The 57,354-nt window shown below is 57.4% G+C and carries 53 protein-coding genes and 1 tRNA gene (2 of these 54 only partly in view); 35 read left to right on the top strand and 19 right to left on the bottom strand.

Features of this window, described 5'->3' with window-relative positions:
• The 5 genes from JM93_RS03270 to JM93_RS03250 all read left to right on the top strand — a co-directional run.
• Positions 1 to 171, top strand: the final stretch of a protein-coding gene (locus JM93_RS03270) for a nuclear transport factor 2 family protein (RefSeq protein ID WP_145340609.1). Its footprint begins 798 nt before the window's first position; 171 of the gene's 969 nt are visible here — the last part of the coding sequence; its start codon lies off the left edge, out of view; it ends in the stop codon at positions 169 to 171.
• Between the two features lie 27 nt (positions 172 to 198).
• Positions 199 to 1,164 (top strand): cupin domain-containing protein, encoded by a 966-nt coding sequence (locus JM93_RS03265; protein ID WP_145340608.1) that lies wholly within the window; start codon positions 199 to 201, stop codon positions 1,162 to 1,164.
• Positions 1,165 to 1,227: 63 nt separating this feature from the next.
• Positions 1,228 to 2,376: a cobalamin-independent methionine synthase II family protein gene (locus JM93_RS03260; RefSeq protein ID WP_145340607.1), complete on the top strand. Its 1,149-nt coding sequence runs from the start codon at positions 1,228 to 1,230 to the stop codon at positions 2,374 to 2,376.
• Positions 2,373 to 3,068: an alpha/beta fold hydrolase gene (locus tag JM93_RS03255; protein WP_145340606.1), complete on the top strand. Its 696-nt coding sequence runs from the start codon at positions 2,373 to 2,375 to the stop codon at positions 3,066 to 3,068. The genes JM93_RS03260 and JM93_RS03255 overlap by 4 nt, the downstream gene beginning before the upstream one ends.
• Positions 3,065 to 3,760, top strand: a complete 696-nt coding sequence (locus JM93_RS03250; protein ID WP_145340605.1) for an RraA family protein — start codon at positions 3,065 to 3,067, stop codon at positions 3,758 to 3,760. Before JM93_RS03255 ends, JM93_RS03250 begins: the two co-directional genes overlap by 4 nt.
• On the opposite strand, the gene JM93_RS03245 is transcribed toward JM93_RS03250, so the two are convergent.
• Genes JM93_RS03245 through JM93_RS03225 form a run of 5 tightly spaced genes read right to left on the bottom strand, consistent with a single transcriptional unit; the run spans position 3,757 to position 9,261 of the window.
• Complete coding sequence (locus JM93_RS03245) at positions 3,757 to 4,986, bottom strand: molybdopterin molybdotransferase MoeA (RefSeq protein WP_145340604.1); 1,230 nt, start codon at positions 4,984 to 4,986, stop codon at positions 3,757 to 3,759. The two genes, JM93_RS03250 and JM93_RS03245, sit on opposite strands and share 4 nt — an antisense overlap.
• Positions 4,986 to 5,495, bottom strand: coding sequence for a cyclic pyranopterin monophosphate synthase MoaC (gene moaC, locus JM93_RS03240; protein WP_145340603.1), 510 nt, complete (start codon positions 5,493 to 5,495; stop codon positions 4,986 to 4,988). Before moaC ends, JM93_RS03245 begins: the two co-directional genes overlap by 1 nt.
• Before the next feature lie 10 nt (positions 5,496 to 5,505).
• Positions 5,506 to 6,318 (bottom strand): indole-3-glycerol phosphate synthase TrpC, encoded by an 813-nt coding sequence (trpC, locus tag JM93_RS03235; RefSeq protein ID WP_145340602.1) that lies wholly within the window; start codon positions 6,316 to 6,318, stop codon positions 5,506 to 5,508.
• 6 nt (positions 6,319 to 6,324) lie between these two features.
• A complete protein-coding gene (gene trpD / locus JM93_RS03230; protein WP_145340601.1) occupies positions 6,325 to 7,338 on the bottom strand; it encodes an anthranilate phosphoribosyltransferase in 1,014 nt (337 codons plus the stop codon).
• 24 nt (positions 7,339 to 7,362) lie between these two features.
• Positions 7,363 to 9,261, bottom strand: a complete 1,899-nt coding sequence (locus JM93_RS03225; protein WP_145340600.1) for a SurA N-terminal domain-containing protein — start codon at positions 9,259 to 9,261, stop codon at positions 7,363 to 7,365.
• A gap of 224 nt (positions 9,262 to 9,485) precedes the next feature.
• Here JM93_RS03225 and tpiA point away from each other — a divergent pair, with 224 nt between their 5' ends.
• The 6 genes from tpiA (at position 9,486) to JM93_RS03195 (ending at position 17,858) form a co-directional block, all read left to right on the top strand.
• Positions 9,486 to 10,244: a triose-phosphate isomerase gene (gene tpiA / locus JM93_RS03220; protein WP_145340599.1), complete on the top strand. Its 759-nt coding sequence runs from the start codon at positions 9,486 to 9,488 to the stop codon at positions 10,242 to 10,244.
• Positions 10,245 to 10,346: 102 nt separating this feature from the next.
• The gene (secG, locus tag JM93_RS03215) at positions 10,347 to 10,727 is read left to right on the top strand and encodes a preprotein translocase subunit SecG (protein ID WP_145340598.1); all 381 of its coding nucleotides are present in this window, start codon (positions 10,347 to 10,349) and stop codon (positions 10,725 to 10,727) included.
• A gap of 130 nt (positions 10,728 to 10,857) precedes the next feature.
• A complete protein-coding gene (locus JM93_RS03210) occupies positions 10,858 to 12,486 on the top strand; it encodes a CTP synthase (protein WP_145340597.1) in 1,629 nt (542 codons plus the stop codon).
• Between the two features lie 20 nt (positions 12,487 to 12,506).
• Positions 12,507 to 13,328, top strand: coding sequence for a VOC family protein (locus JM93_RS03205; RefSeq protein ID WP_145341036.1), 822 nt, complete (start codon positions 12,507 to 12,509; stop codon positions 13,326 to 13,328).
• A gap of 179 nt (positions 13,329 to 13,507) precedes the next feature.
• On the top strand, positions 13,508 to 14,674 hold the full coding sequence (locus JM93_RS03200; protein WP_145340596.1) for an efflux RND transporter periplasmic adaptor subunit: 1,167 nt from the start codon (positions 13,508 to 13,510) through the stop codon (positions 14,672 to 14,674).
• A gap of 1 nt (position 14,675) precedes the next feature.
• Positions 14,676 to 17,858 carry an efflux RND transporter permease subunit gene (locus tag JM93_RS03195; RefSeq protein ID WP_145340595.1) on the top strand — a complete coding sequence of 1,061 codons (3,183 nt, stop codon included), beginning with the start codon at positions 14,676 to 14,678 and terminating at the stop codon, positions 17,856 to 17,858.
• 51 nt (positions 17,859 to 17,909) lie between these two features.
• On the opposite strand, the gene JM93_RS03190 is transcribed toward JM93_RS03195, so the two are convergent.
• A complete protein-coding gene (locus JM93_RS03190) occupies positions 17,910 to 19,040 on the bottom strand; it encodes an iron-containing alcohol dehydrogenase (protein ID WP_341873617.1) in 1,131 nt (376 codons plus the stop codon).
• A gap of 356 nt (positions 19,041 to 19,396) precedes the next feature.
• Between JM93_RS03190 and JM93_RS03185 the strand changes: the two genes are divergently transcribed.
• Positions 19,397 to 19,921: a helix-turn-helix domain-containing protein gene (locus tag JM93_RS03185; RefSeq protein ID WP_145340594.1), complete on the top strand. Its 525-nt coding sequence runs from the start codon at positions 19,397 to 19,399 to the stop codon at positions 19,919 to 19,921.
• 18 nt (positions 19,922 to 19,939) lie between these two features.
• Here the strand turns inward: JM93_RS03185 and JM93_RS03180 are convergent, their stop codons facing one another.
• Both JM93_RS03180 and JM93_RS03175 read right to left on the bottom strand, forming a co-directional pair.
• Positions 19,940 to 20,137, bottom strand: a complete 198-nt coding sequence (locus tag JM93_RS03180) for a PilZ domain-containing protein (protein ID WP_145340593.1) — start codon at positions 20,135 to 20,137, stop codon at positions 19,940 to 19,942.
• Between the two features lie 304 nt (positions 20,138 to 20,441).
• A tRNA-Lys gene (locus JM93_RS03175) sits at positions 20,442 to 20,517 on the bottom strand.
• Positions 20,518 to 21,186: 669 nt separating this feature from the next.
• Between JM93_RS03175 and JM93_RS03170 the strand changes: the two genes are divergently transcribed.
• From JM93_RS03170 to JM93_RS03150, 5 genes are all read left to right on the top strand, one after another.
• Entirely contained in the window at positions 21,187 to 21,477 is a 291-nt protein-coding gene (locus JM93_RS03170; protein ID WP_145340592.1) for a hypothetical protein, read from the top strand.
• Positions 21,478 to 21,641: 164 nt separating this feature from the next.
• Entirely contained in the window at positions 21,642 to 22,604 is a 963-nt protein-coding gene (locus tag JM93_RS03165; protein ID WP_145340591.1) for a TAXI family TRAP transporter solute-binding subunit, read from the top strand.
• A 125-nt stretch (positions 22,605 to 22,729) separates the two neighbouring features.
• Positions 22,730 to 25,366: a TRAP transporter permease gene (locus JM93_RS03160; protein WP_145340590.1), complete on the top strand. Its 2,637-nt coding sequence runs from the start codon at positions 22,730 to 22,732 to the stop codon at positions 25,364 to 25,366.
• 11 nt (positions 25,367 to 25,377) lie between these two features.
• Entirely contained in the window at positions 25,378 to 25,806 is a 429-nt protein-coding gene (locus tag JM93_RS03155; RefSeq protein ID WP_145340589.1) for a universal stress protein, read from the top strand.
• A gap of 144 nt (positions 25,807 to 25,950) precedes the next feature.
• On the top strand, positions 25,951 to 26,688 hold the full coding sequence (locus tag JM93_RS03150) for a cytochrome c biogenesis CcdA family protein (RefSeq protein ID WP_145340588.1): 738 nt from the start codon (positions 25,951 to 25,953) through the stop codon (positions 26,686 to 26,688).
• 3 nt (positions 26,689 to 26,691) lie between these two features.
• Here the strand turns inward: JM93_RS03150 and JM93_RS03145 are convergent, their stop codons facing one another.
• From JM93_RS03145 to JM93_RS03135, 3 genes are all read right to left on the bottom strand, one after another.
• Positions 26,692 to 27,480, bottom strand: a complete 789-nt coding sequence (locus JM93_RS03145) for a substrate-binding periplasmic protein (RefSeq protein WP_145340587.1) — start codon at positions 27,478 to 27,480, stop codon at positions 26,692 to 26,694.
• Between the two features lie 175 nt (positions 27,481 to 27,655).
• A complete protein-coding gene (locus JM93_RS03140; protein ID WP_145340586.1) occupies positions 27,656 to 28,429 on the bottom strand; it encodes a substrate-binding periplasmic protein in 774 nt (257 codons plus the stop codon).
• A gap of 117 nt (positions 28,430 to 28,546) precedes the next feature.
• Positions 28,547 to 29,866: a hypothetical protein gene (locus tag JM93_RS03135; protein ID WP_145340585.1), complete on the bottom strand. Its 1,320-nt coding sequence runs from the start codon at positions 29,864 to 29,866 to the stop codon at positions 28,547 to 28,549.
• A 130-nt stretch (positions 29,867 to 29,996) separates the two neighbouring features.
• On the opposite strand from JM93_RS03135, the gene glmU reads away from it, so the two are divergent.
• Together glmU and glmS are read left to right on the top strand one after the other, a co-directional pair.
• A complete protein-coding gene (glmU, locus tag JM93_RS03130) occupies positions 29,997 to 31,352 on the top strand; it encodes a bifunctional UDP-N-acetylglucosamine diphosphorylase/glucosamine-1-phosphate N-acetyltransferase GlmU (protein WP_145340584.1) in 1,356 nt (451 codons plus the stop codon).
• A 114-nt stretch (positions 31,353 to 31,466) separates the two neighbouring features.
• Positions 31,467 to 33,293 (top strand): glutamine--fructose-6-phosphate transaminase (isomerizing), encoded by a 1,827-nt coding sequence (glmS, locus tag JM93_RS03125; RefSeq protein ID WP_145340583.1) that lies wholly within the window; start codon positions 31,467 to 31,469, stop codon positions 33,291 to 33,293.
• Positions 33,294 to 33,327: 34 nt separating this feature from the next.
• On the opposite strand, the gene JM93_RS03120 is transcribed toward glmS, so the two are convergent.
• Positions 33,328 to 33,696, bottom strand: coding sequence for a YbaN family protein (locus JM93_RS03120; protein WP_244300744.1), 369 nt, complete (start codon positions 33,694 to 33,696; stop codon positions 33,328 to 33,330).
• Between the two features lie 190 nt (positions 33,697 to 33,886).
• Positions 33,887 to 35,101, bottom strand: a complete 1,215-nt coding sequence (locus JM93_RS03115; protein ID WP_145340581.1) for a M10 family metallopeptidase — start codon at positions 35,099 to 35,101, stop codon at positions 33,887 to 33,889.
• A gap of 633 nt (positions 35,102 to 35,734) precedes the next feature.
• On the opposite strand from JM93_RS03115, the gene JM93_RS03110 reads away from it, so the two are divergent.
• Entirely contained in the window at positions 35,735 to 36,469 is a 735-nt protein-coding gene (locus tag JM93_RS03110) for a DUF502 domain-containing protein (protein ID WP_145340580.1), read from the top strand.
• Between the two features lie 12 nt (positions 36,470 to 36,481).
• On the opposite strand, the gene recG is transcribed toward JM93_RS03110, so the two are convergent.
• On the bottom strand, positions 36,482 to 38,584 hold the full coding sequence (gene recG / locus JM93_RS03105; RefSeq protein WP_145341033.1) for an ATP-dependent DNA helicase RecG: 2,103 nt from the start codon (positions 38,582 to 38,584) through the stop codon (positions 36,482 to 36,484).
• Between the two features lie 210 nt (positions 38,585 to 38,794).
• Between recG and JM93_RS03100 the strand changes: the two genes are divergently transcribed.
• From JM93_RS03100 to JM93_RS03045, 12 genes are all read left to right on the top strand, one after another.
• Positions 38,795 to 39,124 (top strand): FAD assembly factor SdhE, encoded by a 330-nt coding sequence (locus JM93_RS03100; protein WP_145340579.1) that lies wholly within the window; start codon positions 38,795 to 38,797, stop codon positions 39,122 to 39,124.
• 24 nt (positions 39,125 to 39,148) lie between these two features.
• Positions 39,149 to 42,637 carry a transcription-repair coupling factor gene (gene mfd, locus JM93_RS03095; protein ID WP_145340578.1) on the top strand — a complete coding sequence of 1,163 codons (3,489 nt, stop codon included), beginning with the start codon at positions 39,149 to 39,151 and terminating at the stop codon, positions 42,635 to 42,637.
• Positions 42,638 to 42,787: 150 nt separating this feature from the next.
• Positions 42,788 to 43,120 carry an FtsB family cell division protein gene (locus JM93_RS03090; protein ID WP_208994887.1) on the top strand — a complete coding sequence of 111 codons (333 nt, stop codon included), beginning with the start codon at positions 42,788 to 42,790 and terminating at the stop codon, positions 43,118 to 43,120.
• A gap of 181 nt (positions 43,121 to 43,301) precedes the next feature.
• Complete coding sequence (pdhA, locus tag JM93_RS03085) at positions 43,302 to 44,357, top strand: pyruvate dehydrogenase (acetyl-transferring) E1 component subunit alpha (protein ID WP_145340577.1); 1,056 nt, start codon at positions 43,302 to 43,304, stop codon at positions 44,355 to 44,357.
• Positions 44,358 to 44,372: 15 nt separating this feature from the next.
• Positions 44,373 to 45,764 (top strand): pyruvate dehydrogenase complex E1 component subunit beta, encoded by a 1,392-nt coding sequence (locus JM93_RS03080; RefSeq protein WP_145340576.1) that lies wholly within the window; start codon positions 44,373 to 44,375, stop codon positions 45,762 to 45,764.
• 17 nt (positions 45,765 to 45,781) lie between these two features.
• The gene (locus JM93_RS03075; protein WP_145340575.1) at positions 45,782 to 47,140 is read left to right on the top strand and encodes a pyruvate dehydrogenase complex dihydrolipoamide acetyltransferase; all 1,359 of its coding nucleotides are present in this window, start codon (positions 45,782 to 45,784) and stop codon (positions 47,138 to 47,140) included.
• Positions 47,141 to 47,213: 73 nt separating this feature from the next.
• A complete protein-coding gene (gene lpdA, locus JM93_RS03070) occupies positions 47,214 to 48,662 on the top strand; it encodes a dihydrolipoyl dehydrogenase (protein WP_145340574.1) in 1,449 nt (482 codons plus the stop codon).
• A gap of 176 nt (positions 48,663 to 48,838) precedes the next feature.
• Entirely contained in the window at positions 48,839 to 49,087 is a 249-nt protein-coding gene (locus JM93_RS03065; protein ID WP_145340573.1) for a GlsB/YeaQ/YmgE family stress response membrane protein, read from the top strand.
• A 15-nt stretch (positions 49,088 to 49,102) separates the two neighbouring features.
• Positions 49,103 to 49,342, top strand: coding sequence for a GlsB/YeaQ/YmgE family stress response membrane protein (locus tag JM93_RS03060; protein WP_145340572.1), 240 nt, complete (start codon positions 49,103 to 49,105; stop codon positions 49,340 to 49,342).
• Between the two features lie 13 nt (positions 49,343 to 49,355).
• A complete protein-coding gene (locus JM93_RS03055) occupies positions 49,356 to 49,793 on the top strand; it encodes an acyl-CoA thioesterase (protein ID WP_145340571.1) in 438 nt (145 codons plus the stop codon).
• A 54-nt stretch (positions 49,794 to 49,847) separates the two neighbouring features.
• Complete coding sequence (lipA, locus tag JM93_RS03050; protein ID WP_145340570.1) at positions 49,848 to 50,843, top strand: lipoyl synthase; 996 nt, start codon at positions 49,848 to 49,850, stop codon at positions 50,841 to 50,843.
• A gap of 35 nt (positions 50,844 to 50,878) precedes the next feature.
• The gene (locus JM93_RS03045; protein ID WP_145340569.1) at positions 50,879 to 51,331 is read left to right on the top strand and encodes a type II toxin-antitoxin system RatA family toxin; all 453 of its coding nucleotides are present in this window, start codon (positions 50,879 to 50,881) and stop codon (positions 51,329 to 51,331) included.
• A gap of 22 nt (positions 51,332 to 51,353) precedes the next feature.
• Here the strand turns inward: JM93_RS03045 and JM93_RS03040 are convergent, their stop codons facing one another.
• From JM93_RS03040 to JM93_RS03020, 5 genes are all read right to left on the bottom strand, one after another.
• Complete coding sequence (locus tag JM93_RS03040) at positions 51,354 to 51,791, bottom strand: hypothetical protein (RefSeq protein ID WP_145340568.1); 438 nt, start codon at positions 51,789 to 51,791, stop codon at positions 51,354 to 51,356.
• 129 nt (positions 51,792 to 51,920) lie between these two features.
• Entirely contained in the window at positions 51,921 to 52,397 is a 477-nt protein-coding gene (locus JM93_RS03035) for a hypothetical protein (protein ID WP_145340567.1), read from the bottom strand.
• A 130-nt stretch (positions 52,398 to 52,527) separates the two neighbouring features.
• Positions 52,528 to 53,013, bottom strand: coding sequence for a hypothetical protein (locus JM93_RS03030; RefSeq protein ID WP_155213857.1), 486 nt, complete (start codon positions 53,011 to 53,013; stop codon positions 52,528 to 52,530).
• Between the two features lie 91 nt (positions 53,014 to 53,104).
• A complete protein-coding gene (locus JM93_RS03025; RefSeq protein WP_145340565.1) occupies positions 53,105 to 53,629 on the bottom strand; it encodes a CinA family protein in 525 nt (174 codons plus the stop codon).
• 15 nt (positions 53,630 to 53,644) lie between these two features.
• Positions 53,645 to 54,895 (bottom strand): bifunctional 2-C-methyl-D-erythritol 4-phosphate cytidylyltransferase/2-C-methyl-D-erythritol 2,4-cyclodiphosphate synthase, encoded by a 1,251-nt coding sequence (locus tag JM93_RS03020; RefSeq protein WP_145340564.1) that lies wholly within the window; start codon positions 54,893 to 54,895, stop codon positions 53,645 to 53,647.
• Positions 54,896 to 55,033: 138 nt separating this feature from the next.
• On the opposite strand from JM93_RS03020, the gene dusB reads away from it, so the two are divergent.
• The 3 genes in view from dusB to ntrC are tightly spaced (at most 12 nt apart) and all read left to right on the top strand, a layout consistent with a single transcriptional unit that may run on beyond the window.
• Positions 55,034 to 56,065: a tRNA dihydrouridine synthase DusB gene (gene dusB, locus JM93_RS03015; RefSeq protein ID WP_145340563.1), complete on the top strand. Its 1,032-nt coding sequence runs from the start codon at positions 55,034 to 55,036 to the stop codon at positions 56,063 to 56,065.
• Entirely contained in the window at positions 56,062 to 57,207 is a 1,146-nt protein-coding gene (locus JM93_RS03010) for a two-component system sensor histidine kinase NtrB (RefSeq protein WP_145340562.1), read from the top strand. The genes dusB and JM93_RS03010 overlap by 4 nt, the downstream gene beginning before the upstream one ends.
• Positions 57,208 to 57,219: 12 nt before the next feature.
• A protein-coding gene (ntrC, locus tag JM93_RS03005; protein ID WP_145340561.1) for a nitrogen regulation protein NR(I) crosses the window boundary here: on the top strand, positions 57,220 to 57,354 show its 5' portion. Its footprint extends 1,308 nt past the window's final position; only the first 135 of its 1,443 coding nucleotides appear in the window; the start codon lies at positions 57,220 to 57,222; its stop codon lies off the right edge, out of view.

Here is a 57,354-nt window from a genome sequence, read left to right as displayed (position 1 = left end):
TCTTTGCACGGTAAGCATGATGGCTGGGGCGTGTTCGGCGCCCCGACGGGGGCCGAAGTCTATGTCATGGGGGCAAGCCATGCCGAGTTCGGTCCGTGGGGGCTGCGCCGTGAATACGTCCTCTACGACGAAACCGCGATCTGGAAGCAGATCGCCCTTAAGACCGGTTGAATTATTGTTTTCAAGAAAGTTCCGATTATGACCCCAGAGGAAATGGAAACCCGAATCGTCCGCTATGGCGACTTGAAACCGTGCCGGACCGCCTTCATCGATGCGCACACACCCGGTTCCGACCATAAAGAGAATTTCACCATCATCGGCGGCGGGGTGTCCGAAAGTCCTGACCAGCATGTTCACATCAAGGATACACCGGGCTTCAATATCGGCGCGGCTGGTCAGCCACCCAAATGCCGGAATTCGCTTCATTCACACCGGACGGCAGAAGTCTTCTACGTATTGAAAGGCCGCTGGCGGTTCTTCTGGGGGCGCTGGGGCACAGCGGGCGAGGTTGTTTTAGAGGAAGGCGATATCTTCAACATCCCGACCGGTATTTTCCGGGGATTTGAAAACATTGGCACCGACTACGGAATGATCATGGCAATCCTGGGCGGAGATGATGCCGGAGGCGGCGTGATCTGGGCGCCGCAGGTCATCGAAGATGCCAAGGATCACGGTCTGGTGCTTGGTGAAAATGGTGTTTTGTACGACACCAAGAAGGGCCAGACGCTGCCGGCCGGAGTGTGCCCGATGCCGCTTCTCAGCGATGCTGAGTTGAGCGCCTTTCCGGAGCCTGAAAACGATAAGGTCGTACGCGATTATGTAGCGCGATACTGGGACATGATGGCCCTGGCCGCAAAACGGCCGTGCCAGGTCATTGGCGAAACGGGTCTGCTGAAGGACCGGCCCGGTTTTGAGGTCGAATTCTTGACCCGCGGCTCGCTGCCGGAAAATGCCTACAAACTGTCAGCACATGAGATCTTGATGGTCATGCGCGGTCACTGGAAGCTCGGTTGGGCGGGCGGAGAAAAAACGCTCGCGCCGGGAGACACTTGCGCGGTTCCGCCAGGACTTGAACACACGTTGGTCCCGGCGATGAGCGGTGAGGCAAGCCTGTTTCGTGTCATGAATACGGCAGACAAGGCCGGACCGACCTGGACTAACTGAAGGCGCGGAAGCTTTTTTGAAAAATAGCGGGCACAGACGGCTTGTGAGACAACGAGGAAAACGATGGCCAAAATAGAAGTTACTCATGTGGGGTCATTGCCGCGCACACAGGAGGTCGTTGATTTCATCTTTGCGCGGGAGCGCGAAGAGCCCTTCCACCAGGACGCTTTTGATGCGGCAATGGCAAAAGCGGTCTCTGACACGGTCAAGCGGCAAGTTGATGCCGGCGTGACCATTGTCAGCGATGGCGAAACCTCGAAAATATCGTACGCGACTTACGTCAAGGACCGCTACACCGGCTTTTCCGGCGACAGCCCGCGCAACGCCCCTGCGGATCTCAAGCTGTATCCGACCTTTTTGAAACGCCTCGCCGAAAGCGGCGGCACGCCAAAATACGCAAGGCCGATGTGCACCGGGGAGGTGACTTCAAAAGGGCAGGGCGAGCTTGAAAAGGACATCGCCAATCTGAAGGCGGCTATGGCTGAGCACGGAGCGGAGAGAGGCTTCATGAATGCGGCCTCGCCTGGTGTGATTTCGCTGTTTCTGCAAAACGATTTCTACCCGACTCGGAAAGCCTATCTGGATGCGCTCGCCGATGCCATGAAGGCTGAGTATGAGACGATTGTCGCAGCCGGGATGGACCTGCAGCTGGACTGTCCGGACCTGGCTCTGTCGCGGCATATGCTGTTCAACGATTTGTCCGATGATGAGTTCGTGAGGATCGCGGCAACTCATGTCGAAGCCTTGAACCATGCGTTACAAAACATCGACCCCGCACAGGTTCGCATCCATATTTGTTGGGGCAATTATGAAGGCCCGCATGTGTGCGACATCTCCATGGATAAGGTGTTCTCCACGTTGATGGACGCCCGCGCCAGATATGTTCTATTTGAGACCTCCAACCCGCGCCATGCCCATGAATGGACTGTGTTCCGGGACCGGAAGGCGGAAATCCCGGAGGACAAGATCCTGGTTCCCGGTGTGGTCGATACGACGACCAATTTCATAGAGCATCCGCAAGTGGTTGCCCAACGGCTTGAACGCTTCACCGACATCGTTGGCGCGGACCGCGTGATTGCGGGGTCCGATTGCGGGTTTGGCACGTTTGCCGGATATGGCGCAGTGGATCCGGAAATCGCCTATGCCAAGCTTGGAGCCTTAGCCGAGGGAGCTGGGATTGCCGGTTTGAGAGCCGCGGGAGCGGCAGCGTGATCCCATTGCTGCTCATTCCGGGCATGATGTGTGATGCGCGGCTCTATGGTCCGCAACTCGCTTTTTTTTCGAGTCGAATGCCTGTGCATCTTGCGCCGATCACGGCTTATGAAACGGTTCAAGAGCTGGCCTGGGAGATCATCGAGCACAGTCCGGAACGGTTCGCATTGGCTGGCTTGTCCATGGGCGGCATCGTTGCGATGGAGGTGCTGCGCCAGGCGCCTGAGCGCGTCGACCGGCTGGCTCTATTGGACACCAATCCGCGGGCGGAACTGGACGAGGTGAAAAAAAAGCGCGAACCGCAAATCGAAAAAGTGCGCAATGGACAGCTTCTTGAGGTCATGCGGGATGAATTGAAACCGCAATATCTTGCACCGACCGGAAACCGCCAGCCGATCCTGGACTTGTGTATGGAAATGGCACTTGGCCTTGGTCCCGAGGTGTTTGAGCGTCAGTCGCGCGCGCTTCAATCGCGTCCTGATCAGCAGAATGTCCTGATCCAGTGCCGCAAGCCGACGCTCATTCTCATGGGCAAGGAAGACAAGCTGTGCCCGCTCGACCGGCACGAGTTGATGCACGACCTGGTCAAGGGATCGACCCTTGAGATCATTGACGGAGCCGGGCATTTGCCGACGCTGGAACAACCGGACGCGGTCAACCGCGCCCTGGCCGCCTGGATGGAGCTGGAATGACCCCGCAACTGATTGAACTCTTGAAGTCGGTCGACACTCCGACTGTTTGCAATGCCATTGAAGTTGCCGAAGGACAGCGCGGGTTCAACCGCTTTACCCGCGGCACCATGCTGTCTTCCGCGCCAAAAGGCGGCGCCATGGTCGGCTATGCCAGAACAGCGAAGATCGCGGCTGTGGCACCTCCAACCGAACCACCGGAAGTGATCAAGGCCCGGCGGATGGCGTATTACCGCTATATGGCGGAGGGGCTGCGCCCTGCCGTGGCAGTCGTCGAAGACCTCGATTATCCAGATGCAATCGGTGCATATTGGGGCGAAATCAACACCACCGTTCACAAAGGGTTTGGACTGTCCGGAGCGTTGACCAACGGCGTCATGCGGGACCTCGGCGATCTGCCGGACGGTTTTCCTGTGGTCGCAGGGTCGATCGGTCCAAGTCACGGTTTCGTCCATGTGCGCGAGATCGATGTTCCCGTCACAGTCTTCGGCTTGGAGATCCAACCGGGCGAGCTGGTGCATGCCGACCGCCACGGTGCCGTGATCATTGAAGAAAACATTCTCCCAAGGCTTGAAACGGCGATCCGCAAGCTGCTGCAAACGGAGCAATTGATCCTGGCACCGGCGCGTGCACCCGGTTTCAATTTTGAGAAATTTGAAGCAGCTTGGTTTGAATTCGAGAAATCCCGGACCTAAAGCCTAATGATCTGGACCTTGTCTCCGGCAGAGGCTGCCGTAGCGTGAGGCGGCCGCACGATGAGGGCGCCGGATTGGGCCAAAAGGCCGAGCATCGAGCTGTCCTGTTTTTGGAACGGACTTGCGATCGGCTGTCCATCATCTCCAAGGTTCAGGCCTGCCCGGATATAGTCCTGGCGCCGGTCGTTTTCCGGGAGCGGTGCCCCGAGGACGGCATATCCGAATTGAGGCTCTTGGTCGTCGCGGCCAAGCATTTTTGAAAGCAGCGGTTTCAGGAACAGCAGGCCGCAGACCAGGCTAGATACCGGGTTGCCCGGCAAACCAAGCACCTTTGTGTGTCCCAGACGCCCCGCCATCAGTGGTTTGCCGGGGCGCATGGCAATGCGCCAAAATGAGAGATCCATTCCCTCCTTACCAAGCACATCCTGCACCAGATCATGATCGCCCACAGAAGCGCCGCCAAGCGTGACTAGGATGTCGGCTTTGGCCTCCAGCGCGCGGCGGACATGCGAGACGAGCTCCCTAGGGTTATCCCTTGAAATACCGAGATCAAGCGGGGTCCCGCCGCAATCCTCGACCAACGCGGCGATCCCTGCGTGATTGGAGGCAATGATCTGGTCCGGGCCGGGTTCGGCACCGGGCGGCACCAGTTCGTCGCCGGTGGCCAGGATCGCGACAACCGGTTTTCTGCGGACCGGCAACTGCGCGTGGTTCATTGAGGCGGCGAGCGCCAAATCCCGGTAGTTGAGAGACCGGCCTGCGCGCAAAAGCACATCGCCGGTTTTGAAATCGAGGCCGGCGGGTCGGACAAATGCGCCGGCGGCAGGTTGCTCAAGCGCTGTGACCGTTTCTGAAGCGCGGGTTGTGTTTTCTTGAATCAGGATCGTGTCGGCGCCCTCGGGGAGCGGCGCGCCGGTGAAGATCCGGACCGCTTGGCCTGTGCCAACCTTCCCTTGGAATCCATGTCCGGCCGGTGCTTCGCCAATCACGGTAAGCTGCGCCGGGCATGCGGCAAGGTCTTCATGCCGGATGGCATATCCATCCATGGCCGAAACCGCGAACGGCGGCTGGGTCCGTGTTGAGGCGATATTCTCCGCCAGCACCCGGCCATTGGCTTTTGAAAGCGCAATGGTTTCTGCTGGCCTTGCGTCAACTTCATCCACAAGACGGGCAAGGGCCTCGGCGACCGGCATCAACGGGTTTGAGACGGTTTGTTTTCCCCCCATCACGTGCCGCCTGTCCCGCCGTCCTCAACGGTCCAGTGGCCGGACTTTCCACCGGCTTTTTCAAGCAGCCTGATGTCCCCGATGACCATGCCGCGATCAACTGCCTTGGCCATGTCATAAATCGTCAGACAGGCGAGGGAACAGGCTGTCAGCGCTTCCATTTCCACCCCGGTTTGGCCGCTGACTTTTGTTGTTGCACGCACCCGCAGGCCGGGAAGATTGTCGTCTGGTTCGATGTCAATACTGACCTTGGAAAGCATCAGCGGGTGACACAGCGGGATCAGTTCGTGGGTCTTTTTGGCCGCCATAATACCGGCAATCCGAGCAATGCCGATGACATCGCCTTTTTTGGCGTTGCCGGACTTGATCAGTTCAAGCGTTTCGGGGCGCATGGTGACCGAGCCGCCCGCCACTGCGATCCGCGACGTCGATGCCTTGTCCGACACATCGACCATGTTGGCGGCGCCGCTGTCGTCAAGGTGAGTGAGTTTGTCGCCGGTGTCTGTCATGGGGTCACCGTCAGCTAGCTGCAGCCGCGGTCTCGCGGGTTAAAAGAGCCTTTGTTGCTGCGCTCACGTCGTCTTGGCGCATCAGGCTCTCGCCGACAAGAAAGGTCGAAATCCCGACTGTCGCCATGCGGGACAGGTCGGAAGGTGTGAATAGGCCGGATTCTCCGACAACAATGCGCTCGTTCGGAATGCGCGGCGCCAGCGTTTCGCTGGTCTCCAGCCTGGTTTCAAAGGTCTTCAGATTGCGGTTGTTGATGCCCAACAATTTGGAGGACAGCTTCAAGGCCCGCTCCAGCTCCTCCCCGTCATGGACTTCCAGAAGGACGTCCATGCCAAGTTCGAATGCCGTGTCCTCGAGGGCCTTTGCCAAGCCGTCATCGACGGCTGCCAGGATGATCAAGATGCAGTCGGCGCCCCAGGCCCGGGCCTCGTAGACCTGATAGGTGTCATAGAGGAAATCCTTGCGCAGGGCCGGCAGTGCACCGGCATCGCGGGCAGCGCCTAAAAATTCGGGCTTGCCTTGAAAGCTTGGCGCATCGGTCAAGACGGACAGACAGGCAGCTCCGCCATCCTCATAGGCTTTGGCCAGGGCCGGCGGGTCGAAATCCGCCCGTATAAGCCCCTTGGACGGACTCGCCTTCTTGATTTCCGCAATCAGTGCATAGTCACCCGCGTCGAGTTTGGCTTCGATGGCTTTCTGGAAGCCGCGCGGCGCTGCGGTGGAGGCGATCTGTTCCTTGAGCGCCTCAAGCGGCACGGCTGCCTTGGCCGCAGCAATCTCTTCGCGCTTGTAGGCTTCGATTTTCTTCAAGATGTCTGTCATCAGACCCTATCCGTTTGAAGTGGCAACGAGGCGTTCCAGTCGGTCGGCAGCTTCCCCGCTGTCAATCGACTGTGCGGCAAGGGCAACCCCATCGGGCAGGGTATCGCAGGCACCGGCAACGATCAGAGAAGCGGCTGCATTCAACAAAACGATGTCTCGATATGCATTTTTAGCACCGCTCAGGACCTCGCGCAGCGCCTTTGCATTTTCCGCAGGTTCGCCACCCTTGAGATCCGCAGCGTTTGCGATCGGCAAACCTGCGTCTTCCGGTGTAATTTCGAATGAGTGGACGAGGCCGTCCTTCAGTTCGGTCACGAAGGTCGGCCCGGTGGTCGTGATCTCGTCCATGCCGTCCGAGCCGTGAACCACCCAAACCCGTTCGGACCCAAGGGCTTTCAGCGCCTCGGCGACAGGTTCAACCCATTTTTTCGCAAACACGCCCACCATTTGGCGTTTGACGCCAGCCGGATTGGACAACGGGCCAAGCAGGTTGAAAATGGTGCGGGTGCCCATTTCGACACGCGTCGGCCCGACATGTTTCATCGCCGAATGATGCAGTGGCGCGAACATAAAACCGATGCCGGCTGTCTTGATGCAGTGAGAGATTTTTCCGGGGCCGATGTCGATATTGATGCCAAGCTCAGCCAGAGCTTCCGCAGAGCCGGATTTGGAGGACAGAGACCGGTTGCCGTGTTTTGCCACCGGGATGCCGCAACCGGCGACCACGATGGCCGTGCAGGTCGAAATGTTGTAGCTGCCGGAGGCGTCGCCGCCGGTGCCAACGATGTCGATCGCATTTTCGGGTGCCGTCACCGGCAACATCTTGGCCCGCATGGTGGCAACCGCGCCGGTCACCTCGTCGATGCTCTCGCCGCGGACCCGCAAGGCCATCAAAAATCCGCCAAGCTGCGAGGGCGTAGCAGCGCCCGACAGGATGATTTCAAACGCGGCTCGGGCTTCTTCGGCATTCAGGGAATGGCCGTCGGCAACCCGCGCAATATAGTCTTTAAAGCTGCTCATGATGCTGCCCGCTTAACCGAACCGTCATTGCTGGTTGTTGAGACCAATAACCTGTGCCACGGCCGCATTGTTGACCTCGACACCAGCTGTTTGCTCAATGTCGGCGATGTATTGGTTCATCATGGAGTCTTGCAGCTGCTGTGCCAGTTGCTGGCCGAGCGCCTGCACATCCTGAGCTTCGGCAAAATAGGCTGGTGTGCCGACGCTGGTGACCACAACAATCAACCGGCCGCCGCTTTCACCTTGCGCTTCAACGTTTGCAACGTGTCCTTGGGGCCCGGCGAAAATGTCGGGAAGGGCGCCACGCCCGATCGCGCCTTGAGCCGTATCGCGCGTCAAGCCGGTTTCGGTTCCGACTGTCAAGCCTTCACGTTCGGCCAGTGTTTCCAGATCCGCGCCGGCATTCAGTTCTTCCATGATGGCTTCGGCACGGGCGGACAACTGCGATTGTGCCTCGTCTTCTTTCCAGGCCTCGATGACGTCAGGCTGCACCTCATCAAGGGTCCGGTCGCGCGCAGGAGTGACTTCTGTCACTTCGTACCAGAGGTACCCGGTACGCCCCATGGTCAACGGGTCGTTTTCGATGCCGATGTCGCTGTCGAAGGTTCCGCTGATCAAGCCGTTGACTTCTGGAAGGCTGACTTCATTGCTATTCGCGTCCAACGCGGACTGGTCAAACGCTGCCGGTTCGCTCAAAGGCAGGGAGAAGCGGTCGCTGATTTCGGCAAGCAGGGCGCCGCCGGCACGCGCGTCCTCAATTTCTGTCAGGAGGTCAAGCACTTCGCGTTCAGCTTGTTCGGCCGCCAGCGTGGCCTTGATTTCGTCTTTTACGTCCTCAAACGGCTGAGTGCTCGCCGGTTTTACGTCCGTGACATTCAAGATGACTGGACCGAAGCGGCCATCCACAACGCCGCTGGTCATGCCAGCGTCCAGCTCAAAGGCAGCCTGGCCGATGGTTTCGTCCAGAAAGTCGGACTGCTCCATCAAGCCAAGTGACACGTCGCTGTTCGACAGGCCGCGCTCTGCCATGAGCGCATCGAATGTCTTACCGCCATCAATTTCCTGAGCGGCGGCCTGAGCCTCGTCTTCGGACTGGAAAACCATCTGCCGGACATCCCGGCGTTCCGGCGTGAAATAGCGCTCCTGATCACGCTCGTACTCGGCACGAGCGTCCTCGTCGGTAATGTCGTCGGGCCGTGCAACCGTTTCCGGGGTCAACTCTAGAAGCACGATCTTGCGATACTCCGGCGCGCGGAACGCTGTCGAGTTGGCGTTGAAATAGCTCTCAAGTGCTTGGGTGCCGGGATCTGAAATCACTGCGGCATCTTGCGGTGTCAGTTCGACGAAAGCGATGTCGCGGGTTTCATTTTGATATTGGTAGAGCGCTTCAACATATGCCGATGGTGCCACCATACGGCCTGTCAGCCCCTCTGCCAGCTGCTGGCGTTCAGCGAGCTGGCGCCGTTCAATCACATATTCGTCTTCGCTCAAGCCGTTGCTGCGCAGAATTTGCGCCAGCAGCGCCCGGTCATAGCCGCCGCCGGGGCGTTGGAAGGCCGGGTCCTGCTGTATCAGTTCGGCAAGGCGCTGGTCGGACACGCTGAGCTTCAGGTTGCTCGCGCGCTCGTTCAGCGCAGCTTCGGCAACCAGGCGGCCAAGTGTCTGCTGGGGGATGCCGAATTGAGCGCCTTCGGTTGTCGACAGCGGGCGTCCCAATTGCTGACCGATCCGGTTCAATTCCTGCCGGTAAGCGCGGTCAAAGGAAAACGCGGAGATTTCCGTATTGCCAACTTTGGCGGCGACGTTCTGTCCGAACCCGGTGAATATGTCCGCAACACCCCAGATGGCAAAGCTCATGACCAGCAGGGCGATAAAGATTTTGGCAACCCAGGTGCCCGCACCCTTGCGCAACGCGTTGAGCATATTGTCTCCCGTAACTTCCTGATTTCCCGGCGCCGTTCTCTTAAACCGGTTGTCTCCGGCACCCGCCGGAGCGCGCGGATCATAATGAGCGCTGCCGGGTGCTGCAAGGGACCGGCCGAGAAATCCGCACTTGCCCGTGGGGCTTGAATTTTTGTGCCGTGTGAGCGCGAATTTGCGTTATACCCCGGCACCGGAATCAATTTGAAGACGTGCCGGAGGATTGAATGGCTGTGCAGATCAAGCCGCTTGTTGCGGGAAACTGGAAGATGAATGGTTTGAAGGCCGCCCTGGGCGAATTCTCAAAACTGTGTGAACACGCCTCCGCAGATCTGGCCGCTGCCACCGATCTCATGATCTGCCCGCCCGCAACCCTTCTGGGCGCGATGGCCGCATCGGCACAGGAAACCGCCATATCTGTTGGGGGGCAGGATTGCCACATGGCAGAAAAGGGCGCGCATACCGGCGACATTTCAGCGGAGATGCTTGCTGATTCGGGGGCGGTCGCAGTCATTGTCGGCCATTCGGAGCGCCGAGCAGATCACGGCGAAACCGACGACACTGTTGCCGCCAAGGCGCAGGCCGCCTGGCGCGCGGGTTTGGGTGCAATCATCTGCGTGGGCGAAACCGAAGCGGAGCGCAAAGCGGGTAAGGCGATCGAAGTCGTCTCTGGGCAGCTGGCTGGTTCGGTGCCCGTTGGTGCGACGGCCGACAATACGGTGATCGCGTATGAGCCGGTGTGGGCGATCGGAACCGGACTGACGCCGACGGCCGAAGATGTCCGCGAAATGCATGAGAGCATCCGCAAAACGCTTGCCGCGCGGTTCAAGGAACACGGCGAGGGTATGCGGATTTTGTATGGCGGTTCGGTCAAGCCTGCAAATGCTGCCGAACTGCTGGCCGTGCCGAATGTCAATGGAGCCCTTGTGGGCGGCGCGAGTCTCAAAGCGGACGACTTTTTGGGAATTGCGGCGGCTTACGGATAACAAGCTCGACAAGTCAGGCCTTGAAACCCACATGAGAGGGTAGAAAGGCGGGCAAGAGTGGTGTAGAAGGCCGCCAAACTCGAACAATAAGACTGGTACTCGATGGAAACCGTAGTCATCGTAATCCACCTGATGGTCGTTTTGGCCCTGGTGCTCGTGGTTCTTTTGCAACGCTCCGAGGGCGGCGCCCTTGGTATGGGCGGCGGTGGAGGCGGCGGCGGTGGCTTCATGTCCAGCCGCGGAACCGCGAACGTGTTGACACGTGCCACAGCCTTGCTTGCGGTCGCCTTTTTTGCGACATCGCTCGGCCTCAGCCTTATTGCGAAAAACAGCGATGCTCCGTCTTCGGTTCTCGATGCGGTGCCGGCGACCACGAATCAGCCGAATGTTCCGGCAACAGATGGTGGTGAAGGCGGCGGCATTCTCGATTCCCTGCGCCAGCAAAGCGAACCTTCCGGACCACAAGTCCCGGCGGCCCAGTAAGCCGCCGCCCGGGCGGGATGCCCGGTTCACCGACATTAGTGCCCTGCGTTGTCATCGCGGGGCATTTTTATGTGCTTATTGAAAACTCCCGGTGGTCAAGCGGCCATTGGCAAAGATATGGTATTGCTCCATGGCGCGATACATTTTCATCACTGGCGGCGTGGTTTCCTCGCTTGGAAAAGGTCTGGCTTCAGCGGCTTTGGGCGCGTTGTTGCAGGCCCGTGGGTATAAGGTCCGGCTGCGCAAGCTGGATCCATATTTGAACGTGGATCCGGGCACGATGAGCCCCTATCAGCACGGCGAGTGTTTTGTGACCGACGACGGCGCGGAGACAGACCTCGACCTAGGGCACTATGAGCGGTTTACCGGTCGTCCGGCGAACCAGCAGGACAACATCACCACCGGGCGCATCTATCAGGACATCATCGCCAAGGAACGCCGCGGCGATTACCTCGGCGGGACCGTGCAGGTCATTCCGCATGTCACCGATGCGATTAAGAATTTCGTCCTGGACGGCAATGACGAATATGATTTCGTTCTGGTAGAGATCGGCGGCACCGTCGGCGATATCGAAGGCCTGCCGTTTTTCGAAGCGATCCGCCAGCTTGGCAACGACCTGCCGCGCGGCGATGCCGTTTATGTGCATTTGACCTTGATGCCCTACATCCCGGCTGCCGGCGAAATGAAAACCAAACCAACGCAGCACTCCGTTAAAGAACTGCGGTCGATCGGGATCCAGCCTGACATTTTGATGGTCCGCTGTGACCGGCCGATCCCTGAGACCGAACGGCGGAAATTGTCGTTGTTCTGTAATGTGCGCGAGACGTCGGTCATTCCGGCCTATGACGTCAAGTCTATCTATGACGTGCCGATTGCCTACCACAAGGAAGGTCTGGACCGGGAGGTGCTGGAAGCGTTCGGTATCAAGGGTGCCCCGGCGCCGGTCCTTGATCGCTGGGAGGGCATATCCGAGCGTGTTGCCAACCCGGAAGGCGAGGTCAATATCGCCATTGTCGGAAAGTATACGGTTCTCAAGGATGCGTATAAGTCGCTTATTGAGGCGCTTGTCCATGGCGGCATCGCCAACCGTGTGAAGGTCAATCTGGAATGGATCGAATCCGAGACCTTCGAGAAAGAAGACCCAAGCCCCTATCTGGAAGGCGTACACGGTATCCTTGTGCCCGGGGGGTTTGGCGAGCGCGGGGCGGAAGGCAAGATTGCGGCGGCCAGGTTCGCGCGGACCCATCATATTCCGTATTTCGGCATCTGTTTCGGCATGCAAATGGCGGTGCTCGAGGCGGCCAGAAATCTGGCCGGCATTGAGAAAGCAAATTCAACTGAATTTGGCCCCTCGGAAGAACCGGTCGTCGGTTTGATGACCGAGTGGACCAAGGGCAATCAAAAGGAAACGCGTGTCGAGGACGGCGATCTTGGCGGAACCATGCGCCTGGGAGCCTATACGGCGGCCCTGAAACCGGGTTCGAAAATTGCCGAAATCTACGGGGCCACTTCCGTGTCGGAGCGCCATCGCCACCGGTATGAGGTCAATATCGGGTACCGAGAGCAGCTGGAAAAAAGCGGGCTCGTGTTTGCTGGCACATCGCCAGACGGTGTGTTGCCCGAAACGGTCGAGATCGAGGATCACCCCTGGTTTATCGGAGTTCAATACCACCCGGAGCTGAAGTCCAGGCCATTTGAGCCCCATCCGCTGTTCGCGTCGTTTGTTGGCGCGGCGCTTCAGCAAAGCCGGCTGGTCTGACGAAAGGACGTGGGGTGAATATGGTTCGCGGTCTGGATCATCTCGTCGTTGCGGTGAAGGATCTCAATGCTGCTGCGGCGGCGTGGGAAGATCTCGGCTTTACGGTAACACCCCAGGCTTTCCATCCATGGGGGACGACCAACCGGCTGGTTCAGCTCGACGGATTTTTTGTCGAGCTGTTGTCGGTGGCCGAAGCGGCCAAAATCCCGCCGTTCGAGGGCAAATCGTTTTCCTTCGGCCGCTTCAACCAGGAATTTCTGGAAAGGCGCGAAGGCGCTTCGATGATCGTTCTGGAAAGCCAGGATCCAGCCAGGGACCGGCAAGATTTCGAACGCCTTGGTCTTCGGGTTTTTGATCCGTTTTCTTTCGAACGCACGGCAACGTTTCAGGACGGAACAACCGGCAAAGTCGGGTTTGATCTGACCATTGTTGGCAATCCGGCGGCCCCTGGGCTTGGCTTTTTTACCTGCCATAACCGGTATCCGGATGTGTTCTGGCGCCCGGAGGCCAAAATTCACCCAAATGGCGCGAAAAGCGTTGACCACATCATCATGGTCGATGCCGATCCCTCCGATCACCATGAATTTCTCGGCGGCTTCACCGGCCAGCGTGAAATGCGCGCCACCAGCCTGGGCTTGGAGCTGAAAACTCCGCGAGGCACCATCACGGTGCTGTCTCCGGTCGCATACCGGCAACTGACTGGCGAATCCGCCCCCGAAGCGCTGCCATCTATCGCAGCGCTCGCGATCGGATGTGCGGGGCTCGAAACGCGGCACGTTTATCCGGCAGAAAAAATGAACGGGCTGACGCTGATTCTAGAGCCGCTCAAGGCCATTTCATAGGGCATAAGACCGCCAATTGGGCGGCTTAGCGGTTTAGCCAGCAAAACCGGCCACATACTTTTGCTGTTTGGAGACGGCTTTCTCCTAGGATAAGGCCTTGTTGTCGCACCGGAAGTCCGGCTAGTGTAAGGGCAGATTTCCAGCGGTTTTCATGAAACCGCTTGCGCGGAGCATCTGCCATGTCCTTTTTCACCGGTCGCCCAAATCGATCTGTCCGCCTTTCCGTAGCTGTTCTCGGTGTCCTCGCGCTTGCAGCGTGCAGTGACGACAGCGGCCAGCAGCAATCCGCAAGCCCGCCGCCGCCTTCCGTGAGTGTCGTGGCCGCAGTGAACAAGCAGATTCAGCAGAGCGTCAGTTTTGTCGGGCAGGTCGCAGCTGTCGATGAAGTGAACCTGGTGGCGCGGGTCAGCGGCTTCCTGGAGAAAAAGGAGGTCGAAGATGGCGCCGTCGTGAAGCAGGGCGAACTTCTGTTCCAGATCGAAAAGCAGGAATACGAAGCCGCGCTGGAGCGGGCAAAAGCGGATCTGGCAAGTTCAAAAGCCGATGCGGCCCTCAAGGCCGCCGACGAAAAGCGGGACAAGGACTTGCTTGAAAAGGGGCATGTTTCAGAAGCTGCCTATGAGGCGACACTGGCCCAAAAAGAACAGGCAGACGCGGCAGTGCAGGCTTCTGACGCTGCGCTGAAACAGGCAGAGCTCAATCTCAGTTACACGGATGTTAAAGCGCCGTTTCCCGGACAAATTGGCAAGACGACCTATTCGGTCGGGGAAGTGGTCGGACCCAACACACAATCGCTGGCGCGTTTGATCCAGCTGGCGCCGGTCTATGTCAATTTTTCGGTGAGCGAATCTGAATACCTGGATGCAGTACAAAAGCACCAGATCGATCCAACGGATCCTACCGCGGGCACGCCACCCAAGCTGCGCCTTGTGCTTCCCAACGGCCAGGACTATGGCGAAACGGGCGAAATCGTCTTCATCGACAACCGGGTTGATCCGCAGACCGGCACGATTGCCATGCGCGGAAAATTTGAAAACGCGAACAATCAACTGCTCGCCGGGGTATATGTCACTGTGATCATTGAGGCGCCGCAGGAGACCACAGCGCTGGTCATTCCTCAGGCCGCGATCCAGCGCGATCAAAAGGGCCCATTTGTGCTGGTGGTGAACAGCGAGCAAACCGTCGAACAACGCTCTGTCACTTTGGGCGCGCAGACCGGCGCAGACTTCGTCGTCACGAAAGGCCTTCAGGAGGGCGAGACCGTCATTGTTCAAGGTCTCCAGAAAGTCCGGCCCGGCGTGCCGGTAAACGCGGTTCTGGCAAACCAGCCGGAGGCGCAAAGCTAATATGTTTTCAAAGTTTTTTATCTACCGGCCGAAATTCGCGCTGGTCATTTCGCTTGTTATTACCATTGCCGGGATGGTCGGATATTACGCGCTTCCCGTCGAACAATTTCCTAATATCACGCCGCCTGTGGTTAATGTTGCGGCCACCTACACCGGCGCGAATGCCGGTGTTTTGGAAGAAACCGTCGCTGCACCAATTGAGGGGCAAGTGAACGGCGTGGATGACATGATTTACATGTCGTCAAACAGTTCCGACAGCGGCAACTACTCGCTGAACGTGACATTTGCGGTTGGTACCGATCCGGACATTGCGACCGTCAACGTCCAAAACCGGGTCAGCCAGGCAACCAGCCAGCTGCCCAGCGAGGTGACAGCGAACGGTGTGACCGTCCAAAAAGCCAGCACCAACATGCTGCTGGTGATCACGCTATTTTCGCCGAATGGCACCTATGACGAGGTGTTCCTGTCGAACTATGCATCGATCAATTTGAAAGACGCCCTTGCGCGTGTGCCCGGGGTCGGCAACGCCGACGTCATGACCGACTTCGCCTATGGTATGCGCATCTGGCTTGATCCGGACCGGCTTGCCAGTTTGAACATGACGCCGACGGACTTTATTTCTGCGGTCCGCGATCAAAACGTTCAGGTCGCGGCCGGCCAGATCGGCGCGCCGCCTGTTCCCTCCGGCCAGCAATTTCAGTACACCATTACCGCCAAGGGCCGCCTGTCGACCGCCGAAGAATTCGAGCAAATCGTGCTCCGCACGGGCGAGGACGGAGCAATCGTCACGATTGGCGACGTCGCCCGCGTTGAGCGGGGCGCACAGTTTTACAACGCCAGCGGTGAGTATAACGGCCAGGCGGCAACGGTTTTGGCGGTTTATCAGGCTCCGGGCGCCAACGCCTTGCAGGTCGCCGATGGTGTCTTGGCGCGGCTTGACAGTCTGTCACAAGCGTTTCCCGATGACGTCGAATATGCTGTTCCGTTCAATACCACGGACTTCGTCCAGCAATCGCTGAACGATGTCATCGAGACCCTTTTCATCACCTTCGTCCTTGTGGTGACCGTGGTGTTCATCTTTCTGGGCAATTGGCGCGCGACGATCATTCCAACCGTTGCAATCCCTGTGTCGCTGATTGGAACATTCGCGATCTTGCTGGCGCTCGGGATGTCGCTAAACACGATCTCTTTGTTCGCCCTCGTGCTCGCCATCGGGATCGTGGTGGACGACGCCATTGTGGTCGTGGAGAACGTGGAGCGCATCATCGCGGATGAGGGACTGCCGCCGAAAGAGGCGACCGCCAAAGCGATGGAGCAGATCACCGGGCCTGTGATCGCGACAACCCTTGTGCTGCTGGCGGTGTTCGTGCCGACGATCTTCATGCCTGGCATCACGGGCCGGCTTTATTCGCAGTTCGCCGCCACGATTTCCTTCGCGGTGATCATTTCTTCGATCAATGCCCTTACACTGTCGCCCGCTCTGTGCGGGCTTTTCCTACGTCCTCGGTCTGGACCACCGAAGGGGCTTTTGGCGGTGTTCGAAAAAGGCATCAGCGGCATCCGCAGCGGCTATACCGGGATCGTCCGGCGGTTGCTCAGGGTATCGTTCATGGGGCTGGTCGCCGTGGTCGGTGTTGTGGTGATGATCGTGTTTCTCAGCGGCCGGCTGCCACAAGGTTTTCTGCCTCTGGAAGACCAGGGCTACCTGATGGTGGATGTGCAGCTGCCCGACGGTGCTGCCCTGCAGCGCACCGAGGACGTCACGGCTCAGGTGGTTGACATCGCCAAGAAAACGCCCGGCGTCGAGAACGTGACGGTGGTGAACGGCTATTCGATCCTGAACGCGGCATTGGCTTCAAATTCGGCGCTCGTCATCACGACAATGAGCTCCTGGGATGAGCGCCAGGCGCCGGATCTGGGCATCAATGCGATCCTTGCGAAGTTTTGGGGTGAGTTCTCGCAGATTGCCTCGGCCAATATTATCTCATTCAATCCGCCGCCGATCCCGGGTCTGGGCACCACAGGCGGTGTGGAAATGAAGGTTCAGCAGACGGGCGGCGGAACACCGCAGGATCTCGCACAGGCGATCGGTTCTATGGTGTATTCGGCGAACCAGAGCCCGTCTATCGCTCAGGCCTATTCGACATTCCGTTCCAACGTGCCTCAGATATTTGTGGACCTGGACCGCGACAAGGCGAAAACCCTTGGCATAAATGTCTCGGATGTTTTCACAACGCTGCAAGCATATTTGGGGTCATACTATATCAATGATTTCAATATTTTCGGTCGCGTTTATAAAGTGATGATCCAAGCGGAGGGACAATACCGCAACAAGGTCGACGACATTGCACGGCTGTATGTGAGGTCCAGTGACGGCGTGATGGTGCCCTTGCGCACCCTGATCACAACGGAGAACGTTCTCGGGCCGCAAACCCTCAACCGCTACAACATGTTCCGTTCCGCTTCCGTCAATGGTGAACCCGCGCCTGGTGCCTCGACCGGGGTCATCATCAATGCAATGGAGGCCGCGGCGGTCGAAGCATTGCCTCCCGGCTATACGTATGAATGGACCGGCACGGCTGCCCAGCAACAAGGCGCAGGAACGATTGTGGTGGTCGTTTTGCTGTTCTCGATCCTGTTTGCCTATCTATTTCTTGTTGCCCAGTACGAAAGCTGGAGCATGCCGGTCGCGATCCTGATGTCGGTGACCGTTGCTCTACTGGGGGCATTCGTGGCGGTTCTGGTTACAGGAGGGGATGTCAATCTCTATACCCAGATCGGGATGATCATGCTTGTCGGGTTGGGGGCCAAAAACGCGATCCTGATTGTTGAATTCGCTATCGAGCAACGGGAGTCCGGCAAGTCGATCATCGATGCCGCGCAAGAAGCGGCGTTCTTGCGTTTCCGCGCCGTGATGATGACGGCCCTGTCGTTCCTCTTGGGGGTTGTCCCGCTTATGACCGCTTCAAGTGCCGGGGCCGCCAGTCAGAAGGCGATCGGCTTTGCGGTATTTGGGGGCATGCTGTTCGCCACGATCTTCGGCGTCATTCTGATACCGGTACTGTATGTCTTCATGCAGTCGATGCGTGAGAGGGTCAAAAGCATGTTCGGGTCAAATCCGCATGAACCGAAATCCGGTGACGGGGCACCGCCGAACAGTGCAGAAACGGCACCTGCCGAATAACAGCCATCATGAAAAGCCCGCGGTTGGCGCGGGCTTTTTTGTTTCTCTTTGTTATCGGGCTTCTTCCAGCAGCGAGCGGTATTCGAACTCTGTCGCAAGCCTTGGGTTGGTTGCGTGGCAATGGTCTTTTAGCGCTGCCCGAGCGACCGCATCCAGATGGGTCCCTTCAAGGCCGAGTGCGTTGAGGCCGGAGGGGATGCCGATATCCTTGTTCATGGTCTCGAGGATACGATCAGGCTCACCGCCCATGAGATTGGACAGGGTGTCCCATTTCCCGCCAATTACAGACCGGTTGAACCGTAGGACCACTGGCATCAAGATCGCATTCAGCGTGCCGTGATGCAGATTGAGGTCCTTGATTGCGCCGAGTGGATGGGTGAGGGCATGAACAGCTCCAAGTCCCTTTTGAAACGCCATTGCGCCTTCCATCGCGGCGGTCATCATGTCGAGACGGGCGTCGAGGTCGCCACCGTCTTTCACCGCCTTCGGCAGCGCACGCATGGCGCGGGTCAATCCGTCGAGCGCAATTGCATTGGCAGGCGGGTTGATCGCGCTGGACATATAGGTCTCAAGACAGTGAGACATGGCGTCCATACCGGTTGCAGCAGTTAGAAAGGGCGGCAGGCCGAGCGTTAATTCCGGGTCGCATAACGCAAGGCTGGGCAAAAGATGCGGGCTCAAAATACCCAGCTTTCGCCCATCCTCCAGATTGATAATTGCGCCGCGGCCCACCTCCGACCCAGTGCCTGCTGTGGTTGGAATGGCGATCAGCGGCGGCATGTTGGCTGTAATCTTGGAAATGCCTCCTGCCGTTGCGGCATAGTGTGAAAGGGGTTCTTCATGATGCACCAAAAGCCGCAAGGCCTTGGCAAGATCAATCGAAGACCCGCCGCCAAGCGCGACGAGCCCGTCGCAGTTTTCCTCCCGGTACCGGTCAAGAGCTGCCAAAACGGCTGTCTCTGTCGGGTTTTGAGGCGTTTGGTCGAAGACGGAGGACACTGCAGGGGCCGACCTTTGCAGACGCGCCAAGAGTCCCGCCGACACGACACCCTGATCTGTGACCATCAGTGGCCGTTCCATCTTGAATTGGGCAAGAAAGGACGGGAGCCCTGACAGCGCGCCGGGTTCGAGTTCGATCCGTGTCAGATAGGTGATGGTTGCCAAAGCGTCCTCCCGCGTCACAGTGCTTTCCCACGCAATCCAAACGGGCGGCAGTCGGCGCGGCAAGGCCGATTCGGCCCCGTGGAGCAGCGAACAGGCAGATTTCGGTCTACATTGGCTCGAAAACGGAGGTAAGCAGGGCATCAACGGGTTCTGCGCCAGCGGCTCCAAGGTGGTGCGCGCGGTTTTTGAAAGCTCATTGATTCCAAAGAATTGGACGTGGCCCAGCCGCAGAGGTAAAGCGCGCCGCCTGTCCTGGCTGCGTCCATTAAGGTACCCGCTGTTTATAACTGCGACTCCGGGTTTTCCGGGGTTTGGGACTCAATGGTAGCGTTCTTTAGTAATTGACCGCACCGCCCGTCAGCTCTGGAGACCCTATGCCCCGTCCCGACCAACGGCACGAGACTGCACCTGTTGAAATGCATGATCTGTTGATGTCTTGGGGGGAAGACATCGCAGCAGAACGACGTTTTCTTGGGCTGTCGCAGTCAGAATTCGCCGCGTGTTTGTATTTTTCCGAGGCAACGGTCGCCCGGGTCGAAAAAGGGGACCCGACCATCAGCCTGGGCGTCTTTGTGAATATTTTGTGGGCGCTCGGCCTCGTCGATCAGATCGAAGGCCCTGTTTCGCCTGCTGAAGACGGGCGCACTGTACCGTTTCAAAAACCAACAGGCGGCGCTTCCCCAAATGATGAACGCGAAGCCTTTGAAAACATCAGCCGGCAGCTGCAAGCCCGTGCGCTGCGTGTCTTGCAGGCCCGTGACCTGGCACCGCGTACGGCTTTGAGCTGGGAAAAAAGCCGCCCGGTACCGGCAGATCCGTGGATCAAGTCCTTGCAGGATCACGCGAACCGACGGTTCGCGGACTTTACTGCCCGGCTGGTCTCCGGTTTTAAACAATAGGGTGAAACCCTGCGCGGCCTAATCCATAAAATAGAATTCAATGCCGGCTTCTTCGCCGTTGTGCCAACGGATCTCGCCATGGAACCGCAGTTTCCTAGCCGGAACTTCGACTATCACTTGTTGGCCTTCCGCAAGCCCTTGGGTTTTTGCCGCGATCCGGCAACCGCCGGCGCTAATATCCTCAATCATGCATCGGCGATGCGGCACGGTCAGCATAGGCGGCCCGCCCGCTTGTGTTGCAGGTTTTAGGATTGCCGGCCATTGGCAGGTGCGCCGGGGATACCCGCGCAGATCGTCAAACGTTCTGACTGGAAAAATTGCCGTATCCGTCACCGGTACAAGATCCAAATTTAATGCAACTTTCGAAGGCTAGGCCTTTATCAGTAAAAATTACATTTAATCTGAATGCTCGGGCTGGGCAGGGGGCCGAAATTCGAAGGGGCGGCTCAAGTGTCAGGCCAAAAAACAAAAAAGCCGCTTTGAAAGCGGCTTTTTTGTTCCGAGGAAACCCGGGAGATTTTGGTGAGCCGACAGGGGTTCGAACCCTGGACCTACTGATTAAAAGTCAGTTGCTCTACCAGCTGAGCTATCGGCTCCCGTTGGCGACGGTGTGTACTGATATCTTTTGGAGGATGCAAGAGGCATTTTGCCACCTTTTTTACAGATTACCGATTTTACAGACCGGAAAGGGTCTCAGCCGCGTTTGTGAGCAGCGGGTTTGCCCTCACCGAATCCTGCCGAACGCAGCGGCCAACGCCTTTCAAGGGAGCGTTGCGGCACCGTCCTGTTGCCGCGTTTTTGCAGGCATTTGACCTGTGGAAAGTCGGATCACGGCCGGCACGTGATTGAATTGCGCAATCACCCACGCCTCCTCATTTTTGAGGATGTGTTTAAATGGGCAATGTGTTTTTTGTAATTGGCAAAATTGCAGGATGGCGTGTGTTTTTGATCAAGTATGAACGGCTGTTAACGTCGAGGCGATGGAAAGCGGTAAATTCCGTAACGGAATAGTCAAAAACCGCGATTGGCAACTCTAAGAAAATGTGTGACCTTGTGTTAATAAGAAAACGTCATTGCTAGGGTTTCTGCCGCCTGATCAATGGCAAAACTCTGCGGTCAATGTTAAATCCGGCCCTAAGATGTCGAAGCGTAGGCCATGTCGAGGCCTTTTTTCGTTGTCGGGATCATGTGCACCTAAGAACACGAACGGTCGAAACCGCGGAAGCGGGCGGCACGATTTAGAGCTCACAGAGAAGAGACGCCCAATGCAATATTACCCGGCGGATGCAAACCCCTCCTTGGAAATCCAATTCGTCAAGGGGCACATTGCGGCAACCATGACGCTTATTTTAGGATTGGTCGAACAGGACATCTTGGATCGTGACCGTCTTGACCGGTTTTTTGAGGGGTTCTTAAACGAACTTCCGCATTCAACCGACACCATGGGTCTGCGTATTGTGCTTGACGAGTGGCGAAAAGGCTTGCGCGAAGGCGCGGACGACAGTGCGTTGAAGGCTAAGCTTTTTGAGGTGATCCAAGGCGGTCGGGTATCCTGACACCCCGGTGCTTTGCGCCAATCCGCAAAACCTTTGATTTAAGATGAAATTTGGCTCTAGGGGCTTCCTAATCCACCACCTTTTTGGTTAGTTAAAAGTAACCGGACCCAAAAGTCCGGTCAGACTTCTTTAGAAAGTCGGAAAACCAAAGGTGGAGGTTTCCAATGAAAATTGCGAGTTACGCGCTCGGTGCTGCCATGATGGCAAGCAGCTTTGGCGCAGCACAGGCAGCTGAACAGCAGTTTATCTCGATCGGGACCGGTGGGGTCACCGGTGTCTATTATCCGACCGGCGGCGCAATTTGCCGTTTGGTGAACAAGAACCGCAAAGAACACGGCATTCGCTGTTCGGTCGAGTCGACCGGTGGGTCGATTTACAACATCAACACCATTCGCGCAGGCGAGCTGGAATTCGGCGTAGCCCAGTCTGACTGGCAGTATCATGCCTATAACGGCACGTCGAAGTTTGAAGAGGCTGGTCCGTTTGAAAACCTTCGTGCGGTCTTCTCCGTTCATCCCGAGCCGGTGACTATCCTGGCGCGCGGCGATGCCGGTGTGTCCAACATCACCGACCTCAAAGACAAACGCCTGAACATCGGCAATGCTGGTTCCGGCACGCGTGGTACATGGGACGTTATCGAGGGCGCGCTCGGCTGGAGCCGTGACGATCTCAAGCTGGCTGCCGAACTGAAATCGGCCGAAACCGGCCAGGCTCTGTGCGACAACAAGATCGACGCCTATTTCTGGCTTGTTGGCCACCCGTCTGCTTTGACCCAGGAAACCATCTCTTCCTGTGAAGCTGTTCTGGTGAACGCGACCGGTCCGGAAATCGAAAAGCTTGTTGCTGATCGTCCTTATTATCGTACCGCCACCATTCCGGCCGGCATGTACAATAACGAAGATGACATCACCACTTTCGGCGTTGGCGCGACCTTCGTGTCCTCTGCAGACGTTCCTGATGAAGTTGTTTACACGCTTGTAAAGTCCGTGTTCGAAGACTTTGACAGCTTCACGAAGCTGCACCCGGCGTTTGCAAACCTGAAAGAAGAGGAAATGATCAAGGACAGCCTGTCCGCGCCTCTGCATCCAGGTGCCGAAAAGTACTACAAAGAACGCGGCTGGATGTAATCCGGCTGATGTTCCGGGCGGGCGCACGGCGCCCGCCCGACTTGTTTCAAAGTCCATAATAACAAACAAGAGACCGCGGAACGCTGCGAAAAAATTGCGGGCGTGTCCCGGCGGGTGGGGTGCGTATGAGCGATAACGTCGCCAAGGACGCGGGAACTGCGTCCAACGAAATCGACCTTCAGGAGCTGGTCGCGCAAAGCGACACCGGGGCCCGGAACCCGGCCGGGGCCATCGGGCTCATGTTGTCGCTGATCGCGTTAAGCTGGTCCTTGTTTCAGCTCTACTATGCCTCGACGCTGCCGTTTCTGCTGACGGACCTTATCGGCATCAATGTCACGCTGAACTCGGATACTGCGCGTTCGGTGCATCTGGCGTTTGCGCTGTTTCTGGCCACGATGGCCTATCCGCTCTTTAAAAACAGCTCGCGGACCCATGTGCCCTGGTATGACTGGGTGCTTTCGGCACTTGCGGTCACAGCTTGCATGTATCTTGTGTTCAACAAGGAGGCGATCTCCGCCCGGGCGGGTCTGCCCACACAGGCTGACTTGATCATCTCCACGATCGGCTTGCTGAGTGTTCTTATCGCGACCTACCGTGCGCTCGGCCTGCCGCTGGTTATCGTTGCGTCTGTGTTCCTGTTTTATGTCTTTTTCGGCGATCAGCCGTTTATTCCGGAAGTCATCCAGTGGAAGGGGGCTTCCTACGGCAAGGCTATGTGGCACTACTGGATGCAGACCGAAGGCGTGTTCGGCATCGCGCTTGGCGTCTCTGCTTCCATGATTTTCCTGTTTGTTCTGTTCGGTGCGATGCTCGATCAGGCCGGGGCGGGAAACTATTTCATCAAGGTCGCATTTGCATTGCTCGGACACCTGCGCGGCGGACCGGCAAAAGCGGCCGTGGTGTCTTCGGCAATGACCGGCCTGATTTCAGGGTCTTCGATCGCCAACACCGTTACGACAGGTACATTCACCATTCCCCTCATGAAGCGGGTTGGTTTTAAGCCGGAAACAGCGGGCGCTGTTGAGGTTTCATCCTCGGTGAACGGGCAGATCATGCCGCCGGTCATGGGCGCGGCCGCGTTCCTGATGGTTGAATATGTCGGGGTGACTTACCTTGACGTCGTCCGTCATGCGATCCTGCCGGCTTCGATTTCCTACATCGCGCTGCTGTATATCGTGCACCTTGAAGCGTTGAAGGCCGGTATGCAGGGGCTGCCAAAACCGGGTCCGGCAAAGACTGTGATCCAGAGCATTTTGGGCGTTCTGACCGGGTTCCTGAGCCTCGCAATCCTGGCCGCGGTTCTACATTATGGCCTCGGGTGGACCAAGCAGGTGTTTGGCGATTCAACATTTGAAGCTGTGATTGTTATTTTCCTCGCCGCTTATCTTGGTTTGTTGTTTGTTGCCTCGAAACGCCCGGACCTTGAGCTTGATGACCCGGATGCGCCGGTGACGACCTTGCCGGAGTTCATACCGACCCTTTTGACCGGGCTGTATTATCTGCTGCCAATCATCGTTCTCGTGTGGTGCTTGATGATTGAGCGGTTCTCGCCCGGCCTGTCGGCCTATTGGGCCAGCGTCGGCATGATTCTTATCCTGCTGACTCAAAAACCGATCAAAGCGCTAATGCGCGCATCCGGTAATGTTGGCGCTGCTGCGCGCGAAGGCGTTGCGGATTTGATCAAGGGATTGATTTCCGGGGCTCGCAACATGATCGGCATTGCCGTTGCGACGGCTGCCGCAGGCATCATCGTCGGGACAATCTCACTGACCGGCGCACACCAGATCATGGGAGAGTTCATTGAGTTCCTGTCTGGCGGAAATCTGATGCTGATGCTGGTCCTGGTGGCGATTTTCTCCCTGATCCTTGGCATGGGCTTGCCAACAACTGCAAACTACATTGTGGTTTCATCGCTCATGGCGGGTGTTGTGGTCGAGATCGGTGCCATGAACGGTCTTATTGTACCGCTGATCGCTGTGCACCTGTTTGTGTTCTACTTCGGCCTCATGGCAGATGTGACGCCGCCGGTCGGACTGGCGAGTTTTGCCGCTGCGGCGATTTCGCGGGGAGACCCGATCAAGACCGGGTTCACCGCATTCTTCTATTCACTGCGGACCGTCGCTTTGCCGTTCCTGTTCATCTTCAATACGGACTTGTTATTGATCGATGTCGGACCGATCGAGGCGGTCTTTGTCTTCTTCGTTGCCACCATCGCGATGATGTTGTTTGCCGCCGGAACACAGGGGTATTTCTTCGCACGAAACAAGATCTGGGAAGCTGTTGCACTGCTGTTGATCGCCTTCACCCTTTTCCGTCCCGGGTTCTGGCTCGACATGGTTCAGCCGCCCTACGTCTCGACACCGCCGGCAACCCTGTTCCAGACCGCATCGGATGTTCCCGATGACGGCTATCTGAAACTGGTGGTGCGCGGGCCGGACTTCGACAATCCGGATCAGTTCCATGAGACTTTTGTGGAGTTGCCCCTTGGCGCCAAAGGCGACGGCGAAAACCGGGTCACTGATGCAGGGCTCACTGTCATGATGGAGGGCGACAAAGCTGTGCTGGAGGAACCGTTCCCCGGTACCCCGTATTTCGAGAAGTTCAGCTCATTTGACTTTTACGGTGATCAGCCGGTTGAAGTCATCGATGTCCAGGAACAGGCCGAACGGTTGCCGAAGGAGGTCTTCTACATTCCGGCGCTCCTGTTGCTTTTCGGTGTCGTCGCGTTGCAGCGGCGGCGCACTGATGTGCCCGCGTTTTAAGGAGGTCCGGCATGTATAAATCCATTCTCGTGCCGATAGATCTCGGTGAAGAAACTTCCTGGGCAAAAGCTCTGCCAACCGCGGTTGCCATGGCCCGGACATTTGATGCCGAGTTGCATCTCGTCAGCGTGGTTCCTGACTTCGGGCGGTCGATTGTCGGCAGCTATTTTCCGAAGGACTATGAGCATGACGCTCTGGAGGCTGCAGGAAACGCGTTGCAAAAGTTCATCACCGAACATGAGGAAAAGGGGATCAAGGTCAAAGGTCATGTCGCTCACGGCACGATCTATGAAGAGATCAACGCCGCGGCCGACAAGCTGGACTGTGATCTCATTGTTCTGTCGTCGCACCGGCCGGAATTGAAGGACTATCTGCTTGGACCCAATGCAGCCCGTGTTGTGCGGCATGCCAAGCAATCCGTTCTTGTAGTTCGCGACTAGACAAGCCGTGTGTTCAGAACTGACTGCGACCAACAGCCGCCTCTCTAAAAGGTGAGGCGGCTGTGTCTTTCTGTGGCGCCGATCTCCATGTAGAAGGATGAGGCCGGTCGCCGGTGCATTGCTTAAAAACGGTCAAATAAAGATATGCTTCAAGACGTTACGATCCTCGGTGCGGTTTTTGCCGGCGTGTTGTCCTTCGTGTCACCATGTGTTTTGCCGCTCGTGCCGCCATATCTGGGATACCTTGCCGGGGTGTCTCTGGAAGAACTGACCGGCGAAGACGACAAGTCGGCAGCTTCTCAGCGTGTGTTCTTTTCGGCACTTGCCTTTGTGGCTGGGTTCTCGACCGTGTTTGTGATCTTGGGAGCAAGCGCCAGTTTTCTCGGCCAGTTCATCACGCAGCATATCCAGTTTCTCGGATACATCGCCGGGGCAATGATCATCGTCATGGGCCTGCATTTTCTCGGTGTCTTCAGGATCGGGCTTTTATACCGGGAAGCCCGGGTCCATGTGGAGCGTAAGCCGGCCGGGTTGATCGGCGCATACCTTATCGGGCTGGCATTTGCGTTCGGGTGGACGCCATGCGTCGGGCCGATCCTTGCCGCGATCCTGTTTGTGGCCGGATCGGAAGACACGGTCGGGCAGGGAGCCTTGTTGTTGAGCGCATACGCACTGGGACTTGGCATCCCATTTCTGCTTGCGGCCCTGTTTGCCCGCCCGTTCATGCAGTTCATGTCACGTTTCCGCAAGCACATGGGCACGGTGGAGAAAGTGATGGGCGGGGTGTTGGTCCTGACTGGGATCATGTTCCTGACGGGGCAGATGGCAGTGTTTTCTTTCTGGTTGCTGGAGACCTTTCCAGCATTTCAGGTCATCGGCTAACGCTCACAAATATTTCGCAGTTATCCGTGCAAACTCACCGCTCTCCTGCATCTGCTGGAGTTCAGCGTTGAAGCGGTCGATAAACTTGAGAGACACTGCGGCCTTGCTGAACATGAAATAGACGTCGTCCTCCGAAACCACCGTGGTGCTGCGGACCACCTCTTCGCGAAGACCGAGCTGGCTGATGACGGAGGTCACGACAAATGCATCCCCGATGACAGCGTCAATCCGGCCGATTGCGACCTGTTTGAGCATGGGCTCTTCAGTATCTTGGACGGTTATCTGCGTGTCGAATTCTTTGCTCAAAGCAACGAAATCGCCGCCATAGACATAATCGCGTACGGCGCCGAGGATCTTTCCGGCCTCAAAAAATTCGCGAAGGCTGGTGTGGTCGGCCCGATGCTCAGGGGGCACGAACAGAACTTCCCGTGACTTCAAATAGGGTATACTGAAATAGGCGTATTCTTCGCGCTCCGGTGATTTCGCCACGGGAGATGCAGCGTGAACGTCACCGTCTTCGATGCCTTTCAGATGCCGGGTCCACGGCATTATTCGGATTTCAAGCTCACAGCCCATACGTGCCAGAATCAGCTCTAGGACTTCGAAGTCCATTCCGCTGACGCTAGTTCCCTCAACAATCTGGTAGGGGCGGTAGTCTTCCGTTCCCGCTACAAGTGTGCCCCCGTCGGGGCAGACGGAACCTGCAGCTTGGATTTCTGTCGCCACCGCCACAAGCAGCCACGCGGATACAAAGCGAATAAAGTAGGATCTTGATGTCGCTCCAATGGCCATGGGAAATGAGTGTGCTCCTGCTTGAGGTACCTGTGTGCTGTAGTTTATTTGCCAAGTGTTTCGGAACTCTGAGTGAAAACAGCTTGTAGGCCCAGCGAACTATGGGACCTTGAGTGGATCCATCGGCCGAACCGAAGGGCTGGCCGATGGATCCAAATCAGACGAGCAGATGAAACTAGCGATACTTTGCAGTTATCGCTTCAAATTCGCCATTTTCCTGGATCTCCGTCAGTTGAGCGCTGAACGCGTCAACAAACTCGGCTGGAACGCTTTTCTTTGAGAACATGTAATAAAGCGGATACTCGGAGACGACGACATCGCTCGCAACAACCGCGTCATCGGTGCCGGCCGCTTTATTTTCGGCACTCATGACATAAAGATCTCCCAAAGTTGCCCCGATACGCCCACTTGCCAGTTTCTTGAAGTTGGATTCTGCTGAATCCGTGACCTCGATCTGGTCCGGGAATTCCTCCGAAAGGGCTGCATAGTCTCCACCATAGGCATATTCGCGGATAACACCGAGTTTCTTTCCTGATGCGAAAAAGGCTTTGAGATCCGCATACGCATCTTTGTCAGCAGCGGGCACAAACAGCACTTCGGTAGAATTGAGATAGGGGGAGCTGAATGTTGCGAATGCCTCGCGTTCAGCGGTCTTGCTGACCGGAGAGGCGATATCGACATCTCCGTCCTCAAGCCCTTTCAGGTGCCGGGCCCAAGGCAGAACGTCCACCTTTAAGCTGCAACCCATTTTCGAAAGAACAGTTTCTGCAACCTCAAAATCCATGCCGGTTGTCATGTTGCCTTCGACAATCTGATATGGCCTGTAATCACTGGCGCCGGCAATAAGTGTTCCACCGCGTGGGCAGTCCAACGCGGTTGCATGTGCCGTCATCACGACCAGCATGGCGGCTGATGCAACAAAAAAATTGCAAACTGTATGGTTGCGCATTGACTTATCCCTACGAGATTAATTCGATCCGTTCAAATCGTCTCAGGAAAGTATTTGTAACCAATTAATTAGAAACAATACGTAATTTATGAGATTTTAGTCGGTGGGATTGGGAGTTTATCTTGTAGTAATTACCAGTTCTTCCCCCGAAAACAGGGTCGGGCGGCAGAGGTCCTTAACCTCCAGGAGCCGAAGACAAGCGACTGACGCCTCGGATGCGTTTCCGAATGGCCCGACGAGGAGGGTCATGGTGCTTCCATCAGGTTCGGCTGGGAGGATGCGTGGTCTGAGGTCGCGCATACGCTCTTCATTCTGTTTTGCAAACCGGATCCATGCCTCCCGCGCTGCGTCTTCCGATCCGTAGGTTCCAATCAGGGCTCCAAACTGGGTCTGTCTGATTTTGCTTTTCCCGCCGCCTTTTGTGCGGCCAGCCGGGGCGGTCGGGGTGATCAGTTTTGGGCGGAGGCTGGAGACCGGATCTGCGTCTGCTGGGGCGGGAGCGGGTTCAGATGAGGCGTCCGTTTGAGATAACGCAGCCGTTTGAGCCGTGTCTGCGGCCGTCTCCGGCGGAAGGAGGGACGTGGCCGGGGAAATGGAACCGGTGGTAACAGGGCCGTCTGCAATTGTCTTGTTCAGTGAGACGATGCGTACCGGTGCCGGTGCCGGAAGTGACAGTTTGCGTTCCGCGATGATTTGCTCGAGTGTTTTCTTTTGAAAGGCTCCGGTCGTTTCCGGAGCAGGGACGGATTCAATCCGCTCTCGTGCAGATGGCGCGGACACCTCGGCAGATGGCGCTGCCGCGCTTGTGCCTGTGCCTGCGGGTTGAGCCGGCGTGTTATAGGCCTGCGAAACAATGCCCGGCTGTGGTGGAATAGGGTGTGGCGTTGGTTTGGCGAGAGGAATCGGTTCACGATCCAGAACACTTCCGGCCGGGGTGCTCGCTTCCAAAAGCGCGACCTGTTTTTCAAGCGCTGCGATCCGGCGGGAGTAGCTTAAATTCTGCTCGCTGAGGGCATTCAGGCGGCGCCGGAGGCGTATGATCTCTTCGCGCAAAAGCCCGGCTTGGGCTTCATCCAGTTCAATGCCTGGGCTGGGGTTTTGAGAGGCTACTTGATCATAAAGCGCGATTGCCGGTTGTGGCGTGCGGATTGATGCCGTCGTTTCCACGCTCCCTCCTGGGCCCGGCAAGGGCATGCCCGCAAACTCAGGCGCCGTGACGGTATCGATACGCATGCCACCTGCAAACTGAAACGAGGCGAGGCCCACGCACGCAAACAGAGCTGCAGCCCCGGCCCAGGACAACATTGAGAGCCTTTGAGGCGTAAGCGTTTCACGCACGATTTCCCGTGCCGGCTTCTTTGCGCGTTCCTTCGGCAAAAGGCCTGTTCCTGACGTCTGGCCGGGCATCCGGCGAATCTTTGCTGCAAGCGTCCCCATCTGACGTCAATTATGGTTAAGGAACAAGAAATGCGGGCACGGTTACCCGCAGATCTTTTAAACTTTTGTGGATCGGGTCATATAGGCGCCCGACAAGGTGCTTCAGCACATCGAGGTGGGATTACAGCCAATGAGCGATAAAGACGTTTTGGCCATCGTTTTGGCGGCCGGACTTGGGACGCGGATGCGGTCTAAACTGCCTAAAGTCATGCATGCCATTGGTCATCTTCCGATGGTCGGGCATGTGCTGAAAGCCCTTGGAGAGGCTGAAGTTCCCAAAGTTTCTGTTGTTACCGGCCCCGATATGGAGGGGCTGACCGAATTCGTGTCTAGCCGCTGGCCGCATGCCCGGTGCCATATCCAAACGGACCGTCTTGGAACGGCACACGCAGCGCTTGCGGCGCATGAGGCGTTGAGCACCCATGACGGCGGAGTGCTGATCCTGTTCGGCGACACACCCTTGATCACAGCGGACACCGTGCAGTCCGTTCGCACAAAGCTGGGGCAGGGGGCAGATGTCGTCGTTCTCGGGTTTGAGGCGGCGAACCCTCACGGCTATGGACGTATATTGTCGGATGCGAACGGTGTTTATGCAATCCGGGAAGAAAAGGATGCCACAGACGAGGAACGCATGGTCACGTTTTGCAATTCGGGGATTATGGGGTTGTCCGGCGCGCATGCCATGCAGATTCTGGAAGCCATCGGCAATGACAACGCAAAGGGGGAATACTACCTTACCGACGCGGTCGAAATAGCGCGCTCCAAGGGGCTGACCATTACAACTGCGGTTGCCGTTGAAGACGAGGTGCAGGGCATCAATACCCGGGCGCAGCTGGCGGCTTGTGAAACGGTGTTTCAACAACGCAAACGCCGGGCTGTTCTTGAAACAGGCGTGACAATGCTTGCTCCCGAAACAATCTATTTCGCCCACGATACCGTGATCGAACCAGATGTTGTTCTGGAGCAGAATCTGGTGTTCGGGCCGGGGGTTCGGGTGAAAGCCGGATCTGTCATCCGCGCTTTTTCGCACCTTGAAGGGGCTACTGTCGGAGAAGGGTCGACGGTTGGTCCTTATGCCCGTTTGCGGCCGGGCGCGAGTCTGTCGGAAGGCGCCCATATCGGGAATTTCGTCGAAATCAAAAATGCGACGATCGGTGTCGGCGCAAAGATCAACCATCTCAGTTACATTGGAGACGCGAGCGTCGGATCGCGAACAAATGTCGGCGCGGGCACAATCACCTGCAACTATGACGGCTTTGGCAAGCACCGGACGGAAATTGGTGCCGGGAGCTTTGTCGGATCGAACTCTACCCTCGTTGCGCCTCTCAAGCTCGGCTCGGGTGTTTACGTTGCTGCAGGCAGCACCGTAACGGAGGCGGTGCCGACGGATGCGCTGGTCATTGGACGTGGGCGTCAGGTTGTCAAGGATCAAAGGGCAAAAGACCTGCGCGCACGCTTCAAAGCTGCCAAGGACCAAAGGCGCTGAAAATACTGGGTTTTCCAACCTGTCATGTTCTGAAACAGGGATTGATTTCAAACAAATGCCGCGCCTCGGCTAAAGCAGCAGCAACAAACTGAGTTTGATTTAAGGACAATTTTCATGTGCGGCATCATCGGTATTTTAGGGAATTCAGAAGTCGCACCCCGGCTTGTCGATGCGCTGAAGCGCCTGGAGTATCGCGGGTATGATTCTGCCGGAGTGGCAACACTTGAAGACGGGCATTTGACGCGGCGCCGGGCCGCCGGGAAACTCAAAAATCTCGAGGCGCTTCTCGAGCAAAGCCCGATTAGGGGCACTTCAGGGGTTGGACATACCAGATGGGCCACGCATGGGGCGCCGAATGTGGTCAATGCACATCCGCACACCTCGGGCCGCGTCGCGGTGGTGCACAACGGCATTATCGAAAACTATCTTGAGCTGCGCGAAGACGTGGTCAGAGCCGGCGCCCAGATCGCAACCGATACCGATACGGAAGTCGTTGCTCATTTGATCAACCGTGAGCTTGAGGCCGGCAAAGCACCGCGTGACGCCGTCGCAACCGTTTTGCCGAGGCTCAAGGGCGCATTTGCGCTGGCGATCACGTTTGACGGCTACGAGGATCTACTCATTGGTGCGCGAAAGGGCTCGCCGCTTGCGGTCGGACACGGGGAAGGCGAGATGTTCCTTGGATCGGACGCGATCGCTTTGTCACCATTCACTGACCGTATCACGTATCTGGAGGAAGGCGACTGGGTGGTGCTGACCCGGGAAGGCGCGACGATCTATGACGCTGAAAACCATATCGCAGAGCGTCCTGAATCGGTCTCATCCGTAACGGCTGCCTTGATGGACAAAGGCAACTACCGCCACTTTATGGCCAAGGAAATTCACGAACAGCCGGAAGTGCTGGGCCATACTTTGTCGCGCTATCTCGACTATGCAAAAAAGTCCGTGTCCTTGCCAGCTGCAGAAAAAGTTGATTTCCGTTCGTTGAACCGGATCCTGATTTCCGCTTGCGGCACCGCTTATTATGCCGGTTTGGTGGCCAAATACTGGTTCGAGAAATACGCGCGCCTGCCGGTTGAGATCGATATTGCTTCGGAGTTCAGATACCGCGAGACCCCGGTGATCGATGGGGATTTCGCGTTGTTTATTTCGCAGTCTGGAGAGACCGCAGACACGCTTGCGAGTTTGCGGTATTGCAAGGCGAATGCGGCAAAGATTGGCGCGGTTGTGAACGTTCCCGAAAGCACGATCGCCCGCGAAGCGGATGTGACTTTCGCGACAATTGCAGGCCCGGAAATCGGCGTTGCCTCTACAAAGGCATTCACCTGCCAGCTGGCCGTACTAGCATGTTTGGCGATCCATGCAGGGCGCCAGCGCGGAACCCTCAGTGAAGCCGCGGCAGCCGCTCTTGTTGACGACCTGGCGGCGGTTCCATCGCTCGCGGTTCAAGCGCTCAATTGCGAAACTCAGATCGAAAAGCTGTCTCAGCCCTTATCGCGCGCCTCCAACGCGCTTTATCTTGGCCGCGGCACGAACTTTCCGCTTGCCATGGAAGGCGCTCTTAAGCTGAAGGAGCTGTCATACATCCATGCCGAAGGCTATGCGGCTGGCGAGCTTAAACACGGTCCAATCGCCCTGATTGACGAAAATTTGCCGGTTTTTGTGATCGCTCCGCACGACGCCATCTTTGAAAAGACCTTGTCGAATATGCAGGAGGTTGCTGCCCGCGGTGGACGGATCATCCTGATCACTGATGCGGCTGGCGACCACGAAAGCGGTGGTGTTGCCGGAGATACGGTGATCATGCCGAATGTTCCCGATCTGGTTGCGCCGATCATTTACGCTCTGCCGGTGCAAATGATCTCCTATCATACTGCGGTGTTCATGGGCACAGATGTTGATCAACCGCGCAACCTGGCGAAATCCGTCACAGTTGAATGAATGAGCAAAGCACGCGGCATGCGTTCGTCTCGGTCTATGTGCGCGGATAGGATGGCCGCGTGAGAACATAAAGCGCGCTGCCACCGAAAAACAGGATTGCCAGAAAAAGGGCCAAGCCGTTCGGCTTGGTCATGGCATAAAAAAGCGTGAAACCGACAAACATGCCACCAACCGCAAAAGCCTTCGCTTTTGGCGGGATGGCGCCGTGCTCGCGCCAGGCAAGAACGGGCGGGCCAAACGTCGGGTGGTCGAGCAGGCGTTTTTCAAGTTCGGGGGATGACCGGGCGAAACAGGCGGCGGCTAGGATCAGAAAAATTGTGGTCGGCAGCACTGGCAGAACCGCGCCGACCGCGCCGATCCCAAGGCTCAAAAATCCCAGCAACTTATATGATGCGCGCCGCAACCGGGCCTCCGTTAAGCGGACCCTTGTTTGAAACTGTAGGGCCGCGCCTAATGTGCGCATTCGTAAGGCTTTGTCGAGACGCTGGACACAAATATCGTTCGCAAGCAGATTTTTGCCGATGCCAAAAGGGGAAGATCCCGGCGCTGTGGCCGGGGTCTTCTGCTGGTTTACCCACCTGTTTGTTTCAGGTTTACGCGAAAATGAAATCCGCGGCATCCAGGTTTGCTGCTCCGACATTAGTCACCACGATTTCCTGGCCGCCGAAACCAATCGTGGTATCTGCGCCGTTGTCGATGATATCCAAAAGGTCAAAGTTGATCGCGGCTGCCTCACCATTTGAGTTCTGATTGACAAAGCGGATGGTATCCACCCCGTCCTCAAAGTCCGTGATCATGTCTTGGCTGGCCTGTTGTTCCCCGACCAGGAAAAACAGGAAGGTATCTGCACCTTCGCCGCCGGTCAGCGTGTTGTCGGCGTCGTTTGCGATCAGTGTATCATTGCCCCGGCCGCCAATCGCGTTTTCGATTCTCGTGCCTTCTGCGATGATCAGGTTGTTCTCTCGCCCACGGACGCTCGAAAATGTGCCTTCCCGCAAATCGATGATTTGGTTCGAGCCGCCGGACGAATAGTTCAGTGTGTCGTATCCGCCGCTGTCAAAGATCGTATAGGTAATCGCGCCGCGGTCCTGGGTGATTTGGTTCATCAAGCTGCCAGCGGTTCCGTTGTCACCGTAGACCGTGTTGCCAGCTCTCGTATTCGTGGGAGTGCCGTAAAGGTCCTGGATCGCAATCAGGTCGGCAATCTGCGGTGTTGCAACATAGCCGAAGCTGCCGTCAACGTAGGTGTTTTCGGTTTGGCTGAAATACGACATGATCGATGCCTGCCAGGAATCGTTGGCGTAGTCATTGTCCCGCCCGTATGTGGCCGAGCCATTGTAGTTGCTGCCATGGCCCAAACCGAGTGCGTGCCCGATTTCGTGGATGTATGTCTGCAGCGAATAGTTGCTGACATCATTTGACGAGTCCCGGGATATCCAGGATCTGGAGACATTCACGAAGGACTGATTGATGATGCCGTCGCCGGTCCCGGTCGAGTATGCGTAGGCCCCGCTGTCATTGTCGTCAAAAATGATATCGGCACGCGAGGACGAGGATGATTGGAAATTGATACCGGTCGCGTCCGACCAGAGTTCCAGAGCCTTTTCAGCAAACGCCTTGCCCTTGCTGGTCAAACCCTGAAAGTTGAAGGTGAGGGTGTCACCCGGTTCAACGTCGAATTTGCGTTGCCCACGTCCGGTATCATTCCAATACCCGACCCGGAGATAGTTTGCGATTTGTTGATTTGAGAATACTTGGGTGTTCGCGTCTGCAAACGCAGACTGCGCAGCGGTGTTGCTCATTGTCATGTTCCATTTCCTCTAGAGTGGCCGGCGCCATTCAATTTGTTTTGCTCTCAACGCCAGGTGTTCTCCGGGCCTTGTTATTGCCTCATAAAAACACAACTCAAGAGTGTGCAAAATATCAGGGGTTGCAAGATGAAAAAATAGCTACTGTGGATAATATTTTGCTGAAAAATACACCAAAACAGCCAAATTAACTGTTTTTGGTCAGTAATATAAAGGATGTGAGAAATCCGTTCTTGAAACTTTATGTCGCGCGGTGCCGCTTGTGAGAAATATTTCACTAACTAAAAAATCTTTCAAAAATGCAATCTTTAATAGAATTTCGCCCTCGCGGTGATTTCTTTCAATTTGAAAGCGGGTCATAGCGCTTGCGGTTCCTAAGGGGCGGCCATAGGGGGTGTTCTTTAGTCCCTGTAAGTGTGGTCGTTGGCGCCGATGGCGCTTGCGGTTGGAATGGCTTGCGTGGTTGCATAATATGTTCAAATTATAATCTTGCCTACATTATGGTCAGTTGTTTTGATCGTGATAATGAAATTTGAACAGTTGCAAGTTCGCGTCCTGGGCTAAATATGTCTTTGGAAAGTGCTGGCAAAGGACTGCCGGCAACGCGGGGCCGGCAATGGAAGGCCGTCTTAAATGACGAAGCAGAAAAACAAAGACGATCACGGCCGGGGCCATTCGGCGATGCGGGTCCGAAACTATTTTCTCACCGGTTTGGTGATCACCGGACCTATCGGAATTACGATGTGGCTCACCTGGACGTTTGTTCAATGGGTTGACGGCTGGGTCAAACCTTTCGTGCCAAAGGTTTATAATCCCGACACATATCTGCCGTTTGCGGTTCCGGGTTTCGGACTGATCGTTGCCATCATGGTCATCACGATCGTCGGTTTTCTGGCCGCCAACTTTGCGGGTCGAAGCCTCATCTCGTTCGGCGAGTCGCTGTTGGGGCGCATGCCCCTGGTGCGAAACCTCTACAGCGGGCTAAAGCAGATTTTCGAGACCGTGCTCGATGAACGCGGTAACACTTTCACCAAGGCAGCCTTGATTGAGTACCCGCGCAAGGGGTTGTGGGCAATTGTGTTCATCTCAACCACCACCAAAGGGGAGGTGGCAAACCGGCTGGCCGACCAGTCAGACACGGTATCGGTTTTTTTACCGACGACGCCAAATCCGACCTCCGGTTTTTTATTGTTTGTTCCGAAAGCAGACATCATCGAGTTAGAGATGACGGTGGAAGAGGCAGCAAAACTCGTAATTTCGGCTGGCTTGGTCAACCCGGACTATCGGGAGATGCTGGACGACAAGATAGAATTGCACCCCGCACCCGGCAGTCCAGAGCCTTTAAAAAAGGAAACCGAGCCGGTTTGAGTGGGTAGAGGCTCAGCCTGCACGAAGCAGGCGGATCGCTTCGTCGCGACCAAACAGGTAGAGCAGGCATCTGAGCGCGTCGCCACGTTTTTCTTTCAGCTCCGGATCGGTCTCCAGGATGAGGCGGGCGTCATCGCGTGCGATTTCCATGAGGTCGGCGTGATCTTCGACTTGCGCAATCCTGAAGCCTGGCGTGCCGGATTGGCGGGTGCCAAGGACTTCACCGCCTCCACGCAATCGCAAGTCTTCCTCTGCGATCAGAAAGCCATCGTTCGTCTCCCGCATAATGTTCAGGCGGGCCGTTGCCGTTTCGCCCAGCGGCCCCTTAAACAGCAAAACGCAGGAGGATGGCTTGTCGCCCCGCCCAACCCGTCCGCGCAGCTGATGGAGCTGCGCAAGGCCAAACCGCTCGGCATGCTCAATAACGATGATGGTTGCGTCGGGAACGTCGACTCCGACTTCAATCACTGTGGTGGCGACAAGAATGCGGGTTTCTCCGGCTTTGAAGGCCGCCATGGCTGCGTCCTTTTCGTCGGCGCTCATCCGGCCGTGCACAAGCGAAACCCGCTGGCCCAGCGCCTGTTCAAGTACTTGATGCCGGTCTTCAACTGCAGCCAGGTCGATTTTTTCAGACTCCTCCACCAGCGGGCACACCCAGTAAGCTTTCTGGCCATTTGATATTGCAGCTCCGATCCGGCCAATGATTTCCTCCAGACGGTCAAGCGAAACCGACACGGTGGTAACAGGCTTCCGTCCCGCCGGTTTTTCGGTCAGGCGCGACACATCCATATCGCCGAAACAGGTCAGAACGAGCGTGCGCGGGATCGGGGTTGCGGTCATGACCAAAACATCCACGCTGCGGCCCTTTGCGGAGAGGGCGAGGCGCTGATGCACCCCGAACCGATGCTGTTCGTCGACGACTACAAGACCCAGATCCTTGAAGGTCACCGCCCCCTGGAACAGAGCGTGGGTGCCCACGACGAGATCGATCTCTGCGGCGTCAATCTTTTCCTGAAGAAGGCGGCGTTCTTTTTGGGTATCTTTGCCTGTCATTAGAGCAAGCCGGATGCCGGCTGCATCGCATAACGGCTTCATGGAGGCAAAGTGTTGACGGGCCAGTATCTCCGTCGGCGCCATGAGTGCCCCTTGCGCGCCGCTTTCGATTACCTGCGCCAACGCAGCCAGGGCCACAACGGTTTTCCCGGCACCGACGTCGCCTTGCAACAGCCGGAGCATGCGTGTTGGCTCCGCAAGGTCTGCATTGATGTCCCTGATTGCGGCCGCCTGGCTGGCGGTCAAGGAAAAGGGCAGGGCAGAGATCACCCGTTTTTGCAACGCCCCGTCTGGACGGCGGGACACCCCTCCAAGCTGACGCATTGTCTGTCGCACCAAGGCAAGTGCCAATTGGCTGGCCAGTAGTTCGTCATAGGCAATCCGCCGGATGTTCGGTCCCTCCGGTGACAAGTCCTGCTGTTCTTGCGGTGTGTGGATTGCCCGTAGTGCTTCGGTAAATGGCGGCCAAAGGTTCCGTTCGATGAACGCTCCATCCTGCCATTCGGGAAGGTCAGGCAGCTTCTGAAGCGCTGCCGCAATGGCCCTATGCAGCGTTTTTGCGGCGAGCCCGGCCGTCATCGGGTAAACCGGCTCAATAGCCGGCATATTGGCCGCCTCTTCGAGACTCAACACATAGTCGGGATGCACCATCTGCGGGCGGTCGTTGAACCATTCGACCTTGCCCGACACGATACGCTGTTCGCCCTCAGGGAAGTTTTTCTCAAGCCAGTCCCGTCGCGGGTGAAAGAAAACAAACGAGATTGCGCCGGTTGCGTCGAACGCTGTGATCTTGTAGGGCGCTTTGCCGCCGCGCGGGCCAGGAAAGTGCCGGTCGACCGTCACTTGGAGGGTGACGATTTGTCCGTTTTCCGAAAAAGCGATTCCGGGCCGGTGGCGCCGATCGATCAGACCGTGCGGGATATGAAACAGGAGGTCGGCAAGTGTCGCCTCACGGTCCGGTTGCCCGCCCACAAGGCCGGAGATGGTCTTTGCGATCTTGGGCCCGACACCGGGAAGGGTGGTAACGGTGGCAAAGAGCGGATCGAGAACCGAAGGACGCATCAAGAAACCGGCGTGTGCTGGAAAAGCGGGAGTGCGGACTGCTTCTATTGCCACGAAGCGGGGCGCTTTCGCAAACGCCTTGGCCTTCGCCGCTGACAGATTGTTTTTTGAGCGCTATATAGCTGCCACGCATCCGGAGGCCAGCTATCTCGGCCAGACCATTTGGTCCGGACTGTATCCTGCGAACACGAGCGGAATTGGGGTTTTTCAATGAGCGACGACGCACACCTTTCAGCCTCCGGAACCGCCGGCGATGCTGGCGAGCGAGAGCCGCGGCGCAAAAAGATCCTGTTTCGCTGCTGGCATCGCGGAATGAAGGAAATGGATCTGCTGCTCGGCGGCTTTGCCCATGCCACCATCGACAGCCTGACAGAAGAAGAGCTGTCGGAACTCGAACATCTTTTGACCGCCCATGACCAGGATCTTTATGCCTGGATGACGGGTCGGAAGCCCTTGCCGCCCGAATGGGACGGACCGCTCTACCGCCGGATCATTGCGTTTCACGAAGACCAAATTGCCACGGCGAGCAATAAGCAATAAGCAATAACAATTGAGGAATTTCCCGTGTTTGAAAGCCTGTTGAAGGACAAGGCCAATATAACGCTTGCCAGCGTGCCGGACGGTGCCGAGAGCTATGCGCTGGCGAAAGTGCTGCAGGAACATGCGGCCGGCGGCCTTGAGCTGGTGTTCATCGCGCGTGACGCAACGCGCATGCAGATGGTCACGGAGGCACTGGCCTTTTTCGCGCCGGATGTCGAAGTTCTTCAACTGCCCGCATGGGATTGTTTGCCCTACGATCGGGTTTCCCCAAATCCGGCGATCAGTGCCAGAAGACTTCTGGCTCTTGGCCAGCTGGCACACGGGATTTCCAAAGACCGTAAGGTCGTGTTGATGACCACCGTCAATGCAGCCGTTCAGAAGCTGCCCGAGCGCACCTGGATGAGCGAGCAAACGTTTGGTCTTGCGCCTGGCAACCGGGGCGATATGGCAGCGATAGCCAAATGGCTGGATATCAACGGATTTTCGCGCACGCCGACAGTCCGGGAGACCGGCGAGTTCGCCGTGCGCGGCGGGATCGTCGATCTGTTCGCACCCGGCGCGGAAGAGCCCGTCCGGCTTGATTTTTTCGGCGATACCCTGGAATCGATCCGGTCGTTCGATCCGGAGACTCAGCGGACGTCGAAACAGCTCAAACGGCTAGACCTGTTGCCGATGAGTGAAGTGGTCTTGACAGAAGAGGCCATTTCGAGGTTTCGCAAGGCGTATCTGTCGTCGTTTGGGGCGGCAAGCCGGGAAGACGTGCTTTACCAGTCGATTAGTGACGGCCGCCGGTATGCGGGTATGGAACACTGGTTGCCACTGTTCCACGAGCGGCTGGAAACAATCTTTGACTATATCGGGCACACGCCGGTTGTCCTGGATGCGATGGCGGCAGATGCCGTACGCGAGCGGCTGGACCAGGTCGCAGAACATTATGAGGCGCGCAGAGAGGCTCGTGAAGCGGGCACAAGTGCCGGGACCGTGCCCTACATGCCGGTGGAGCCGGGCGCGCTTTATTTTGACAAGGACGGTTGGACGTCGACGCTGGCCGACAGCGCCACTGGCGCGCTTGATCCGTTCACGCCGCCACCGGGTCAGGGAAAGACCGTCGTCTCCATAGATGGCAGGCAAGGGCGGAGTTTTGCCGCCGAACGGGCAGCGGGCGACGTCAACATCTTCGACGCGTTGACGGGACATGTTCGCGATCTTCAAAAAGACGGCAAACGTGCGGTTATCGCCTGCTGGTCGGACGGTTCGCGCGACCGGCTTGGGCAGATCCTGAAAGATCATGGACTGGGCACGGCGCAGGATGTTGCCACGTTCGAAGAGGCGATGAAGCTTCCGCCGAAGACCGCAGCCTTGTGTGTGCTTGGCATTGAGCAAGGGTTTGAGCTGGCTGATGTTGCGATCATTGGCGAACAGGATGTTCTGGGCGATCGCTTGGTGCGGAAAACCCGGCGCAAGTCAAAAGGCGCCAACGTCATTACCGAGGCAACCGGTTTGTCCGAGGGCGATCTGGTGGTTCATGTCGAACACGGGATCGGGCGCTTTATCGGCCTGAAAACCGTAGAAGCCATCGGGGCACCCCATGATTGCCTGGAATTGCAATATGCAGGCGGCGACAAGCTCTATCTTCCGGTTGAGAACATCGAGCTTTTGTCACGCTACGGGTCCGAGGACCAGGAAGCCCAGCTTGACAAACTTGGAGGCGGCGCGTGGCAGGCTCGTAAGGCCAAGCTCAAAAAGCGCATTCTTGAAATCGCTGACGGGCTCATCAAGACGGCAGCGTCCCGTGCGTTGAAGACGGCGCCAGTGGTCGAAACCCCAGACGGCGTTTACGACGAGTTCGCCACGCGGTTCCCTTATGAAGAAACCGATGACCAGTTGAATGCCATCGACGCGGTGTTCGAGGATCTGGCCGCCGGTCGCCCGATGGACCGGCTGGTGTGCGGTGATGTTGGTTTTGGAAAGACCGAGGTGGCCCTGCGCGCCGCTTTCGTGGCGGCCATGTCCGGCCGGCAGGTCGCCGTCGTCGTCCCCACCACGTTGCTGGCGCGTCAGCACTACCGCACATTTGCAGAAAGGTTTCACGGGCTGCCGATCAATGTCGCCCACGCATCCCGCCTGGTGCCAGCCCGCGAATTGACAGCTACCAAGAAGGGCCTGGCCGACGGGTCCGTCGATATTGTGATCGGTACTCATGCCCTGCTTGGCAAAGGTGTGACCTTCCGGGATCTGGGACTGTTGATCATTGACGAAGAGCAGCATTTCGGCGTGAAGCACAAGGAACGCCTGAAAGAGCTGAAAACCGATGTTCACGTGTTGACCCTATCCGCAACGCCGATCCCGCGCACGTTGCAGCTCGCCCTGACGGGTGTGCGCGAGCTTTCGCTGATCGCGACACCGCCGGTCGACAGGCTCGCCGTGCGCACATTTGTGTCGCCATTCGATCCGCTCGTCGTTCGCGAAGCATTGTTGCGCGAGCACTACCGCGGGGGGCAGAGCTTTTATGTATGCCCGCGCCTGGCCGATCTTGCAGATCAACAGCAATTTCTGGCCGAGAGCGTTCCCGAGCTCAAAGTTGCGGTCGCACACGGCCAGATGCCGCCGAGCGAGCTGGAAGACGTGATGAACGCCTTCTACGAGAGCAAATACAACGTGCTTCTGTCCACCACGATCGTGGAGTCCGGTCTGGATATTCCAACAGCAAATACGCTGATCGTGCACCGGGCCGACATGTTCGGCCTGGCGCAGCTTTATCAGTTGCGCGGGCGTGTCGGACGATCGAAAACCCGGGCTTATGCGCTGTTCACAGTGCCGGCCAACAAGAAACTGACCGCCACCGCAGAGCGCCGCCTCAAGGTGTTGCAGTCGCTTGAAACCCTCGGCGCCGGGTTTCAACTGGCGAGCCACGATCTGGACATCCGCGGTGCGGGCAATTTGCTTGGTGAGGAGCAATCCGGGCACGTAAAGGAAGTCGGCTTCGAACTCTATCAGCAGATGCTGGAGGAGGCCGTTGCCCAGCTAAAGGATGGCGGGACGGATATCGGGGAAGAACAGTGGTCGCCGCAGATCAACATCGGCACCCCGGTCTTGATCCCGGAGGACTATGTCCCGGATCTGCAGTTGCGTCTCAATCTCTACCGGCGCTTGGGGGATCTGACCGAAGCCGCGGATATCGATGCGTTTGGTGCGGAGATGATCGACCGGTTCGGCCCGCTTCCTGAAGAAGTTCAGCATCTGTTGAAGATTGTTTTCATCAAGGGGCTGTGCCGCAAGGCAAACATCGAGAAGGTGGATGCCGGGCCCAAAGGGATTGTCATCACTTTCCGGAATAGCGAATTCGCAAATCCCGCCGGGCTGGTCAGCTACATCGCGGAACAGGGTGTCTTGGCAAAGATCCGTCCGGACCAGAAGGTGGTGTTCACAAGGGATTGGGAACAAACCGAAACGCGTCTCAAGGGGGCGGCAACTGTCCTTACGAAATTGTCCCGCCTCGCGGCGGCGGCATAGCTTGCGAGGCGAGGCGGATGAACGGCTGCGCGCGCTCTTCTTCGGCGATTTTATGAGGATTTGCCACATTTGCGAAAGGACTTGTTAAGTCTGATTGAGTCATCTTGATCAGACTCAAGGCCCATTTGTATCTGCGTCAAGGTCTCGTCCGTGCCCGCTACTACCCGTCAACGTAAGCAGTCTTTTCTCCGTCGGCTTGTCATTCCTTTTGCTGCCTGCGGTGCGCTTGTTTATTTTGGTTTTCACGCGCTCAACGGCGAGTTGGGGCTGGTTGGCCGGGCCCGCATTGAGCGAGAAGTTACTGAGCTTCAGGCGAAACTGGATGTGTTGACCCGCCAGCGCGAAGAGCTTGTCGCGCGTGTAAGTCTGCTCCGTCCGGAAAGTCTCGACCCTGACATGGTTGACGAACGCGCCCGTCTCAATCTTAATCTGATGCACGCGGATGAGCTTGTCATTCTCCGTCCAGGGCACTCTTACCAGTAAATAAACCGGAATACGGTTGATAGACGGCTATTAATCGACTTTCGGTTAATCTTAAAAAGCGAAAATAAATCAGAAACTTGAACTAGGTGAGCCGGCGAACGCTGGCACTTGGATTGACAAGAGGAGCCGTTTAACCTCCGCTTGGCTCTCCATGGGGAAACGTCACGTTGAGATGAGGGATATGGCAGCAAGCAGTAAGACTTCCGCCGGCACGCGCACAAAAAGCGCCTCCAGCCGGTCCCGCAGCGCCGCGAGAAACGCAGCGCCCGCGATCATCGAGTTCGACAAGGACCAGGAACTTCACGCCTACCGGGAGATGCTGCTGATCCGGCGTTTCGAGGAAAAGGCCGGCCAGCTATACGGTATGGGCCTGATCGGAGGATTCTGCCACCTTTATATTGGCCAGGAAGCCGTTGTGATCGGCATGCAGATGGCCAAGGTCGACGGCGACCAAATGATCACAGCTTACCGGGATCATGGGCACATGCTGGCCATGGGGCTGGACCCCAAGGGTGTGATGGCTGAACTGACCGGACGCCGCGGCGGCTTGTCCAAAGGCAAGGGCGGCTCGATGCACATGTTCTCCAAGGAAAAAGACTTCTACGGCGGACACGGCATTGTCGGCGCGCAGGTGTCTCTTGGTACCGGGCTCGGGTTTGCAAATAAATACCGCGAAAACGGTAATGTCTCGATGACCTTCTTCGGGGACGGTGCGTCCAACCAGGGTCAGGTTTATGAGAGCTTCAATATGGCCGAGCTTTGGAAGCTACCGGTCATCTATGTCATTGAGAACAACAAGTACGGAATGGGAACGAGCGTAGAGCGGTCATCCTCCATGACCGATTTGTCCCAGCGCGGTGCGTCGTTCGGAATACCGGGCGAAAAGGTCGACGGCATGGATGTGCGTGCCGTTATGGCGGCCTCGCAAAAGGCGCTTGAATGGTGCCGGGAGGGCAAGGGGCCCTACATCCTCGAAATGGTGACCTATCGCTACCGCGGACACTCCATGTCCGACCCTGCAAAATACCGCTCAAAAGACGAAGTGCAAAAGATGCGGACCGAACACGATCCGATCGAACAGGTCCGCAAGCGTCTGCTCGACAACAAGTGGGCAACGGAAGACGAGCTCAAGGGCATCGACAAGGATGTGCGCGCCGCCGTCGCCGAATCTGCTGAATTTGCGCAGACCGATCCGGAGCCGGATCCGTCCGAACTCTATACAGACATTTTGCTTTAAGGCGGGGGAGACATCATGCCGATTGATATTCTGATGCCGGCCCTGTCGCCGACCATGGAAGAAGGAAAGCTCGCCAAGTGGCTCAAAGCCGAAGGCGACACCGTCTCTGCGGGCGACGTGATTGCCGAAATTGAGACCGACAAGGCAACCATGGAAGTGGAAGCTGTCGATGAGGGCACGCTTGGCAAGATCCTGATTGCCGAGGGCACCGACGCGGTCAAGGTGAACGAGAAGATCGCTATTTTGCTGGGCGAAGGGGAAGATGCCAGCGCACTGGACGGTGCCTCCTCTTCGGAGCCGGCCGAGGCACCTTCTGCCCCGGCCGAGGCGAAGTCCGAACCCACTCCGGTGGCTGCAGCCCCGACACCGCAAGCGCCAGCACCCGAATCGGCCGAAGATCCGGAAGTGCCGGAAGGCACGGCAATGAAGTCGTCCACCGTACGTGAAGCCCTGCGCGATGCCATGGCCGAGGAAATGCGCCGTGACGGTGATGTGTTCGTAATGGGTGAGGAGGTTGCCGAGTACCAGGGCGCCTACAAGATCACCCAAGGACTGCTGGACGAATTCGGTGCGAAGCGGGTTGTCGACACGCCGATCACAGAACACGGTTTCGCCGGTCTCGGCGTCGGGGCCGCGATGGCGGGCTTGATGCCGATTGTCGAGTTCATGACCTTCAACTTCGCCATGCAGGCGATCGACCAGATCATCAACTCAGCAGCAAAGACTCTCTACATGTCCGGCGGCCAGATGGGCGCGCCGATCGTGTTCCGCGGGCCCAACGGCGCTGCGGCCCGCGTTGGGGCTCAGCACTCCCAGGACTATGCATCCTGGTATGCGCATGTACCGGGCCTGAAGGTCATCCAGCCTTATTCGGCTGCCGATGCAAAAGGCCTTTTGAAAGCTGCGATTCGTGATCCAAACCCGGTCATCTTCCTGGAAAACGAGATCCTTTACGGGCATTCGTTCGAAATTCCGGACATGGATGATTTCGTTTTGCCGATCGGCAAGGCCAAAATCGAACGCGCCGGCACGGATATCACATTGGTGTCCTGGGGCATCGGCATGACCTACACGCTGAAGGCAGCCGAAGAACTGGCCGGCATGGGTATTTCCGCCGAGGTGATCAATCTGCGGACCATTCGTCCGCTTGACATCGACACCGTATTGGCGTCGGTTCGCAAGACGGGCCGGGTTGTGACCATCGAGGAAGCTTTCCCGATGTGCTCGGTCTCTTCGGAAATTGCCTACCAGGTCCAGGAACAGGCCTTTGACTACCTGGATGCACCGATCCTGCGTGTCACGGGCAAGGACGTTCCGATGCCTTATGCGGCGAACCTTGAGAAGCTCGCGCTTCCCAATGTTCAGGAAGTCATCGATGCGGCCAAAGCCGTCACCTACACCAGCTAAGGGCGAGGGAAACGGTCATGCCAATCAACATCACCATGCCGGCGCTCTCTCCGACGATGGAAGAGGGCAATCTGGCCAAATGGCTTGTCAAAGAAGGCGACACGGTTTCGGCCGGTGACGTCATCGCAGAGATCGAGACCGACAAGGCGACCATGGAAGTGGAAGCTGTCGATGAGGGCAAGCTCGGAAAAATCGTCGTTCCGGAAGGCACTGAGGGCGTCAAGGTCAACGCATTGATTGCCGTTCTTCTTGAGGACGGGGAAGATGCGAGTGCCATCGATTCATCCGGCGGGTCTGCTCCGGCAGCTGCCCCCGCCGAGGCGAAATCGGACGCAGCCCCGGCAACGGACGCCGGTGCCAAGGACGTGATTCCGGTCGGCGCGGAAGCGGCGACTGATCCCATGCCGGCGCCCAAGGGCGCTGATGGCAAGCGCATTTTCTCGTCGCCACTGGCGCGCCGCCTTGCCAAGCTGAACGGTCTGGATCTCGGCCAGATTTCCGGCTCCGGCCCGCATGGGCGCATTGTCAAGAAAGACATCGAAGCGGCAATGGAGAAGGGCACCGGAAAGGCTGCGCCTGCGGCAGCTGCGCCCAGCCCTGCAGCAGCTGCTCCGTCAGCCGCCGCGCCGCGCGGACCGTCTGCCGATCAGGTGCTCAAGCTCTACGAAGAGGGGTCTTACGAACTTGTGCCGCATGACGGCATGCGCAAGACCATCGCAAAGCGCCTGACCGAGTCCAAGCAGACCATCCCGCATTTTTATGTGTCGGTGGACTGTGAACTGGATGCCCTTTTGGCCCTGAGGGCGCAGCTCAATGCGTCTGCCTCCAAGGACAAGGACGGCAACCCAGCCTACAAGCTGTCGGTCAACGACATGACCATCAAGGCGCTGGCGCTTGCCTTGCGCGATGTGCCGGATGCCAACGTGTCGTGGACAGACGACAACATGGTCAAGCACAAGCACGCCGATGTCGGTGTTGCCGTCGCCATTCCTGGCGGCCTGATCACACCGATCATCCGCCGTGCGGAAGAAAAGCCGTTGTCCGTCGTTTCCAACGAGATGAAGGATCTCGGCAAGCGTGCCAAAGACCGCAAGCTTAAGCCGGAAGAGTACCAGGGCGGCACGACAGCTGTTTCCAACATGGGCATGATGGGCGTGAAGAACTTCTCGGCGGTCGTGAACCCGCCGCATGCGACCATCTTGGCCGTTGGGGCCGGTGAAAAACGGCCGGTGGTCAAGGACGGCGAGCTGGCGGTTGCGACCGTTATGTCCGTGACACTGTCGACCGACCACCGGTGTGTGGACGGCGCGCTCGGGGCCGAGCTGCTTGCAGCATTCAAGGGCTACATCGAAAACCCGATGAGCATGCTGGTCTGAGGCATGCATCGCAAGGCGCGGCCGGACTGCCGCGCCTTTTTCGAAACAGACTTCATGCGCCGGGGAAATCGCCATGGCTGACACCAACTACGACGTGATCATCATCGGGTCCGGACCCGGCGGTTACGTCACCGCAATCCGCGCAGCCCAGTTGGGCTTGAAAACAGCAATCGTCGAACGCGAACACTTGGGCGGTATCTGCCTGAACTGGGGTTGTATCCCGACAAAAGCGCTCCTGCGGTCGGCTGAAATCATGGACCACGCCAATCATGCCAAAAGCTTCGGCCTGACGCTTGAGGGCACCATGAAAGCGGACGTCAAAGATGTCGTTGCCCGGTCCCGCGGCGTGTCCGCCCGGCTCAACGGCGGCGTCGGGTTCTTGATGAAAAAGAACAAGATTGATGTGATCTGGGGCGAAGCCAAGCTCAAAAAGCCCGGTGAGATCGTTGTCGGCAAGCCGTCCAAGCCGGCCGTCGAGCCGCAGCACCCGGTGCCAAAAGGCGTCAAAGGCGAGGGCACTTACACCGCCAAGCACATTATCGTGGCGACTGGCGCCCGCCCGCGTGCTCTGCCGGGTATCGAGCCGGACGGTAAGCTGATCTGGACCTATTTTGAGGCTATGAAACCGTCCAAGATGCCGAAATCTCTGGTGGTCATGGGATCAGGCGCGATCGGTATCGAATTCGCATCCTTCTATCGCTCCATGGGTGTGGATGTCACCGTCGTCGAGCTGATGAAAAACGTCATGCCGGTCGAAGATGAGGAAATCTCGAAATTCGCCCGCAAGGTACTGGAAAAGCGCGGTCTGAAAATCCTGACCGAAGCCAAGGTCACCAAAGTCGACAAGGCCTCCGACAGCATCACGGCCCATGTCGAGACCAAGGACGGCAAGACCACCCAGATCAAGGCTGATAACTTGATTTCTGCTGTCGGCGTCCAGGGCAACATCGAAAACCTTGGCCTGGAAGAGCTCGGTGTGAAAACCGACCGCGGCTGCATCGTCATTGACGGATACGGCAAGACCAATGTGCCTGGCATCTACGCCATTGGCGATGTCGCCGGGCCTCCGATGCTGGCCCACAAGGCGGAGCATGAGGGGGTCATCTGCATTGAAAAGATCGCAGGTGTCGAAGGCGTCCACCCGATGGACCACCGCAAGATCCCAGGCTGCACCTACTGCAATCCACAGGTCGCCTCGGTTGGCTTGAGCGAAGCCAAGGCCAAGGAACAGGGCCGGGATATTCGCGTCGGGCGCTACCAGTTCAATGCCAATGGCAAGGCAATCGCACTCGGCGAAGACAACGGCATGATCAAGGTCATCTTTGATAAGAAGACCGGTGAACTTCTTGGCGCGCATATGGTTGGTGCGGAAGTGACCGAGCTTATCCAGGGATTTGTGGTTGCCATGAACCTGGAGACGACAGAAGAAGAGCTGATGCACACAATCTTCCCGCACCCGACCCTGTCGGAAATGATGAAGGAATCTGTGCTGGATGCCTATGGGCGGGTTTTGAACGCATAAGACTGAGCAGGCTGCCGGTGCGTGGCGAAAAGTAACGCCCGGCCCGGTGGCCCCAAATCCTTCTGAAGAAAGCCGCACTGGCACGAAGCACTGCGATGCGCTAGACCGGCGGCGGCGCGGCGCCCTTGACCGGGCCGCCGGAATGCTCTGGCTGATTGACGGGGAAGGAACTTCACATGAGTGGCACGGCAATCCTTATTTGGGTCGCGATCGGCATCATCGCCGGATGGCTTGCGAGCATTATCGTCGGCGGAGGCGGCCTGGTCCGCTATCTGATAACCGGCCTGATCGGCGCATTCGTCGGCGGTTTTTTGTTTAACTTCCTCGGGATCAACCTGAATCTCGGCAATGTTTATGTGAATGAGATCGTTGTCGCTGCCATTGGCGCGATTGTCGTCGTGCTTCTCGCGCGGTTCATAAAATAACGGAAAGGCCTTTTGATGGGTTTGATCATCACAATCATCATCGGCTTGATTGCGGGCGCCGTTGCTCACCGCGTGTTGAACAGCCGGGGCGGTTTTTTGGGCAGCCTTGTGGTCGGTCTTGTCGGCGCTCTTGTCGGCGGTGAGCTTGCGTCGATGTTGAACCTCAACGTCACCGGCGGTTTCCTTGATCGGCTGATTATCGCCGTTCTCGGGGCGATCCTGTTCCTGTTCGTCTGGAAAAAGCTGTTCAAATAGAAAGGCTTGCTGGATGACTGCACCTTCAGTGACGCTCGACGATTTTCCAGTCAAGGTGAGTGAAAAACTGCGCTACCGTGATCTTGACCGTCAGGGCCACGTCAACAACGCGGTGTTTGCTACCTTTCTGGAAGCCGGCCGGATCGGCATGCTTTATGATGGCAAGGGCGCGCTGGTCGATGCCGGGGCGGCCTTTGTCATAGTCAGGCTGGAACTCGACTTTATCGCCGAGATCACTTGGCCCGGAACGGTTGATGTCGGGACGCGGGTCATGCGTGTTGGCCGCAGCTCCTTCGGCCTTGAGCAGGGCATATTCCAAGGTGAGACCCTCGCAGGTTTTGCTGTGTCGACCATCGTCCAGACCGACTTCGCGACCCGAAAGTCCAAACCCCTGTCCGAAAAGGCTGTCGATAGCCTGAACCGGATGATGGCTTTTGCGCCGGGCGCATAGCTGCTACGCCATTGGAACCTTGACCTTTCACCGGAAAAGCGACACTTAAACGGCATGGTTACGATCGTCGACACGCTCACCCGCACCGCAGATCCGCGTTCCGAAGAGGACGACGCAAAACCTGCACGTCCACGCCACCCGGAAAAGGCACACCGCCCGGACAACCCGGTCCAGCGCAAGCCGAAATGGATCCGGGTCAAGGCACCGACATCACCGGTGTATCGCGAGACGCAGGAAGTGGTGCGCCAAAACAATCTGGTGACCGTCTGCGAAGAAGCCGGCTGTCCGAATATCGGTGAATGCTGGTCGAAGAAACACGCCAGCTTCATGATCCTTGGTGACACTTGCACCCGCGCCTGCGCATTTTGCAACGTGCGCACGGGCATGCCTGGTCCGGTCGATCCAAACGAGCCGGCCGGCATCGCAGAAGCTGTCTACCGCATGGGATTGGAACATGTGGTGATCACATCCGTCGACCGTGACGATCTTGATGACGGCGGTGCGGACCACTTTGCAAATGTGATCCGCGCCATCCGCGAGAAGTCGCCGAAAACCACTGTCGAGGTTTTGACGCCGGACTTTCTGCGCAAAGAAGGTGCGCTTGATATCGTCGTCAACGCGAAGCCGGATGTATTCAACCACAATCTGGAAACCGTTCCGTCGAAGTATCTTAAAGTCCGTCCGGGAGCGCGCTACTTCCACTCGATCCGCCTGCTGCAGCAGGTGAAAGAGCAGGATCCGGAAATGTTCACCAAGTCCGGCATAATGGTCGGCCTTGGGGAAGAGCGGAATGAAGTTCTGCAGCTGATGGACGACCTCCGGTCGGCCGATGTCGATTTTCTGACCATTGGTCAGTATCTGCAGCCGTCAAAAAAACACCATCCGGTGATGTCGTTCGTCACGCCCGAGGAGTTCAAGGCTTATGAGCGCATTGCTTACGCAAAAGGCTTCTTGAAAGTTTCGGCAAGCCCGCTAACCCGGTCTTCACACCATGCGGGTGAAGATTTCGCTGATCTGCGCGCGGCCCGCAAAGCCAAGCTCGGACACTGACCGGAACCACTCGCGGCGACCAGACCTTGTAAGATATGCCAAGCTTCTCCTCCTCGCATAAGGTGAACCACAACGCGGAAGACATGTTCAACCTTGTCGCCGACGTTGAAAAGTACCCTCAATTCGTTCCCCTGTGCCAAAATCTCAATGTGCGCGGGCGCAAGGAACTGGAGGGCGGGCGAAGCATTCTGGTCGCCGATATGACCGTTGCCTACAAGCTGTTCAAGGAAACCTTCACAAGCCGAGTGGAATTGCGGCCGGAAGAGAAGGTAATCCTGGTGGAGTATCTTGACGGGCCGTTCAAGCACTTGGAAAACCGCTGGACATTCGAAGACGCCGGCGAGGACATCTGCACCGTCGGGTTCTACATCGATTATGAATTCAAGAGCCGGACACTGGGCTCCTTGATGGGCGTAATGTTTGACCGCGCGTTCCGGAAATTTTCAAGCGCGTTTGAGGCGCGGGCCGACCAGGTCTACGGCGTTTGAGGCAGCCGCTCGTCAAGCGCGTCTACTGATAATCCTTAAAAGCGTCGCGGATCGTGCGCAGTCGGTTGCGCATATCGGTCGGCGGATCTTCTTCTTCGCGGATCTCTTCCACTTCCGCTGGCGAGATCCCAAGATTTTCGGCCTTCAGCATGGCCGCTTCCGGTTCGCAGAACAGCTCGCGGCCGCGCCCGTAATTGCTTTCGATGACCAACCTCCGGCCTGCCTCGGCTTCCTGTTCCGACCAAAGGACAGTTGTTGTGCTCACGTAAAAAGCACGATCGCAGTACACTGCGCGGATGTATCCCGGTCTGGGTTGGGTCAAAAGCTGATGGATACCGTTGAAGGCGCCGTTGGTATGCTCTGAGCGCATGTAGTAGTCGCCGCGCGGAGCTGCGACCACCTGTGCATTGACTTCGGTAACGAAGCAACAGGAAAGGAAAAGGGGCAATAAGGCACGCATCGTGATCTCCACCCTTGGACCGCATCTGCCAATCCAGCCCAGACATTACCCCCTCAATCTGGCCTGGAGCTTGATTACTCTTCGTAACCTAAAATCGTTAACTTTCGTTTACTAATTGCGATATTCACATCAGTTGGCGCGATCGTGAAAAGTCGACTGTCCGCGCAGGGACCGGTCACCTTTGCGGAACGATTCGCTGACTGCTGAGAACCGATTGACTCGTTTGAGTTCTTCGCCGTTCGACCGCACGATCAAAACGGGGTCCATTGTGATGCCGAGATCTTTGAGCGTGACATACTGGGTCGGCCGATTGCAGATCGGCATCCAGCCTCGGCCCTTGTTGAATTCGACCCGAACATCGTGACGGTTGTCGATTTCCAGTTCGCTCCATGCCACGGTTTTGGGCCGGACCCAGTATTCACGGCCGCAATATGTCACCTGAACCAGTCCATCGGATTCCCGAAGGAAAATCTTATGACTTCCGAGAAAGGTGCCATTGGCGCCGCGCGAAATCATGAAAACATCGCCGGTTTCCGGCAACGCCTCGGCTTTTGCTGCTGTACAAGCAATGGCGATCATGGCCATCACTTGGAAAAATCTAAACATTTTCCACTGTGTCCACGTTATGGCGGGCGTTGGCCGCATGAATCATTCATCGCCAAGCCTTGCAGGCTCTGGTTTTAAACGCTGGGTTTCAATAAAGCCTTGGTGTAACCGAGGGCATTTGATTGCAATTTTATCGATTTGCCGTAGCGTCAGTTTTGTTCGCGTCGGTAGTCGCGCTGCTGCCGTTCAGCGCCCGGAATGTCCGGCCAATTTCACCAAATCGGCTTGCGCCTGACGATTGGTCGCCAGTGTCATAGGCTACTTCGCGGGGGTTAAGGTCTATCCCGATGTCCTTCAGCGAAACCTGACGTTCCGGATCCTCGCAGATCGGAAACCAGCCTTTGCCCTGATTATACTCAACGCGCACGTGCCAGCCGCCCTCGACCTGTATTTCGCTCCAGGCGACAGTGTAGGGCCGAACCCAGTATGTCCTGTTGCAATAGACAACTTCGTGAAGGCCCCGGGACGGACGTTTGAAGATCTTGTGGCTGCTGCGGAACATTCCGGCGTCTGTGCGTGCGATAAGGTAGAAATCGCCTACAGACGGGATTCCTGACGCGGATACACCAGAGGTCCCGGCGGCAATCAGCAGTCCTGAAACAATCAGGCTCTTCATTTTCGTCTCGAACGTCATATCGCTTTGCGCTGTCAGGTTTCACGCGGTTTCTTGCGCGGGGCTTACCAGAGGCACATTTAGGGATATAAAATCAGTCCCCCGTTATTTTATCTAATTCCTTTAGGATCATCGTAAACGCAGTGTTGATAGTCGCTGCGCGAACTCCCTGGCGATCGAGATCCGAAAATACGTAATGCGCGTGATGTGCCCTGCCGTTTTTGGCTGCCAATCCAAAATGAACAGTCCCAACAGGTTTTTCAGCACTGCCGCCGCCGGGGCCTGCAATGCCGGTCACGGCGACAGCGATATCCGCACGTGCGTTTTTCAAAGCTCCTTCCGCCATCGCCTTTGCCACAGGCGCACTCACAGCGCCGAACTCGGCCAGCAGGGGCTCAGGAACATTTAAAATCTCGTGTTTGGCCTCGTTGGAATAGGTGGTGAAGCCTCGATCCACAACGGAAGAGGAGCCGGAAATTTCAGTCAGGAGACCCGTTATCAAGCCGCCGGTGCATGATTCTGCCGTCGCCAGCATCAAGCCACGGCTGTTGCAGGCTTGAATGACGGTCTCGGCCCGGGCGAGCAGGAATTCGTATTGTTGGAGGGAAAGCGTGGTCATCTGAAGTCCGCTCCTTCAAGCCGGGGAGGGCGTGTCCGAAAAGGGGAGGCGCACCGTCGCACTCGCCATGGCCGCGATGCCTTCCGATCGCCCGGTAAACCCAAGTCGTTCGGAGGTTGTCGCCTTGACTGAGATCCGGCTCCTGTCCAGTCCGGTAATCTTTGCCATCGAGGAACGCAAGGCATCACGGTGCGGGCCGATTTTGGGTGCCTCGCACACAATCGTCACGTCGATATGGGCAATCTGCCCACCCAGCTGGCGGACGCGGCGGATTGCGTCCTTCAAAAACTGGTCTGAGGACGCACCCTTCCACTGTGGATCTGATGGCGGAAAATGCATGCCGATGTCGCCGTCGGCGATCGCACCAAGGATGGCATCAGTGACGGCATGCTGTGCGACATCGGCATCCGAATGGCCTTTCAGCCTTTTGTCGAAAGGGATTTTAACCCCGCACAACATGATACCGTCGCCCGGCTCCAGGGCGTGGACATCATAACCGGTTCCCATGCGCACATCGTCAAGTCGAGACAGCGGTGCCGGTTCGTGATCAGGTTTGCTCATCTTCATAATCCGTTCCGCGCGGTCGAGATCTTCACGGGTTGTGATCTTTATGTTTTCCGGGTCGCCGGCAGACAGTTGGACGGTCAAACCGCGCCATTCGGCAAGGCTGGTGTCATCGGTAAAGTGATGCAAGCCGTGGGAAAGCGCTTCTTCATGGGCTTCAAGAATGCTGGAAAAGCGAAACCCCTGGGGTGTCTGAGCCGCGTGAAGGCCCGTCCTGTCAACGGTTTCGAGCGGACCGCCGTGTTCGGGCCGCCGCTTCAAGGTATCGAACACCGGAACGGCAGCAAGACCGGCCTGGGCTCCGGATTGCAATGTGCCGATCAGGTCATCAATCACCTCAGAGGTGACAAGAGGGCGGGCTCCGTCATGGATCAGCACCAGGTTGGGGCGCGCAATCTCGAGAGCTTTCAAGCCGTTATGTACAGAGACTTGCCGGCTTTCGCCGCCATGGACCGGTTGCGCCAATTTCCGAGCTGGTGCTGTAAGGGCTGCGATTGCCGCTTCATAGTGCGCCAGATCATTCGGCGCGATAACAGTAGCAACGGTACCAATCCTTGGGTGACGGAGAAACGCATCCAGTGTATGGCTCAGCACCGGCCGTCCGGAGAGGAGCTGATATTGCTTCGGTGCTTCGGAGGCGGTTGCGCCAAATCGGCTGCCGCGTCCGGCCGCCACGATCAAAGCGGCAATTTGACCCGTCATGAACCCCTCATAGTTACAGGATGGCGGCAATTCTCTGCTAAGGGCGTCTTGAACCATGTTGTTGTCCGGGAAGCAAATTCCGCTTGCCGCTTTGATGTTAATGTCTATTATATGGGCAAAATATAAAGTGCACACGTTATGAGCAATAAGCCCTTGCGCGACACCACTCAAACCGCCGGTATAAAGATCGGGCCGCATAGGCTTTGCGGCCGCGCAGTCCTTGCGCCGATGTCCGGTGTCAGCGACCTGCCGTTCCGGCGCATTGCGGCCCGCTACGGAGCGGGGATGGTGGTGAGTGAAATGGTCGCCAGCGAGTCCTTTGTCAAAGGCGATGCGGAAACCCAGATGCGCACGGAAGCGCAAGAGGGGGGGCTGCATGTCGTGCAACTCGCGGGCCGGGAAGCACGCTGGATGGCTGAAGCGGCTAAAGTGATCGAAGGTCTTGGTGCGGATGTCATCGATATCAACATGGGTTGCCCCGCGAAGAAGGTGACCAGCGGCTATTCCGGATCGGCTCTGATGCGCGATCTCGATCATGCCTTGACGCTGATCGAGGCGACGGTCGGAGCTGTCGAGGTGCCGGTGACCCTCAAGATGCGGCTGGGGTGGGATGACAGCTCATTGAATGCGCCTGAATTGGCAAAACGGGCGGAGGATGCGGGCGTTCAGATGATCACCGTGCACGGGCGGACCCGGTGCCAGTTTTACAAAGGTCAGGCTGATTGGAACGCCATTAGGTCAGTGAAGGACGTTGTTTCGGTTCCTCTGATTGCCAATGGTGATTGCGTATCTTTCGAGACGGCGGATAAGGTGCTGGCGGCATCTGGCGCGGACGCTGTCATGATCGGGCGTGGCGCCTATGGAAAACCCTGGCTGCCAGGCCACATTTCCCATTATCTCGACACTGGCGATCGGTTGAAAGCGCCGCAGGGCGCTGAGTTCCGTGATCTGGTGACCGGCCACTATGAGGATATCTTGAGCCATTACGGAACCTATCTCGGGCTGCGTATTGCCCGGAAGCATCTTGGCTGGTACCTGGATGCGGCGATGCCCGCAGTGCAGCCCGACGCCGGGATCAAACGCCGAATCATGACATCGACCGAACCGTCTGAAGTCCTGTCTGCCTTGGAGATCTGCCTTGCCGAGCCCGGTGTGCGGAGCGCGGCATGACCGATACCCAGCTCGCGGCGGGCCGCGCCGAAACCCTTTCCAGCGATGGACCGGTCATTCTTGATGCCTTGCCGCATCCGGTTCTGCTTGTTGCGCCTGACGGCGTCATTGAATCGGCAAACATGGCCGCCGAGATCTTCATGCGTTCGAGCGTGGCCGTGCTCCGCCGCCATCCGATCAGCGATTTCGTTCCGTTCGGCAGTCCGTTGCTGACCCTGATCGAGCAGGTCCGGGACCGGGGCGCGGCGGTCAATGAGTACAAGGTTGACATCGGATCTCCCCGGATCGGCGCGCCCAGGGTCGTCGACATCAATGCGGCACCGGTTGCTAACCGCCCGGGAGCCGTCGTCCTGATGTTTCAGGAACGCACCATGGCGGAAAAGATCGACCGGCAACTCACATCGCGCGGTGCGGCCCGAACGGTTACCGGTCTTGCCGCGATGCTGGCCCATGAAATCAAGAATCCGCTTTCCGGAATTCGCGGCGCAGCACAACTGCTTGAGCAATCCGTTCCCGACGAAGACCGGGCACTGACCCAGCTGATCACCAATGAAACCGATCGGATTGTGAAATTGGTGGACCGTATGGAGGTGTTTTCCGACGAGCGGCCTATTGCCCGCGATCCGGTGAACATTCACGTGGTGCTTGATCACGTGAAGCGCCTTGCCGACAGCGGATTCGCGCGGGAAATCAAGATTCACGAAGAATACGACCCGTCTTTGCCGCCGGTCTACGCCAACAAGGATCAGTTGATCCAGGTGTTTCTCAATCTCATCAAGAATGCGAGCGAGGCGATCGGCGGGGCGGTGGACGGCGAGATCCGTATTTCGACCGCTTTCCGACCCGGCGTTCGGCTGTCTGTGCCAGGCACTGAAGAGCGGGTTAGTCTTCCGCTCGAGTTCTGCGTCGAAGACAACGGTCCCGGCGTTCCCGATGATCTGATCCCGCATCTCTTCGAACCTTTTATTACGACAAAGACAAACGGTTCAGGCCTGGGGCTCGCCCTGGTTGCAAAAATCATCGGCGATCATGGCGGTGTCATCGAGTGCGACAGCCAGCCGAGAAAAACCAGGTTCCGTATTTTGATGCCGGCCTTTGCCGGCTCCGACATACCAGCGCCAAATCCGCGCGAAGCCAAATAGGACCAATCGACCATGCCCACTGGCACGATCCTTGTTGCCGATGATGATGCTGCTATCCGTACGGTGTTGAACCAGGCGCTGTCGCGCGCCGGATACACGGTGCGGATGACGTCGAATGCGACGACGCTTTGGCGCTGGGTCAGTTCC

The sequence above is a fragment of the Roseibium hamelinense genome, assembly GCF_007830545.1.
GTDB classification, from domain to species: Bacteria; Pseudomonadota; Alphaproteobacteria; order Rhizobiales; family Stappiaceae; genus Roseibium; species Roseibium hamelinense.
Note: the sequence above shows the minus strand (reverse complement) of the source record. Positions and strands in the feature narration are given on the sequence as shown.

Coding starts and splice junctions, on each gene's coding strand:
- JM93_RS03060 (WP_145340572.1), top strand. CDS start 49,103: ATGGGTTTGATCATCACAATCATCATCGGCTTGATTGCGGGCGCCGTT.
- JM93_RS03135 (WP_145340585.1), bottom strand. CDS start 29,866: ATGGGGACGCTTGCAGCAAAGATTCGCCGGATGCCCGGCCAGACGTCA.
- JM93_RS03205 (WP_145341036.1), top strand. CDS start 12,507: ATGGTTCGCGGTCTGGATCATCTCGTCGTTGCGGTGAAGGATCTCAAT.
- JM93_RS03115 (WP_145340581.1), bottom strand. CDS start 35,101: ATGACAATGAGCAACACCGCTGCGCAGTCTGCGTTTGCAGACGCGAAC.
- JM93_RS03035 (WP_145340567.1), bottom strand. CDS start 52,397: ATGTTTAGATTTTTCCAAGTGATGGCCATGATCGCCATTGCTTGTACA.
- JM93_RS03250 (WP_145340605.1), top strand. CDS start 3,065: ATGACCCCGCAACTGATTGAACTCTTGAAGTCGGTCGACACTCCGACT.
- JM93_RS03025 (WP_145340565.1), bottom strand. CDS start 53,629: ATGACCACGCTTTCCCTCCAACAATACGAATTCCTGCTCGCCCGGGCC.
- secG (WP_145340598.1), top strand. CDS start 10,347: ATGGAAACCGTAGTCATCGTAATCCACCTGATGGTCGTTTTGGCCCTG.
- JM93_RS03245 (WP_145340604.1), bottom strand. CDS start 4,986: ATGGGGGGAAAACAAACCGTCTCAAACCCGTTGATGCCGGTCGCCGAG.
- JM93_RS03260 (WP_145340607.1), top strand. CDS start 1,228: ATGGCCAAAATAGAAGTTACTCATGTGGGGTCATTGCCGCGCACACAG.
- JM93_RS03030 (WP_155213857.1), bottom strand. CDS start 53,013: ATGAAGAGCCTGATTGTTTCAGGACTGCTGATTGCCGCCGGGACCTCT.
- JM93_RS03180 (WP_145340593.1), bottom strand. CDS start 20,137: ATGCTGACCGTGCCGCATCGCCGATGCATGATTGAGGATATTAGCGCC.
- JM93_RS03045 (WP_145340569.1), top strand. CDS start 50,879: ATGCCAAGCTTCTCCTCCTCGCATAAGGTGAACCACAACGCGGAAGAC.
- JM93_RS03155 (WP_145340589.1), top strand. CDS start 25,378: ATGTATAAATCCATTCTCGTGCCGATAGATCTCGGTGAAGAAACTTCC.
- JM93_RS03080 (WP_145340576.1), top strand. CDS start 44,373: ATGCCGATTGATATTCTGATGCCGGCCCTGTCGCCGACCATGGAAGAA.
- glmS (WP_145340583.1), top strand. CDS start 31,467: ATGTGCGGCATCATCGGTATTTTAGGGAATTCAGAAGTCGCACCCCGG.
- JM93_RS03265 (WP_145340608.1), top strand. CDS start 199: ATGACCCCAGAGGAAATGGAAACCCGAATCGTCCGCTATGGCGACTTG.
- JM93_RS03150 (WP_145340588.1), top strand. CDS start 25,951: ATGCTTCAAGACGTTACGATCCTCGGTGCGGTTTTTGCCGGCGTGTTG.
- JM93_RS03200 (WP_145340596.1), top strand. CDS start 13,508: ATGTCCTTTTTCACCGGTCGCCCAAATCGATCTGTCCGCCTTTCCGTA.
- JM93_RS03075 (WP_145340575.1), top strand. CDS start 45,782: ATGCCAATCAACATCACCATGCCGGCGCTCTCTCCGACGATGGAAGAG.
- JM93_RS03110 (WP_145340580.1), top strand. CDS start 35,735: ATGACGAAGCAGAAAAACAAAGACGATCACGGCCGGGGCCATTCGGCG.
- moaC (WP_145340603.1), bottom strand. CDS start 5,495: ATGACAGACACCGGCGACAAACTCACTCACCTTGACGACAGCGGCGCC.
- JM93_RS03165 (WP_145340591.1), top strand. CDS start 21,642: ATGAAAATTGCGAGTTACGCGCTCGGTGCTGCCATGATGGCAAGCAGC.
- tpiA (WP_145340599.1), top strand. CDS start 9,486: ATGGCTGTGCAGATCAAGCCGCTTGTTGCGGGAAACTGGAAGATGAAT.
- JM93_RS03210 (WP_145340597.1), top strand. CDS start 10,858: ATGGCGCGATACATTTTCATCACTGGCGGCGTGGTTTCCTCGCTTGGA.
- lipA (WP_145340570.1), top strand. CDS start 49,848: ATGGTTACGATCGTCGACACGCTCACCCGCACCGCAGATCCGCGTTCC.
- JM93_RS03170 (WP_145340592.1), top strand. CDS start 21,187: ATGCAATATTACCCGGCGGATGCAAACCCCTCCTTGGAAATCCAATTC.
- lpdA (WP_145340574.1), top strand. CDS start 47,214: ATGGCTGACACCAACTACGACGTGATCATCATCGGGTCCGGACCCGGC.
- JM93_RS03020 (WP_145340564.1), bottom strand. CDS start 54,895: ATGACGGGTCAAATTGCCGCTTTGATCGTGGCGGCCGGACGCGGCAGC.
- JM93_RS03145 (WP_145340587.1), bottom strand. CDS start 27,480: ATGGCCATTGGAGCGACATCAAGATCCTACTTTATTCGCTTTGTATCC.
- JM93_RS03140 (WP_145340586.1), bottom strand. CDS start 28,429: ATGCGCAACCATACAGTTTGCAATTTTTTTGTTGCATCAGCCGCCATG.
- JM93_RS03225 (WP_145340600.1), bottom strand. CDS start 9,261: ATGCTCAACGCGTTGCGCAAGGGTGCGGGCACCTGGGTTGCCAAAATC.
- trpD (WP_145340601.1), bottom strand. CDS start 7,338: ATGAGCAGCTTTAAAGACTATATTGCGCGGGTTGCCGACGGCCATTCC.
- JM93_RS03055 (WP_145340571.1), top strand. CDS start 49,356: ATGACTGCACCTTCAGTGACGCTCGACGATTTTCCAGTCAAGGTGAGT.
- JM93_RS03010 (WP_145340562.1), top strand. CDS start 56,062: ATGACCGATACCCAGCTCGCGGCGGGCCGCGCCGAAACCCTTTCCAGC.
- recG (WP_145341033.1), bottom strand. CDS start 38,584: ATGCGTCCTTCGGTTCTCGATCCGCTCTTTGCCACCGTTACCACCCTT.
- glmU (WP_145340584.1), top strand. CDS start 29,997: ATGAGCGATAAAGACGTTTTGGCCATCGTTTTGGCGGCCGGACTTGGG.
- pdhA (WP_145340577.1), top strand. CDS start 43,302: ATGGCAGCAAGCAGTAAGACTTCCGCCGGCACGCGCACAAAAAGCGCC.
- dusB (WP_145340563.1), top strand. CDS start 55,034: ATGAGCAATAAGCCCTTGCGCGACACCACTCAAACCGCCGGTATAAAG.
- JM93_RS03160 (WP_145340590.1), top strand. CDS start 22,730: ATGAGCGATAACGTCGCCAAGGACGCGGGAACTGCGTCCAACGAAATC.
- JM93_RS03065 (WP_145340573.1), top strand. CDS start 48,839: ATGAGTGGCACGGCAATCCTTATTTGGGTCGCGATCGGCATCATCGCC.
- JM93_RS03185 (WP_145340594.1), top strand. CDS start 19,397: ATGCCCCGTCCCGACCAACGGCACGAGACTGCACCTGTTGAAATGCAT.
- JM93_RS03040 (WP_145340568.1), bottom strand. CDS start 51,791: ATGCGTGCCTTATTGCCCCTTTTCCTTTCCTGTTGCTTCGTTACCGAA.
- trpC (WP_145340602.1), bottom strand. CDS start 6,318: ATGACAGACATCTTGAAGAAAATCGAAGCCTACAAGCGCGAAGAGATT.
- JM93_RS03100 (WP_145340579.1), top strand. CDS start 38,795: ATGAGCGACGACGCACACCTTTCAGCCTCCGGAACCGCCGGCGATGCT.
- JM93_RS03195 (WP_145340595.1), top strand. CDS start 14,676: ATGTTTTCAAAGTTTTTTATCTACCGGCCGAAATTCGCGCTGGTCATT.